Here is a 56,394-nt window from a genome sequence, read left to right on the forward strand (position 1 = left end):
GATCACCACCAACACGTCATCGGCGGAGAGCTTCTCGGCTTCCCGTAGCGCTGCCACCACGGCCATACCGGATGATCCGCCCACTAGGAGCCCTTCTTCGGCAGCCAGCCGTCGCGTCATCGCGAAGGCTTCGGCGTCGGTGATAGCATACACTGCATCGGGAAGGTCCGGGTCATAGTTGTCCGGCCACATATCTTCGCCCACACCTTCTACGTAGTAGGGCCGGCCGGCGCCACCGGAGTATACCGACCCGTCCGGGTCAGCGACCACGATCTTGACCGGGCCACCCTGACGCTGCGCGGAGACATCCTTCAGATAACGTCCCGTACCGGTCATGGTCCCACCGGTGCCTGCCGAGACAACCAGATGGCTAATTGCCCCGGCAGTGTCTTTCCAAATTTCCGGCCCAGTGGTTTCATAGTGGGATTCGGGAGCAGCCGGGTTGAAAAATTGGTTGGGCTGATAAGCCCCGGGAATACTTTCCTCCAGGCGGTTCGCGATCCCGTAGTAAGACTCTTCCGAGTCGGGCGCGACCGCGCTCTGGGAGACCATCACATCGGCACCGTAAGCCTTCAAGACGTCGCGTTTTTCAGCTCCGACCTTATCGGGAGTGACAAAAACCGACCGATAGCCTTTTTGTTGAGCCACCAGGGCCAATCCCACACCGGTATTACCTGACGTGGGTTCCACCACGGTTCCGCCCGGGGCCAGCTTTCCCTCGCTTTCGGCTCGCTCGATCATCTTCAGTGCGATGCGGTCTTTGACCGAGCCACCGGGGTTGAGATATTCGAGTTTGGCCAGAATGGTTGGTTGAACGTCTTTCGCCACCGAGTTGAGCTTCACCAGCGGGGTTGAGCCAATGAGGTCGAGCACGTTCTGGGCGTAGCGCATTTGTAATGACTCGTGATCAGGCTGACTGGTGTGCTGTTCGGTGGTATGGTCCGGTTCAGTCATAGCCACCACGGTACCGCGTTCGCCCCCGGGGTGTCAGCGACTTCGGAACGAAACGACATCTTTGACTCGAAACTCCACAAGAACCCCATGACAGTAACCCATCGTGTGCGTAGCTTCACGACCGAGGCAGCAATTTCCTTGGCGCATACGCTGAAACCCCTGCAACGTGGCACGGGCGATCCGACCACTCAGCTACGCAAGGACGGTTTCTGGACGGCTCTGTGCCCGAACAGTCCCACCGTGTTATGGATCCAGCCTCCGGCCAGTACCACACAGCCGACCACGGTAACCGCCCATGCGTTTGGCTCCGCGCCGGAGGTCCTCGAGCAGGTCCTCGCTGGTGTGCCACAGTTGTTAGGAGTCGACGAGTCGGCGCTACAGGGGTGGGCGGAGTTCGCGCAGGCGCTACAGGCTGATGCTTGGCGTGGACTGTTGCCGTCTGCGGTCATCCGAGCCCACCATGAGCATCCTGGACTGCGACTGCCGGCGACATCCGATCTGGTGGGCGAGCTATTTCGGGTGGTGCTAGAACAGAAAGTCACCCACGATCAGGCCCGGGCGAGCTGGCGATGGTTGGTGCGTTCTTATGGGACGCCTGCTCCGCAGGTGCCCCTGACAGGCGCACCACGGCTAATGGTTCCGCCCAGCGCATCGCGTGTATGGCAGATACCGAGTTGGTCATGGCACCGGGGTGGTGTGCAACCGCCGCTGGCACGGACGATGACTGTGGTTGCTTCCCGAGCCGACACACTCGCCACGCTGGGCCAGACAGTGAGTATCGACGAACTTGCGTCCCGGCTGACCGCCCTACCTGGTATCGGCCCCTGGACTGTCGCCGAGACGTTGCAACGGACTCATGGGGCCGCTGATCTGGTCTCGGTTGGGGACTATCATCTGGCTCACCACGTCGGCGAAGCACTCATCGGGCGCAGAGTGGATGACCACCAGATGCTGGAACTCTTAGCACCTTTCGCCGGCCACCGGCACCGTGTGGTGCGTTTAATTCACCTCTCAGGGCTGCGTTTTTCGCGTTTCGGGCCGAAGCTTGCGCCCATGGATTTTCGAGGTTTTTAGGAGTCCTGGTTCTGAGTGGCCCGCACCTGGTCCATATCCAGATCCCGAACCTTCGAAATCAGATCCTCAAGCTGTTCTGCCGGCATAGCGCCGGGCTGAGCGAAGACCAGGGTCCGGTCGCGCAAGGCCATCAGGGTTGGGATCGAGGAAATATTGGCCGCGGCAGCCAGCCCCTGTTCGGCGTCGGTGTCGACCTTGCCGAAAACGATATCGGGGTGGTTTTCCGAGACCTTGTCATAGATCGGGCCAAACATCTTGCACGGCCCGCACCACTCAGCCCAGAAATCGATCAACACAATGTCATTGTCGGTAACGGTCTGCTCAAACGTGGATTCAGTCAGATCAATAGTTGCCATGGTCCCAGCCTAAAGGATCGGGATATCTGGTTGGCCAGGCTCAGCTCTAGGCCTGAAACCTGTGGACAACCTACGCCCACAGACCGCAATGACACCGGATACCACGCGGAAAAACATCGTATGTGTCTGGATGGTGGCAGGTGAGGGATTCGAACCCCCGAAGGCAATGCCAGCTGATTTACAGTCAGCCCCCGTTGGCCGCTTGGGTAACCTGCCGCAAGGTCCGCGTTTCTCGCGAACGACAACCCACCCTACCGCAGATGCGAAAAAAACCCTAATCTTACTAAGCTAGAGTCACCGTGATGTTCACCATCACCGTGACAGCATGTCCCCACCATGGTTCAGAGGAGACCGTTATGGCTAAGGATGCCACCTTCGACATCGTGTCCAAAGTCGATCCGCAGGAGGTCGCGAATGCGCTGAATCAAGCGACCAAAGAGATCGCACAACGCTACGATTTCAAGGATGCGGCTGCCTCGATTGAACACAATGATCAGGTGATCACCATGCACGCTGCCTCAGAGGATCGCGTCAAGGCTGTGCTGGATGTGTTCCAGTCCAAGTTGGTCCGTCGCGGTATTTCACTGAAGTCTCTTGAGTCTTCCGAGCCCTTTGCCTCAGGTAAAGAGTACCGGATCACCGCCACCATTAAAGAGGGCATCGACCAGGCGACGGCGAAGAAGATTTCTAAGCTCATTCGCGATCAGGGACCCAAGTCTGTCAAAACACAGATCCAGGGTGATGAGTTGCGGGCGACCTCGAAATCCCGCGACGATCTTCAGGCCACCATTGCTTTGCTCAAAGACTTCGAAGATGCCGATCTGCAATTCGTCAATTTCCGTTAACCGCTCAACGCTAGTGTGACAAAGCCTGAGAGACGATCACGCAAGGAGAATCATGCTGTTGCTCGTGGAACCCCATCACCCGGTACGTTATGTCGATATGACCGTCGGCCGGGCATTGGTGCGTCGCAATGTCGAAAACCGTAGCTTGGACACGCTCGAGTGGGAAACCACGGACGATTACCAACCTTCGGAGGTTCTGCCCGCCGCGCTCCGTCGCGGTATTAAGACCGGTCGCGGGCTGATTGTCGACGAGGGCTTCGTCAAGACCTTCATTTCCGCCGATGTCCTCGAGGATGCCCGCGCACAACAACGTGCTCTACAGGACGAGTTGGCCTCGGTGCGCCGGACGGGAAACCAGCCTGCTTACGAACAGGCTCGCCGCCACCAGGCCGAGATCGATGAGCGCGCTGATTCCACCCGTGAGGCCACTCTGAAGGCTGCGGTGGCAGCCAAACAAGAATTCGTGGCTGAACCCATCAAAGACGAGCTACAACAGCACTGGATCGCGGTTACTCAGCGTCCGGTGGAAACCTATCCGGAGCCCAGTAACCATGACTAACGACGAGAGAGGCTGTGTTTCGGCTAGTTAGTCAACTAATCGAGCTGCCCCAAAGACCGCGCCATTCCTTCGAGACGTTGCACCCGATCTTCCATCGGCGGGTGCGTGGAGAACCAGGCTCTGGCGCTTTTACCACCGAAGGGGTTAGCGATCATCATGTGAGCTGAGCTGACCAACTTATTGTCTTCTTGGGGCAGTGGTGCGGCCTGGACACCGTGCTGGAGCTTGTACAGCGCCGAGGCCAGAGCGAGGGGATCTTCGGTCAGGCTGGCTCCATCCTGGTCCGCATCGTATTCGCGCGACCGGGAGATGGCCAATTGGACCAGACTGGCCGCCAAAGGCGCCAAGATCATCGTCAGGATGAGCCCGATGATTGCCAAGGGATTACCGCCGTTATCCCGACCGCCACGACCGGCCCCGACGAACAGCAACATGTGAGACACCGAGGTAATCAGCGAGGCCATGGCCGCAGCGATCGAGCTGGTGAGGATGTCGCGGTTGTAGACGTGCATCAGCTCGTGCCCTAACACTCCACGGAGTTCTCGGGCATTGAGCGTGTGCAAGATCCCTTCAGTACAGCACACCGCGGCGTTCTGCGGGTTCCGTCCGGTCGCAAAAGCATTGGGAGATGAGGTCGGCGAGACATAAAGCCGAGGCATGGGCTGCTGGGCCCGTTGCGACAATTCTTCCACGATTCGATACATCTCGGGTTGGTCTTGTGGCGACACCGAGTAGGCGTGCATCGATTTCAGCGCGATCTTATCGGAATTCCAGTAAGAGATCGCGATCGAAATCAACGACATGGCACCAAAGACTCCGATCCATATCATTCTCCCGGTTGCCAGTGCAATCAGCCAGCCGATTGCCAGCAGGATCACGACCAAGACCATGAACAGCACAAAGGTTTTCAAGCGGTTGTTGTGACTATGCACCGGTGACCCCCTGTGTAGACCGCGTTAACATTAATATTATGCCCAGCTTAGGCGCCCATCCTGAGTGGTAACTGATCTTCCGTGCTGGTGAGAGCAGTTATTTGTGTTGACGGGAGATCGAGACCATCTCCTCATTGGAGAAGACTTTAACCCGTTCCCGACTAATCCCTGCGGTCTGCGAGAACTCTTCTCCCAGTTTCACCTCGTGCGCATCCAGCCGGTGCCATCCTTCCCAGTCGGTGTAGCGGATTCCACGAGACTCCAACAGGTCAATAATGGCGTGTTCATCCGGTTGCTCGGCGGTATAAAGGTGCGGTTCGTCTTCGATGATGTGCCCGATGGTCTCCAGGGCATCGCCTTTAGTATGACCAATCAGCCCGACGGGACCGCGTTTAATCCATCCAGAGGTATAGAGCCCGACCACCGGCTGGTCCTTCTCATCCAGCACCCGACCCTCGCGGTGAACAATCGTGCCGGTTTTGTCGTTGAACCGCACCCCAACCAACGGGGAACCGAAGTAGCCGATGGCCCGGTAGACGGCCTGCACCGGATAGTCGATGAACTCCCCGGTGCCCTGTACGTTGCCGTCTCCGGTCAGTTCCATGCGTTGCATTCGAATTCCGGCGACATGCGTGCCGGACTCATCCGACAGAATTCTCTGCGGTGCTTGTAAGAAGTGCAGGTGCAATCGACGAGTTGCCCCGGTGTCTTCTCCGGATTCCTCACGCTCTTCTTGCTCCAACATCCAGTTGCTGAGCGTTCCCACCATGTTCTTGATCTGGTTATTGCTCTGCGCAACCTGTTCTGAGGCTTCATCGAATTCAAAGTCGTCCGGGTAGAGCACGATGTCCACATTGGGCGAGTGCGCTAATTCACGCAATTCCAAAGGCGTGAATTTCATCTGGGCCGGACCACGACGGCCGAAGATATGGATGTCTTTCGCCCGGGAGTTTTTCAGGCCCTGGTAGACGTAGTCTGGGATCTCTGTCGTCAGCATTTCATCGGCGGATTTCGCCAATACACGAGAGATATCCAGGGCCACGTTGCCGTTGCCAATCACTGCAATAGATTCTGCAGACAGATCCCACTCGTGAGGTGTATGCGGGTGGGCGTCATACCAGTTGACAAATTCCGCAGCTCCGAAAGAGCCCTCCAACTCAGCACCAGCAATGTTCAAGGTTGCATCGTGTACCGCACCGGTCGAGAAGACTACCGCGTCGCAGTAGCGGTGCAGGTCGGCCAAGGTGAGGTCAGTGCCATAGTCAACGTGCCCAAAGAAACGAATATCGCCACGGTCCATCACCCGGTAGAGGGCTTTAATAATGCCCTTAATACGCGGGTGATCAGGAGCCACTCCATAACGGATTAGTCCAAATGGGGCCGGATAGCGGTCGAAAATATCGATGCTGACCTCGAAATCTCGTTCTGCCTTCGTCAGCAGGTCCGCCGTGTAAATTCCAGCTGGCCCTCCGCCGATAATCGCTACGCGCAACGGTCGGTTATCACTAGCAGTCACAAGCCATCCTTCAGTTTGAGTCGTCTCACCCATCTGCCACGGGGTGTAGCCAGTTCACTATGAGAGCATGCGGTCGGCTGACTCACCGGTGAGCATTACGACGCACGCCCCGTGTCCAGCTCGGCGGGTACACCCCAAGTCATGAGCTCACTCTACCGATTTCCGGACGATACCCCGACGCTAAATCCGCCACACTGGCCCAGGGCGAACACCTGTGTGGGTGGATTCACAACGGACCGGATCAGGCCAGTGGGCCCTTACACACATGACGCAGATGATTAGACTAATGGGCATGGCCGATGAATCTTCCACGAGCACCGGGGTCTTCACCGAGCTTTACCAACAGCTACCCCACAATCTGTTAGGGCGAGCCTGGTCGCCTGCCGACGGGATGCCGTTGCAGACACTGGCCGAACGGCTGGCTGTTGGACCGATCTCCGCCGAACTGCGCGACGCACATGAGCCGGTTCTCAGCGTCAACGACCTACCGATTTCTCTCGTTGAGTTCTATCTGTGTTTAGGATCCTGTCCGGAACTGCTGGAAACGACCCATTTCTTTTTCGACCCGGATGAGTTTTTCATCGTCGATGACCACCTGGTATTTCTCGAAGATGAGGAAGAATCTGCAGCCTGGGGGATCCCCGTCGATCAGTTACCACTGCCCGACCCGTTGCTCTGGCGACGTACCGTCGGTGCAGACACACCAGATGGTGAAGGTGACTGGCTCTGTGAAGATGGCACGATCTCAGAAGTCGTTACTGACGTCATCACCTGGGCCCTGAGTGATCCCGACGAAGATGCCGAGGACCATGCCTGATTTCCACGATGTTCCCCTCACCTCCCATGCCCCAGAGGGTTACGTCTGCCCGTTTTGCGGTTTGGTCTCCGGAGACGTGGCTGATCCCAATAACCGGTGTGAAGCCTCCGATGTCGTCTATCAAGACGATGATCTGATCGTCTTTGTTGCCGTTGACGGTTTCGGCCCACATAAAGGGCACGTCATGATTTCCCCGGCCGAACATTACGAATCACTGTATGTCCTCCCGGACCGGGTGCTGACCCGCATTGCCCTGATGGCCCGTGAGGTCGCCCTGGCGATGAAGCGTGCTTGGAATCCTGAGGGCATCTCCACGCGACAACATAATGAGCCGGCCGGCAACCAACATGTCTGGCACTACCACCTCCACATTTTCCCGCGTTACTCCGACGACAGCCTGTATCGTCAGCTCCGTCAGCCGGTCGAAGTAGCTGACCGCCAGCGCATCGCCGAGGGCCTACGCCCGCATCTCAATGCCTCGGCCACCCGGTTGAACCTGGCCTGCTCCTGACTCGTGCTCCCTGGCGTCACCGGCTGACAGCCACCTGTGGACAGCGTTGTCCTTATCCACAGTTGCTCCTGAGCGAGTCCTCCCGATGCCAGAGGCGGTTCTAGTCTGGGTGCAACAAACGGGTCACGCCTCGCACGTTGACCAGATCCTCGACCACGACCAGGCGGTGTGTCATGGCAAAAACGCAGAATTTCCAGGCTAACCAAAGCCAGGGGCCAGATTGGAAAAGTTGGTTTGTCGACACCGAGGGGGCCCCGAGTGTCAGTCTGGGCGAGTTACTAACCACCATCGAGCACCTCGTCTTGCTGGCCTCAGAACAAGCGAAAAACCCCAGCGTCTCGGCACAACTGGCGCACTTCGGAACGGAACCGGCCACAGATTGGAACACCCTGTGGGCGAGCGCGGAACGGGTAGCCGATGATCCGGTGCAGTCACGAGTTATCACCCCACCGAAAGATCTGGACAATGCGTTGCCAGAGATGCACCATCGGCTGGAGAAGATCTCGTATCTTTGCGACGCCATCAAGACCGGACTCACGCAGATGACCCAGCACGCCTTAGAAACCAGTGTCGATCGCCAGAGACTACTTGGCATACCAGAACAGCAGACAGGGATAACTCAGGTCCGACGGTATCTCAGCCAAACACTCGGTGTTGCCGGAACCGAGGCCTCAAAACGTTCTCGGCGAGCGGATCTGCTCGAACCGAGCCCGGCCCGATTAGGACGACCCCCTTCTGCTCCTGTCCTTCCGCTCTTGGCGCGATCTTTTCACGCCGGTCGGGTACCCACAGCCAACGTTGATCGGCTGGTGCGGCTGATTTACGACGTGCGGACATACGGCCAGCAGACAGCCACTGATCCGGAACTGGTACACCGGGTGATCGAGGCGGTCGAACCAGAACTGGTGGAATCCGCACAAACCGTGAACCCCGCCGTCTTCGCTAAGATGTGCCGGCGATGGTTGCACACCATAGCATCCACGATCGATCAGGACGGGCCAGAACCTGCCGAAGTGCTATCTCCCCGGACGGAACAACGCCTTTGGGTTACCAAACGATCCGACCGTGGCGTTGATTTTGGTGGCACCGTTTTCGGGCTGGGCGCCGAACTGTTGCTGACACTAGACGCTGCAGCTAATCAATTCGCTCACGCTACCGGGGGCGGTATTCAGCAACGCCTGGAATTCCCCGAACAACCAGATTCCATTCCCCACCCCATCCGCACCGCATTGCGCGTTGCGTTCCCAACTTTGGATCCAAACACGGTTATGGTTGAGGACCGCCACGGCAACACCCTGACTGCGCATCACTATACGTGGTTCGATACACGCAAGCGCACCCGACGGACCTTGGATGTGGTGGTAGCAGCACTCTTGGCAGCTGTCGGGCTCAACGCCGAAACCAACGGCCTCCCCCGCCACCGGGGTAGCTCAACCAGAATTTTGACCCTGATGGATTACCAGTCGCTACTGGCCACCTACCGCAACCATCACAACGGACCACACAGGGTGCCTACTGTCATGGCGGAACAACGCGTAAGCCAGGGCCAGTTCCTGGGGCCACTATCTGCAGCGGAACTGCGGATCGCCAGTTGTGAGGCAGAACTCATTCCCGTGGTGTTCGGTGGTCGTTCGGAGGTTTTAGATATCGGGCGGGCTCGGCGTCAGTTTTCGCTCAAGCAGTATCAGGCCGTGGTTGCTCGAGATCGAGGGTGTACCGTTCCGGGGTGCACGATCCCGGCCCTATGGTGCCAAATCCATCATTGTCAGCCGTGGAGTCACGGGGGTTCAACCGCGGTGGATAATGCCATTCTGGTCTGCGCAGCCCACCACGCCGATCTCCATCACGGCACGTGGCGATTCGTCGCGCTCGATCACCACGGCGCGTGGTTTATTCCAGCCCCGTGGGTAAATCCGGACTCCACCCCGCAGCGAAATCGCTATTGGAAACACTAGCCTTCCAGGCTAGTTTTGGCGCTCCACGACGTAGTGGGCAAAAGCAATCAGGGCTTGTTTAATCGGAGAGTCGTCGAGGTTTTCGATAGATTCCAAAGCCTTACGCTCCCAGACCCGGGTCAGTTCCCACGCCCGCTCAAGCACCGGGTGCGTGGCGATGGCTTCCAAGGCCTGGTTAACCTGTTCTTGGGTGTCCAGCGGGCCATCAATCAAAGCCACAGCTTGCTGTGCCGACTGATCACCCTCCGCAGCTACCTGACGCAGCAGCAGGGTCGGCAAAGTCGGGACGCGTTCTTTCAGATCAGTGCCGGGGACCTTTCCTGATTTCTCACCTGGAGAAACCAGATCAATAATGTCATCGGCCAGCTGGAATGCCATGCCAACGTTATGACCGTAGTTGCGCATCATGGCCACGACCTCGGACGAGCACCCGCCGAGCAACGCGCCAATGTGCGCGGTGGTAGCAATCAGAGAAGCGGTCTTACCATCAATCACCGCCAGGTAATGATCCAACCGATCTTGGTCTGCACGCGGTCCGACAGTCTCCCACATCTGGCCCATGACCAAACTTTCAAAGGTTTGGGCATGGACCCGGATCACTTCCGCGCTCATCTGCGACATTCGCATCGACGCGCGGGCAAAGATCAGGTCACCGGCCAAAATGGCCAAAGAGTTATTCCACTGCTTATGTGCTGCCGGCACCCCACGACGCATATCGGCTTCATCCATCACATCATCGTGATAAAGCGTCGCTAAATGGGTCAGTTCCAACGCCACCGCGGCACTTCGAATGTTCTCTGACGGGGCATGAACTTGACCGTTGGCAACTCCGGGATCGGCCAACATGCTGGCCAGCACCGCCAGCAGGGGACGTAACCGTTTTCCGCCCGCATCGAGCAGGTGTCGGGTGGTTGCTTCAGCGAGCTCATCTGCATTGCGCAACGCCTCGGCAAGTTCCTCTTCAATGGCGCTGAGAGACTCGACGAGCACCGCCACCAGGTCAGGGTAGTCGTCTAGTACCGAGAAGCCTGCCGGTAATGAAGCAATGGATGGTTCGGTCACTCGTTCAACCCTATCCCATGCGTTGAGATTGTTGGCACTTGGTCAGTCCACATGTCGCGAACGGTTCTGTCTGGAGTATACTCCGGACATCCTCGGACCCGATGTGACGAACACCTCCGGGGATGGTCGATCGCCGTCCAGACCGTGAGCTCATTACCGGTGCATAGAATCCGGTATCTTGAAAGATGCCATGCTTTATACTCTGTCTGTTGCGATCGACCCCGCCGAGTTTTCCTCTGATCTGTCTGCCTTATTAGCCACGGATGTTTCGGCCGCTTGGGTGCGTGAGGGCTACGGCACCGTCGGGTGGGGCATCACCGCCCAGCACCACACCAATGATGCGCAACGGTTTCAGAGTTTAGCGTCGTGGTGGTCTCAGCAAGCACACACCCCGGCACCTGGTACCCACTACCCAGTCCCCCGTACCCCGGGCTTATCGTTGGGGATGATCCCCCCGCGGGCGATGATTTCTGCCACCTTCGATGCCCGCTCGGCCACCGACACCGTTGCACTCGTTCCAGAGGTCCTGTTGATTCATACGCCTGGAACAAGCACACTGGTGTGGCAACTTGATGACTCAGATTCACGTCTGAATCAAGGCTCACAATTCAGCCTATCGATAGAGCAACTCCGTGCCCGGTGGCGTGAGCTACAGGGCACAGCCCACCTGCCGATACAGACGCCCGAGGGCTGGTCGGCAACCCGTGACGCCGAGACCGTCTCGGCGTCACGTATCAGCCGCGGAACGTTCCGGACCGCTGTGGGCCGGGCCCTGGACCACCTTGAGACCACGAACCTGGACAAGGTGGTATTAAGTCGGGACCTGGTGGTGGTCTCGCGGTCTGAGGGCTTCCGCCCACCCACGACTGCCTCCGCACTGGTTCAAAATTATCCGCAAGCGTGGACCTATCTGATCGATGGGCTGGTAGGCGCTACCCCCGAATTACTGGTGGGCCGAACCCATGGACGGATGACCGCACGGGTCCTGGCTGGAACGCTGTCCCGACAACAGGTCGAGTCCCTGGCTCAGACGTCAGCCGAACCGGTCGATGTGAGCCGGGAGCTTTTGGAGGATCGTAAACAGCGATTTGAGCACCAGGCTGCTGTGGAGTCCCTGTTAGGGCGGCTCCGCCCACTGGCTGAGACAGTGCAGGCCGATACCACGCCCTACATTCTCGAGTTACCCAATGTATGGCATCTGGCCACTGATATCAGCGCGACGATGACGGAAAACACCTCGGTACTGGACCTGGTCGAGATCTTTCATCCCACCGCGGCTGTCAATGGTGTCCCGACCGCTAAGGCCCGCGAAGTCATCCACGATCTGGAATACCGTGCTCACGGTCTCGATCGCGGGCGCTATGCCGGGCCGGTGGGCTGGTGTGATGCCACCGGAGACGGTGAGTTCGGTATTGCACTTCGTGGCGGGGTGCAAGAAACCGCCCAAACCATGCGACTCTTTGCCGGTGGCGGGATTGTGCCTGGATCGGTTCCCGATCAGGAATTAGAGGAGACGACCGCAAAGCTAGAACCTATGTTGCAGGCTCTGGGTGTCAAGCTTCGAGACAGCACATCGAGACCTACACAAAACTAGCCCGTACCGCTTCCTGGACTGCCTTCCGGGTGCTGGGACGCAGCTCGCGATCGGAACGGACCTCGATCACGCGACGTCCCGTGGTGGGTTCTGCCAGCAACGACATCAGCTGAAACTCGTTGTTGACCAGCTGGTAGTCGATGTCAAAGGCTTGAGATAGCGCGGAAATGTCGGTGCCGTGCGGCGTCCCAAAGAAACGTTCGACAACCGGGGACATCCCGGGATACTGGGCCACCTGGCCGTGTTCCAGACCGGCGAAGATGGCCCCACCGGTGTCGTTGATGACGACGATGTCCAGATCCGGCTCGGTTTCTAACGACCCGAGAGCCAGGGAGTCATAGAGGAAGGTCAAGTCTCCGCACAACACCACCGTGCGAAGATCGGTGGCCAAGGCAATTCCTGAGGCCACCGAAAGAGTCCCGTCGATTCCGGCCAGCCCCCGATTGGCGTAAATGGTGGAGTGCGGGGTGAACGGCGGTCGCCAGGCGATGTCGATATCGCGGATCACCGAGGAGGACCCGATCACAAGGTTTCCGCGGGCGGTGGCGGCCACGACTTGGGCTGCCCGCATGGCGGTCAGTGCGGACCATTCGCGGTGCCGGTCCTCGGCAACCTGTTCCAACGCTGATTCAATTCGAGCTTGGGCGTGGTTGGAAGCCGCTTGCCAGGCGGCCAACCATCCGGGTGCTCCTTGGCCGGCGAAGCGTGCCAGCTGGGGGAGCTCTTTAATCATGGTTTCCCGCCGGCGGGAGCGGTGGAACCATCCGACCGGGCGGGGCAAATACATGGCAGCTTTCACATCGGGCCGTTTCAACAGCGCGGCAATTTGTCGCGACAGGGTGGGGCGTCCGAAAATGACGGCGTGAGAAATATGTTCAGCCAGCGGGTGAGCGTCCTGACCGGCGCTGGTGCCCAGCAGGAGCGGGTAGCCGGCGACCGCATTACGTCCGTAGCGGGCATTTGAGCTGGGCTCGGCGAACAACGGCAGTCCGAGTGCGTGAGCAAATTCGGCGGCAACGGGGCCAGCTCCATGCCCGGCGATGACCACACTGTGGTGTTCGGGTAGCTCGGAAACATCCAGCGTATGTTGCCGTATCAGAGCCCGACCGGGGTCGTGGTCTCTGGGATCCCATTGTTCGTCGGCAATCCGGTGAACCAGTGGCAGTGGTCCGGTCGCGAAATCGGTAGGGGCAAGGCTATCCGGGCTCGGGACCAGCGGCTCACGGAACCTGAGGTTTAGATGGACCGGTCCGGCCGGTTCCGAGGCGGTCCCGGTACTCAGGGATACCATGGCCTTCACGGTGGCTCGCAGGCTGGCGGGATCGTAGTCTTCGGAGTCGATCGTCACGCTCGCGCGGGCATGGACACCGAAAATATTGCGCTGATCGGTGGTCTGGTTTGCCCCGGTTCCCTGCAGTTCGGCGGGACGATCTGCAGTCAGAGCAATAAGTGCCACGTCGGCGTGGGCGGCTTCCATCACCGCCGGCATCAGGTTGCCAACCGCCGTCCCAGAGGTGGTCAGGACCGCTGCCGGGGCACCGGAACCAAGGCTGAGCCCCAAGGCAGTATGAGCTGCTGCCCGTTCATCAACGCGAACGTAGAGCTTGAACCCTTCCAGATGGGAGGCCTCGGCCAAGGCATAAACCATTGGGGCCGAACGAGAGCCGGGCCCAATCACGACGTGACGAACACCCGCCTGTTGCAAAGTACCAACAATGGTGCGCGCGGTCAGCATGGAGTCCATGCTCACCATGGTAGACCGATCAACCTGCCAGCACGGAATAGGCCTCCTCCAAACGCTGGTGCCATACCTGTTGGCGGTCTTCTGGGAGACGAAAGCGAGCCAGCTTGTCTGGGTCAGGCTCAGACACCTCGGAATGAGACGCCGGAACGGTAAGCTCTCCGTGCTCGGGGATGAGCGGGGGCGAACAGACGTCCTCGCAGAACAGCGCCACCGTCCCCAGACCGCATGCATAGTGCAGTTCGGGCAACGCCCCGGCCAGGGCCAGCCCAGCGCTCATTCCCACGGAGGTATCCAGTGCCGAGGAGACCACGGCCTGCAGACCGGTGGCCTCGACGACCGCCAGCGCGCGACGAATCCCGCCCAGTGGCTGGACTTTGACCACCGCGATGTCGGCAGCTTCGGCGGCAACGACGGCGAAGGGATCTTCGGCTTTGCGGATCGACTCATCGGCGGCCAGGGGTAGGTCGATACCATTTCGAGCCAGCCGGGAACGTAATTCTGCCATGGCGGTCAGACCGGGCACCGGCTGTTCGGCATATTCCAGCCCGGCCTCTTGCAGCACGCCCAATAGGTGGACCGCCTCGTCGACGGTCAGCGCCTGGTTCGCATCAACCTTGATCTGCGCTTCGGGCAACAACTCCCGGACCCGCATCACCCGCTCGTAGTCGGCCTGTACACCGTGTATGTGTCGATCGAGCTGGGCCGGATCGGCCGGGAGTTTTTCGGCGATCTTAATCTTCACCGCCGAAAGGCTCGATAGATCACCGTCGGTAGTGAAACCACGCAACACAGTCTCAACCTGCTCGGCGGCAATGGCTGGCACGGTGGCATTGACCAACACCGTGCTACGCCGCGGCGTGGGAAAACCCAGCCAGCCAGCTTCCAGAGTGGCCGACAGCCAGCGCGAGGATTCCACAGGCCCGTATTCGGCGAAGGGTGAAAATTCTGCCCACCCTCGTGGCCCTTTGATCAGCATCGCTTCCCGCACCGTCAGCCCGCGGAAACGGGTCCGCATCGGAAGCCCGACCGCCACTGCCACACGGTGCAGTTCCTCCCGCGAAACTAGCCCCACCGGTGAGATCAAATCGGGTAACCGGTCATCGCTCCAAGGTGTGTGATCACCGACAGTCTTCATCCTCTCCAGTGTAATTGCGTCAATTCCCAGATAGGTACGGGATAATGGCGCTGTGAACTTTCGGCATCGATCATCCCAGCACGACCCGGAACAGGGCCCCGAATCTGAACCGATCTCCGCCGAAAAACAGGTGCCCTTTGATCCGAAGAAAACATATAACCCATACGGGGAAACCGACATTTTTCAGGTGGATGAGCTACATCCGAACGCCGCCTCCTCCCCTGCCTCACCAGACAGGCTATCCGAGCCCGGCCTCGTCTCCCATGTCTCGGATGAATCGGCTGGCTCACGCCGACGCGAACGCCACCCTCAACACCAGCCGGGGCACGCTCCGATGGCCATCCAGCCGGCCTCCCGTCTGGGACTCTGGGCCCTTTGGGCGCTGGTGATGGCACTGGCGCTGTGGGGCATCTATACCTTCTTCGTGACCTCACATACCGGCCAAATCATCGAACAGGCCGCCATTAACTCGGCCACGCAAAACCTGCAGTCCTTGCACAGCTACTCCCAGATGGTGCTGAGCGAGTTGCCCACCGTGGTCGCAGTCTTGGCGGTGCTGACGTTTGTGGTGATCACCTTATTCCGCCGGCGCTGGCTGGCGTCACTGATCGCGGTAGTGGTATTTGCCGGGGCCAACATCAGCACACAAGTGCTCAAGAATGTCGTGCTGACCCGTCCCGATCTCGCCAATGGCGTGCCCTACTACACCGGCAATTCCATGCCCTCGGGACACACCACCTTCGCTGCCGCTGCGGTGATTGCGATCTTTTTGGTGGTGGCACCACGCTGGCGGTCACTGGTGGCGTTCTTAGGCGCGGTTTTTGTCTCGGCGGTGGGAGTAGCCACCTTCCTCGAGGCCTGGCACCGTCCCGCCGATATGGTCGCGGCCTTGCTGGTCTCGGGCATTTGGGGGCTGATCGGCGGAGCGATCATTTTCCGTGTCGAACCGCAGTGGAATGCTTTCTCAGCTCGGGGCCGCCCCCGCGATCTGGGGTGGAACGCTTTGCTGTGGACTCTGGGGATCATGGTGCTCCTGGGAGCCGCGGCCACCGTGGCGATTGCCACCGGACTGAATATGGTCCCCGAACAGTTCAACCCCAAGTCCTTGGCCAGCATGTGGTACCTGGCTTATGGCGCACTGTTTATTGCCGGGTCCTGCTTTGTGATCTACGGAGTGCTCTCCACGTTCTTCCGCGCTGAGACCGGCCAGCGCGGAAGTCGATAAACAATTTTCTGCTGAAGGCTGAGCGCTATAACATAATCGGCATGGCCAACAACAGCTCTGAACACGGCTCTGCCAAGATCGATTCCGACCATCTCGTGACCGTCAATTCGGTCGCCGATGCCCGTCCTCGCAACGCTCTCGATCGCTACTTCAAAATCACCGAACGTGGTTCCACGCTCGGACGCGAAGTTCGAGGCGGGATCGCCACCTTTTTGGCGATGAGCTACATTGTGGTGCTCAATCCCTTGGTACTCTCCGGGGAAGATGCCGCCGGGGAGGTGCTTGGCATTCCTCGCGTTGCTGCCGTGACTGCCCTGTTGGCCGGGCTGAGCACCATCCTGATGGGCTTGTGGGCCAAACACCCCTTCGCGCTGGCGGCGGGACTGGGAATCAACGCATTTATCGCCATTACCGTGGCGACCACCCCGGAACTGACCTGGCCCCAGGCCATGGGCCTCATTGTGGTCGCGGGCCTGGTGATGATCATCCTGGTTGCTACCGGTTTCCGTGAAGCGGTCTTCCGTGCAATTCCGGACTCTTTGAAAACCGCCATCGTGGTCGGAATCGGCCTGTTCATTTCCCTGATCGGGCTCGTCAACGCCGGTTTCGTGCGCCGTCTACCCGATGAGGCCGGTACGACCGTGCCGGTTGGTCTCGGAACCGGCGGAGAACTCGAGGGCTGGCCGGTGCTGGTCTTCGTGATTGGACTGGTCATCACCGCGCTACTGGTCATTCGCAAGGTCCCCGGAGCGATCTTGATCGGCATTGTCGCCGGAACGGTACTGGCCAATATTTTCGAAGCCATCTTCCAGATCGGCCCCGCCGTGGATGATGATGGTAACGTCAACCCGGTCGGTTGGTCGCTGGTGGCCCCCTCAGTACCGGAATGGACCGCACCGGATCTGAGCCTGCTAGGCAAGATCTCCTTCGGTGCCTTTACCGCCGATTCCGTGGGCGCGGTGATGGCCACCTTGCTGGTCTTCGCGATCCTACTGTCGGTGTTCTTCGATGCCATGGGCACCTCCACCGGTCTGGCCCGGGAGGCTGGCAACGTGGACGCCCAGGGCAATATTCCGCATCTGAACCGGGTACTGATGGCCGATGCCATTGCGGTCACCGCCGGTGGTGCTGGCTCCGGTTCCTCCAACCAGATCTTCGTCGAATCCGGCACCGGCATCGGTGAAGGGGCCCGCACCGGTTTCGCGTCAGTGGTTACCGGCTTGCTGTTCATCCTGGCGATGTTCCTCTCCCCACTGATCTACCTGGTGCCCTTCGAAGCCGTCGCCCCCGCCTTGGTGGTGGTCGGTTTCATGATGGTCACCCAGGTCACCAATATTGATTTCTCCGACTGGGGTGCTGCTATCCCGGCCTTCTTGACGTTCATCCTGATGCCCTTCACCTACTCGATCGCCAACGGCATCGGGGCCGGCATGATTGCCTACGCGGTCATCCGCACCGGTCAAGGACGCATCAAAGAAGTCCACCCGCTGATGTGGGTGGTTGCGGTGGCTTTCGTACTCTTCTTCGGTATGGGCGTCTTCCGCGGATTATTAGGGCTGAACTAGCCCACCAGACTCGGTCCATTCGGTTGCGTAGCATGGGGCTATGAGCTTTAATCCACCCCTCGCAGCCAAACGTCCCCACACGGTCACTCACCACGGCCGGACCCTCACGGACCACTACGAGTGGTTACGTGATGCCGATAATCCCGAGGTGTTGCACCATTTGCGGGAGGAGAACTCCTACACCGAACAGCTCACTGCCGATCAACAACCGTTGCGGGAGCAGATTTTCGCCGAGATCAAATCCCACACCATCGAAACAGATCTTTCGGTGCCAATACGCCGGGATGACTGGTGGTATTTTGTCCGCACGCGCGAAGGTAGTCAGTACCCCATTCACTGCCGGGTAGCAGCCGAGAACACCGGTGATCTGGTAGCCGATTGGACCCCGCCGGTGGTGGAACGTGACCAGCCCCTGTCCGGTGAACAGGTAATTCTTGACGTCAATGAAGCCGCCGAGGGCCATCCCTTCTTTTCGCTGGGTGGGATGAGCGTCTCCCCCGACGGCAACACGCTGGCCTATCTGGTCGACACCACCGGCAATGAGCTCTACCGGTTGCTGGTCCGTAATCTGACCACCGGTGAGGATCACCAGGAGGATCTCACCGGTGTCTTCGCCGGCCTGAGCTTCGACCGCACCGGCCAGCAGGTCTTCTACTGTTTGCCCGATGATTCCTGGCGCCCCAACCGGGTCATGGTCCACCGGCTGGGCGCCTCGAGCAGTGCGGACCAGCTGATCTATCAGGAACCCGACCAGATGTACTGGACCGGGTTCAGCCTCTCAGCCGACCGCACCGAGCTGATCATCTCCTCTGGGACCTCAGAGATCTCCGAGACCCGAGTGCTTGCACTGTCGGAGACCGACCCGAGTATTCCCGCCCCGCAGCTGGCCGTCAGTCGCCAGCTGAACAGTTTGCACACGCTCACCCCGGTCGTCATCGACGATCAGCGCTTCTACCTCATTGTTCATGACCGGAACCCACTGGATGGCACACCGCTTCCGAACAACACGGTCTCGATGGTGTCCGCGCAGACCGTCACCGAGCCCGAGACCTGGCGAACCGTGATGCCGCACTCGACCGCGACCAAGATTGATGAGGTTGACGTCAACCGTACTCACGCGATCGTCTCCGCCCGGGTGGAGACCACCCCGCGCACCATGGTGATCCCGCTGGAGGGGTTAGGCACCGAAAATCAACAGCCGGCCGTGGAACCGCAGTTTCCCGAAGAGCTTTTTAGCTGTGAGTTGGTCTCGGCTCCCTACCAATCACCGCTGGTCCGGCTGAGCTACAGTTCCTGGGTCACCCCGGTTCACGTCCTGGACTATGACCCCACCACCCGCGAGTTGTCAGTGCGACGCCGCCAAGAGGTCCCCGACTACGACCCGAGCGCCTATCTGGTGGAACGCTGGTGGGCGCCCACGTCCCGCCCCGAAGAGTCCGTGGCCATTCCACTTTCGATCATCCGTCACCGTGATGTGGCCTGGGACGGTAGCAATCCCGCTCTGCTGTATGGTTACGGCTCCTACGAGATCTCCATGGATCCATTCTTTGCCCCGTCCCGACTGTCGTTGCTGGACCGTGGCGTGGTCTTCGTGGTCATCCACGTCCGCGGCGGCGGGGAACTGGGACGTCCCTGGTACGAGCACGGCAAGAAGCTACATAAGAAAAATAGTTTCACCGATTTCGTCGATGCCACCCGATTTGTCGCCTCCTCCGGGTGGGTCGACCCCGACCGGATTGCAGCCATGGGTGGCTCAGCCGGTGGACTGCTGATGGGTGCGGTCGCCAATCTCGCTCCCGAGCTCTACCGGGCCATCTTGGCCGATGTGCCCTTCGTGGACGTGCTCACCTCGATGCTGGACCCGGATTTGCCGTTGACCACCTTGGAATGGGATGAGTGGGGAAATCCCCTACAGGATGCCGAGGCCTATGACTATATGGCCTCTTATACGCCCTATACCAATGTTCGGCCCGTGGACTATCCGGCCATCGCTGCGGTGACCTCACTGCACGATACCCGGGTGCTGTATGTGGAACCGGCCAAGTGGGTCCAGCAACTGCGCCAAACCGTCACCAGCCGCCACGACGCCCCTGTGGAGGCCGGCGGATCGCCGGTGTTACTCAAGATTGAAATGGATGGCGGACACGGCGGAGCCTCCGGACGCTATCGCATGTGGGAAGACCAGGCCTGGGAGTACGCGTTTCTGCTCACCGCCTTGAACGCCACCGAACGGCGGAGGTAAGAAAAATCGCCAGGTACGCACTATCAGCACATCTACAGCAAAGACATAGTATCCACTCCTATTAGACACGAGCAATTGCTGTTAGGCTTGGGGTGTATTCTAGCCGGCCCGGCATCAGCAGGGTGTCAGGCCAGAGAACCGTGAAAAGCACCAGATCAAGGAGTACTCATGACCATCACCGCTGCCATTGTTGGATACGGCAACCTGGGCCGTTCCGCTGAAAAACTCATCAAGGCTACCGAGGACTTCGAGCTCTTCGGCATCTTCTCTCGTCGGGACAATCTTGACACGCAGACTCCTGTCTACCCCGTCGCCGATGCCGCCCAGTATGCCGACCGGGTTGATGTGCTCCTGCTCTGCCTGGGTTCAGCCACCGATATCCCGGAACAAGCTACTGGATTCGCCGAGCACTTCACCACCGTGGACACCTACGACAACCACTCGAAGGTCCCCGAGCACTATCAGAAGATGAACGCAGCCGCTGAAAGCTCCGGCCACCTGTCGATCATCTCCACTGGGTGGGACCCGGGCCTCTTCTCGATGAACCGCGTGCTCGGCCAGGCACTATTCCCTCAGCCGGTGCAGAATACGTTCTGGGGTAAGGGACTGTCGCAGGGTCATTCTGATGCGGTGCGCCGGGTGGAAGGGGTCAAGCGCGGGGTGCAATACACCGTGCCCCGCGAAGATGCCATCGCCGAGGCTCGCGCCGGTGAAGGCGAGGACATTGTCTCCACCGAGGCTCACGCTCGGATGTGCTACATCGTCGCCGATGAGACCGATCACGACCGGATTCGCGAAGAGGTTGTGAACATGCCGGCTTACTTCGCCCCATACCAGACCACCGTGAACTTCATCTCTGAGGAAGAATTCGAACGTGACCACCTCGGCATGCCACACGGCGGTCATGTGATCACCACCGGCGATCTGGGCGGTTCCCAGCAAAGCGTGGAGTTCACGCTCGAGCTCGAGTCCAACCCGGATTTCACTGCCGCTGCCATGGTGGCCTTCGCTCGTGCCGCATCACGGCTGGCCGAAGCCGGTGAAACTGGCGCACGTTCGGTGCTGGAGATTCCCCTGTACCTGCTGTCTACCCAGGACCACGACACGTTGCTGGCCCGCGAGGTCTAAACGCTCGCCTCAGGTAGTAGCCACCGTGTGACCAACGGGCGTAGCATCGGTCCCTGCTCCACCGACGGGACGGGTGTTACGTCCGCAGTCGTCAGCTGACGACTCATTCAGAGCCTGGGCATGCAATCGGCGACGCACTGTCCTAGCATCATGGCATGGCTCACTCATCATCACACACTCTCACCGGTAGCGATGTCGTCCAGAATCTGCCCTGGCAATGGAACGTTCAGGGACGAATCTTCCTGATCGGCGGTCTAGGATTCATGTTTGACGCCTGGGACGTCTCACTCAACGGTGTGTTAATCCCGCTGCTCTCCGAGGAATGGAATCTCGAGCCAGGTCAAGCTGCCTGGATCGGCACCGCTAACCTGTTGGGCATGGCCGTCGGTGCCTTTGTCTGGTCCACCATCGCTGACCGCATCGGGCGCAAAGCCGCCTTTACCGCCACCATTGCAACTTTCGCACTGTTCACCATTGCCGGAGTGTTTGCTACCGATGTCGTCACCTTCGCGATTCTGCGATTCATTGCCGGGTTCGGGCTCGGGGGCGCGATTCCGGTCGACTACGCCCTGGTCGGAGAATTCACGCCACGTCGACAACGTGGCCGAGTACTGGCGGCCATGGACGCGTGGTGGCCGATCGGTGCCGCGCTGGCTGGGTTCGTCTCCGCCTGGCTCGTGGGGATTTTTGCTGACTGGCGACCGACCATGCTGGTCATGGTACTGCCAGCCATACTGCTGATCTTCGTGCGGCTCTGGGTCCCGGAATCACCGATGTATCTGATTCGCACTAACCAACACGACAAGGCTCGCCACGTCATTGACCGGCTGGTCGAGGCCACCGGGGCCGAACCGAAACCCTATCAGCTGGAAACCATGACGGATGTTCCCACGATGTCCTCGGGGGCGATTTTCGACCAGCTACGTCGTGTTTGGGCGTACTCGTGGAAAATCACTCTGTCGGTCTGGTTGCTGTTCTTGACCATCATGTTCGTCTACTACGTTTCCTTGCAGTGGTTGCCGACCTTCCTCATCGAGGCCGGGTACGTCGAGTCCCAGGCCTTTATCACCACCGGTGGTATGGCCGCTTTCGGTCTGGTGGGCGCACTGATTGCCACATACTCCATCGAAAGAACCGGTCGTCGACCGCTGCTGGCCATCTCGGCGATCATCGGCTCGCTACTCTTGGTGCTACTGGCGATGGTCTTGGACATCCCCTCCGCGGTACTACCGGTGATCTTGACCTACGGAATGGTCATTCAGGTCGCGATCCCAGTCATGTATGCCTATGCCTCCGAGATCTACCCCACCGAGCTACGGGCCTCTGGTTTCGGTTGGGCTTCAACCATCTCCCGTATTTCCGCCGGTGTTGGACCGCTCATTTTTATCACCGCACTGGTCCCGGTCCTGGGTCTGCCGGGAAGCTTCCTGGTGGGAGCCGGCACCGTGGTGGTGGCCGTGATCGTCATGTTCGTCCTGGCACCGGAAACCACCGGACGCAAGCTGGAGAACTAGGTGCGGTTCTGCTCGGCGAGGTCCAAGAACTCCGCAACCCGGCGCGGTGTCCATTGTCGCACAAACTTTTCCAGAGCCCTGGCACGAAAAGCTAGGTCGCGCTCAAACTCCTCACCGGTGAGCCCACGCTCGACCGGATGCGGAACCGCCGAGTGCAAGTGGTGGTCGTTGATGCCACGTAAGGCGGCCTCGTGCACGGCGAGAAGCTCGTGCAGGGTCGTACCACCGCCGGGAACGCGGCCGGATTGCAGGGCGAGGGTAACCACCAACCCGGTCCGGTCGCGACCCGCCGAGCAGTGCACCACCACCGATTCCCCACGCTCCAGCGGAGCCAGCACCGCCTCCACCGCGGTGGCAACCATATCCGGGAAGGTCTCGATGATGTCCTGGTAGCTACTCGGGTCCCGCGGGTAGGGGTCATACCGGGCCCAAAACTCCTCGCGCTGCAGCTCGTGGACAGGCGTGTTGACCCGAGTGAGCGCTGCGGGACGCTGCCCAGCTACCGGATCGGTGGACCGTCTGCGCATCTCGGGAGTATTACGCAGATCAACCACCGTCCCCACGCCGGCATCGACCATCTGGTCCCAGCCACGAGAAGTCAGCGCTTCAGCCCGTCCCATCCGGAAGAACCCTGGACGAATCTGCCAGGCATTGACCGCTCCATCCCAATCCAGTCGTTGCAACGAGTATGTAGTCATGATGTGCTCTCTGTTGAGGTCTCGACACCGTGAGGTAGTTACTGGCTGTTGCTGTGCTCACCAGTCTAACCAGCGACCATCATGACTAGACTGGGTTCCATGACCGAGACTTCGCCCACGCACTCTGCACAGCCTTACCCTGCCCGGCCCCAACCGGCCGATACCTCCGTTCCTGAGAAGGTCTCAGATATTTTCGACCCGAGCCAGTGGCGGGTGGTGCCAGGATGTGATTTCACCGACCTGACCTACCACCGCCAGGTGCTCCGCGATGACAACGGGGACTGGGTGGGCGATCTGCCGACCGTGCGCATCGCCTTCAACCGTCCCGAGGTACGCAATGCTTTCCGTCCCGGCACCGTCGACGAGCTCTACCGGGCCCTGGACCACGCCCGGATGTCCTCAGACGTGGGGTGCATCCTGCTGACCGGTAACGGCCCCTCGCCCAAGGATGGTGGCCACAGTTTCTGTTCCGGTGGCGACCAGCGGATCCGTGGCCGGGATGGCTACCACTATGCCCGCGGGGATACCGCTGAAACGATCGACCCCGCCCGTGCCGGACGCCTGCACATCCTGGAAGTCCAACGCCTGATCCGCACCACCCCCAAACCGGTCATCGCCCTGGTCAATGGCTGGGCAGCCGGTGGTGGCCATTCATTGCACGTTGTCGCTGATCTGACATTGGCCTCGGCCGAGCACGGAAAGTTCAAGCAGACCGATGCGACCGTGGGCTCTTTTGACGCCGGCTACGGCTCAGCCCTGCTCGCCCGGATGGTGGGCCAGAAGAAGGCCCGAGAAATTTTCTTTACCGCGCGTGAGTATTCTGCCCAAGATATGGTTGACGCCGGTGCGGTCAATGAAGCGGTCCCGCACGAGAAACTCGAAGACGTGGCACTCCAGTATGCCGCCGATATCAATGCTCAGTCTCCGCAAGCCATTCGCATGCTGAAATTCGCCTTCAACCTGGCCGACGATGGGATGGCGGGCCAGCAGGTCTTCGCCGGCGAGGCAACCCGCCTAGCCTATATGACCGATGAAGCGGTCGAAGGCAAGAACGCCTTTCTGCAAAAACGGGACCCGGACTGGTCGGCGTTCCCTCGCTATTTCTAATCCCGTCCCCGCGATAGGGTCGTCACGGCATGGACTTACCAACACCGCACCAGCTCGACCAGATGCTCGTTGCGCTGCAACGCGCGATGGACCACACCGGTGATCCGGTGGAGTTCACCGGCTCCGGCGAGGTGATCTTCCGCCCCGAGGCCAGAGACCCCGCTCGGGGCGGGGGCCCCGACATCGCCGCGGTGGTTCGCACCTCCGGGTCCACCGGCAAGCCCAAACAAACCCTGTTGTCTACCTCCGCGTTGCAAGCCTCGGCAACCGCCACCGCGGAAGCGCTGGCCGGTCAGGGACGCTGGCTGCTGGCGGTCGGGGCCCAGTTCGTGGCCGGTCTCGCGGTGCTGTCTCGATCGATCATGGCCGGAACCACGCCACTGGTGCTGCCCTCCGGACCCTTTACGGCCGAAAAGTTCGTTGCTACCACCGCAGGCCTCAACGAGCGCACCCCGGTGGACCAACCCCGGTACGTCTCGCTGGTCCCCACGCAACTGACCCGGCTTCTGGAGGCCGGGGAGGCGATCCCCGAGGTGATCGATGGCCTGCGGTCCTACAGCGCCGTGTTGGTCGGTGGCGCTCGCGCGCCGCAGGCCAGCGTCGAGGCAGCCCGCCAGCACGGCATCAAGCTGATGCTAACCTATGGTTCCTCGGAAACGTGTGGTGGGTGCGTCTACAACGGCCGTCCGCTACCGGGCGTGGACCTGGGGGTGGCCCGGCACACCATCGCCGGCGGGGCCGCGGTGGACCGGGTCACCCTCACCGGCGCCATGGTCGCTACCGGCTACCTCGACCAGCCCAAGCTCACCGCCGAGCACTTTCGGACCGGCCCGGATGGCACCCGCACCTACCTCACCGATGACTACGGGGAAATCCTCACCGCCTCAACCTCGCAGACTCCGCAACTGCGTGTGCTGGGACGGGTGGATGATGTGTTGATCTCGGGAGCGGTCAAGGTCTCCGCCGCCGAAATCCAGCGGGTGCTGGAGTCACATCCAACAATTCGCGAGGCTTTTGTGACCGGGGTGGCCGATGACCACTGGGGACAACGTATTGTCGCCGGTATCGTGCCGGCTGAGGATGCGGCCATCGAGTCGGGGAGCCAACGAGACACAGCCCTTCGTCGTTGGGTACGTGCGCAGCTAGGTGAGGCGGCCGCGCCCAAGTCCTTCACCGTTCTGGAGCGGATCCCCTTGCTCGCCAACGGCAAGCCCGACCGGCGTTATCTTCAACAGTTGCTCTCCGAGTGAGTACTACAGTGAAGGGGTGCCATCATCGGCACCGGAAGGCACTGCATCCCGTGATGCCTCGAGTCAGACCAAGGAGTAACACACCAGGTGGCAACATTTTCTCAGTGGGTCTCAGCTGCACGATTGCGCACCCTTCCCATGGCCATCGCTCCGGTCGTGGTTGGCTCGGCCGCAGCTGCAGAGCTGGACTCCTTCAACCCACTACGCGCTGTCCTTGCTCTCATCGTGGCGCTGGCCATGCAGATCGGGGTCAACTATTCCAATGACTACTCCGACGGCATCCGTGGCACCGATGACAACCGAGTCGGTCCCTTCCGGCTGACCGGTTCACGATCCACCGAACCGCGTCGAGTCAAGCTGGCGGCTTTCGGATGTTTCGGCGTGGCTGGACTCGCCGGTCTGATCCTGATTGGCCTGTCAGGAACCTGGTGGCTGATCGTCATCGGCATGCTGGCCGTGTTGGCCGCCTGGTATTACACCGGGGGCAAACACCCCTACGGGTACGTGGGATTAGGCGAAGTCTTCGTCTTCATTTTCTTCGGGCTCGTCGCGGTATTGGGTACCACCTACACTCAGGCGCTCGCCCTCTCCGGGCTGGCGTGGATGGGAGCGATCGGGTGTGGCCTGATCTCCACCGCACTGCTGATGGCCAATAACGTCCGCGATATTCCCACCGACCGCGAGACCGGAAAAATGACGCTGGCCGTGCGACTAGGTGACACCGCTGCACGCTGGAGCTATCCGGTGATGCTATTCATCGCCGTGGTACTCCCGCTACTCTTCGTCCCGATCCACCCGTGGTTGCTGTTGTTACTGATCGTGTTGGGCATCTGCATCCGCCCCTCCATCATCATGATTGAGTCCACGGACCGCCGAGACCTGATTCCCGTCTTGAAACTCACCGGTATCCTGGGCTTAATGTATGCGATGTTGTTCACCGCAGGCGTTCTGCTCTAGAGCGCTGGTGCCCTACCGCTTCTCGGAGCGTTGCGCGTCGAGTTCGGCTGCGGCCCGTTGCGCTTCGGCTTCGGCTTCGCCACGTTGCTGCTGGGCGTCGTGGAACCGGCCGGCGGTAAAGCTGTCCTCGGCTTCGGCGTCCTTGAGTTCTTGGACCCCATTTTCTTTGCGGTTCGGCGAGAAAATATCTGCCAGGTTCTGTCCGGCTGCATTGCGTAGCCGGTCCAACAGGAGGTATCCCACCGCGAAACTGACGATGAGACCGATCACCGTGGCAAAGGTCCACGAGGCAGCCAACGGCCACGACGAGGTGACATAGGCGGTGATTGCAAAGGCCAATCCGAACAGCAACAGGCGCAAGCCACCATAGACCAGAAACTTCATAGTGTCCCAGTCTAAACCCGGGATCGTTCTTCCGGAGAAACGAGCACGCGCGATGACCCGTTCCTTCGTAGACTGGTACCATGCGTTTTCTGATTCCACTAGCGATCGTCGCCCTCGGCGTGATGATCTACGCTTTCGTCGAGTGCATGCAAACTCCCCGAGAGCGCATCCGCACCCTGGCAAAACCGGCTTGGCTAGTGATTATCGCTCTCGTTCCTGCCGTGGGAGCCTTGCTGTGGCTGTTCTTTGGCCACCGTCGTGCACTGCCACAGCCCGGCAGTTTGGGGTCGAGTCCACAACGTGGCAAACAACAGCCGGCCCGGCCGAAGTCCCCAGACGATGATGACGAATTCTTGCGTCGTCTCGATATTCAGCGTCGCCAGAAAGCTCGTGAAGAACAGCTCGACGCTCGAGAAGCCAAGTTAGACGCCTACGAGCGGAAGCTCAGAGAACGGCACGATTCTGCTCACACCAATGACAGTTCCGAGACTCCAGACGATCCCGACGACGAGGATTTCCCTGGCGACTCGACCGGATCGCAACGGTCCTAGCCACAAGCCAGAAGCACCGCTACGTGTGGGGTTGCCGGTGTCCTGAGATGTCTTCCGTTGTCCAACATTCGATGTTTTCCAGGTCAGGCATATCGGAGGCGAGAAAGATCGGTTCTTTACCGTCACGTCGTTGTGCTGTGTAGTGTTTGAGTAGGCGGATCGCGGTACCAGACATCTCAGTGATCACCACAAAATTGAACAGCGCGATGACGACCATGGTGACTCCAGCAATCGCCCAGGCGATATCCACCGAAATCGTCGATCCCACGAAGACCACGCCGGTCAGCACCACCGCGTAGATTTTGCGCAGTTTCTCTGAATCCGACAGGAACAAGATGTTCGCCTCGCCATAGGAGTAGTTGCCCAGGATTGAGGTGAACGACAGCAGCAGAATGATCACGGCCAGGGCAACAGCACCAAACGCGCCGAACGTTGAGGTCAACGCCATCTGAGTCAGTTCGACCCCCGGATTGGCGTCTGCGGTCGCAACTGGATCGGGGTACGTAAACAGGATAATGAAAGACGTAACTGAGCAAATGACAAGGGTGTCCAGGTAAACCCCCAGGGACTGCACCAGACCCTGTTTCGCGGGGTGAGAGACATCGGCCGTGGCGGCCACGTTCGGCACCGACCCCATGCCTGCCTCGTTGGAGAGCATGCCACGTTGGATACCGGCCATCAGCACCGTGCCAAATGCGCCACCGGCGGCCGCCTCAAAATTGAATGCCTCACCAAAGATCAGGCCCATGACGGTGGGAAGCTGGTCAATATGGATGATCATCACCGCAAGCCCGAGCAGAATGTATAGCATCGCCATCACGGGCACCACGTTTTGAGCCACCCTTGCCACGCGGCGCAAACCGGCGATGACAATCAGGCCGGTGAGAATCACCAGCACCACGGCCAGACCCCAGATGAGTGCGGTGGTATCCTCCACGCCGAGTTCGGTCGCGGCACCGGTCACAGAGTCCACGATGGTATTGGCCTGTAGCGAGGTGAAGCTCAAGGCGAAGCAGAAGATAAAGATCACGGCAAAGACAATGCCACCGGCGCGAGAACCGAGACCTCGTTCGATGTAATAGGCCGGTCCGCCCTTAAAAGTGTCGAAACGACGGGTCTTGTACAGCTGGGCTAGTGTGGACTCCACAAAAGACGCGGCCGAGTTGAGGATCGCCATGACCCCACATCCAAAAAACGGCGCCCGGGCCTCCCATAGCAATGGCACCGGCCACTCCGGCGATATTTCCGGTGCCAACTCGGGCCGAGGCGGTCACTGCGAAGGCTTGGAAGGCCGACAGAGACCGGGTGCGTCCCGTATCGTCGCGCGTGGCACGGTCGGTGATCGCCCGGAACATATCGGGCAAATGTCGAATCTGGACCATTCCGGTACGCACGGTGAGATAAAAGCCGAGCAGGATGATCACAGGCATGCCCAGAAGTTGCCAGGCCATGTCCTCTACCTGACCGAGCATCTCGGAGATGGTCTCTGCATTCATAGAAGGTGAGGTTACCGGATCTTAGGCCACGTCCCGAGTGCCCCTCCCAGAATCCCGGAGATCCGGAAAAACATCGCTGTTCGGCATGTCATGATACGTCATATGCAGGCTTTCGTGACCGACCATGTCCGGGCTTTTTGAGGCTTAGACTCCAGCGTAAGAGTGTAGCGAGGGGAAGTAGAGGTTGACGATGGTGTAGTTGAAGACCAGGCAGGTGAAGCCGATGATGTTCAACCAGGCCGCACGGGTCCCGGTCCAGCCGCGGGTGGCGCGCGCGTGCAGGTAGCCTGCATAGACCACCCAAATCACGAAAGTCCACACTTCTTTGGCGTCCCAGCCCCAGTAGCGCCCCCAAGCCTGCTCGGCCCAGATCGCACCGGCGATCAGCGTGAAAGTCCACATCACGAAGGCCACAGCGTTCAAGCGGTACGTCCAATTCTCCAAGGCGAAGGAGGAGGGGACCAGGCGCAAGAAAGACCAGGGTTGCTGTCCGGCTTTGGCTTTGACCTCGGCGCGCTGTTTGATCAGCTGCAACACCGACATGGCGAACGTCAGGGAGAAGATTCCGGTGGCCATCACCGCCACCGAGACGTGAATAACCAGCCACCAGGACTGTAACGCCGGTTGCTCGTTGGCGACCGGCGTGGCGAAACCAATCGTGGCTGCCGTGAGCATCAGCACGATGACGGCGGTGACGAAGGTCCCCACAAAGCGGAGGTCTTTGCGGATCAGGAACCCGAGGTAGACCAGCGAGATAACCAACGCTCCGGTGGTCATGAATTCGTACAGGTTCGACCAGGGCACACGGTTGGCTGCCACGCCACGAGAGATCACAGCGGCTGTGTGGATCACCGCAGCAAAAACCGTGATCGCAACGGCCACATTGGCCCAGGGCCGGCGCGTGTGGCCGGAATAGTCCATATCGTCGGAGACCAGTCGAGCACCCACCCGGTGGTCACCGAACATATCAGCTGTGTGTCCTGACGTCTGACGCTGGTCGAGACGGTCGGCCGGACCCGAAACATCGGTGTCTTCCCGCCCGGTGTCGTCCCACGCGGCGGTGGAGCTACCACCACCGGCACCGACCAGCGCCGGTGCGCTCACCTCCGCGTTGGCGGTTTTCTGGGCCTTGCGCTCCCCAACTTCTTCCAGTTCACGCACGTGATCATCATAGAGTTCGTTCTCGACGCGGCGAATGGTCTTCGAGGCAGTGGCCATGTCCCACATGAATAAGAAAAAGGCGACAAGGTAGACCAGGGCAGCGATGAGCATAAAGAGATCGCTGTACTCGCCGAGGGTCTCATTGACTGGTTTCATCGAGGGTCTCCGTTAGTCGATGGTCGAACTCGCGGTGGGGAGTTGTCACCGGTATTCTACGTTTCTTCCCACACCACGCGCAGTTATGACGAAGGGCCAGATCGCTTTGCCCCACGAGCCGATTCCTCAGGTACCGGTCCAGATTCCTCAGGTGGAATCACCGGCCAGATCTCTTCCATGGCCAGCCGAATCTTGATGTTTTCTTCGCGCAATCCGAAGGACTCTCCGCGCGCTAACAAACCATACTCGATCGCAGTGGACCCCGTGATGGGATCCTCGGTGGCGCGCACCCAAACACGACGGCGACGGACAAACAGTGACACCGCCAGTGCGCCCAACGCGAGCACCGCAGAAATACCCACACCCCATTTGGCCGGATCGTAGTGAATATCGAGCCCAACGTAGCGATCTAAGGATTCAAAGGTGATCGACCCTTTGCCGTCGGGCAGTTCGTACGTTTCTCCCAGTCCTAAGGTGATCCCACCGTTGTCGTTGGTGCGTGAGTTCAGCTCCGTCATGTTCTCGGTGTTGAGCACATAGACGTTCTGCGGTTCGCCACTATCCAGGCCGAGGTCGCCGTAGTAGGAGTTCAGGATCAATTCGGGATTGCCCGCATCGGGATCGACCGAGACGGCGACTCCATCCTCGCCGGTGTAGGAGGTCGGCAAAAACAATCCCACAAAGCCCAGCTGGTCCGGCTGAGCATCGGGGGCTTTAATGACCGCCAAGGAGGTGTTGGTGCCCGGCTCTTGGATTTGGGCGATCACCGGCCCGTCAAAGGCGACATTCCCTTCGCCGTCTCGGACCACAATAGTGGGCGCATAGCCGTTACCGACCAAGAACATCCGCACCCCGTCGACGGTCAGTGGGTCGTTGACTTTCAGGGTATCGTGATACGGCTCGGCCTCGGGCGAACTCTGGACTGTCATCGTCGCAGTGTAGGTCAGCGGTTGCCCGTAGTGGGAGGTGGAAGTGCGGTCGTACTCGATCTCGAAGTCGTCAAGCTCGACGTAGAAGGGCGAGAGCATCTCTTCGTCGAAAGCGGTGCCCGGGGTGAAGGAGTCGTAGGCGACCAGGTTATTGGTGAACCCTTCCCCCTCAACGAGAACTTTTTGGCCGTTATAGCTGAACATGCCACCCACAGCGATGAAAATCAGCACGCCGAGGAGTCCGAAGTGGAAGATCAGGTTTCCGATTTCTCGCAGGTAGCCACGTTCGGCTCCCACCGAGGCGGCCCGGGTTTTGGTGTGTCCCTTACCGGCGGATTCGTCACGAACATCGACCCGGTACCCGCGCTTTGACAGGATCGCGGTGGCCTGGTCGATCGCCTCGGTAGGGTTTGGCCCCTGCTCGCGCAACAAGAGGCGACCGTACTCCGGAAGGCGGGATAGCCGGCGCGGCGTCCGCGGAGGTTGAGAGCGCAGTTGTTTCCAGTGTTGCTTGGCCCGGGGAATCAGACAGCCCACCAATGAGATGAACAGCAACAGGTAGATCGCGGAGAACCACACCGAGGAGTAGACATCAAAGAACTGCAGGGAATCCAGCACCGGGCCAATTCCGGGGTTGTCTTCGATCCATTGCTCAACAACTTCGGGGCCGGCCGGTCGCTGGGGGAAGATCGATCCCGGCACGGCAGCCACTGCCAACAGCAACAGCAACAGTAGCGCGGTGCGCATGGAGGTCAGCTGGGTCCAGATGAAGCGGAGGGTTCCGGTGACACCCAGTTTCGGAAGCTGTGGTTTTTTCGTCTGTTCTGATGTCATTAGATCGGTAATCTCACTTCGTTACTGAACCACACCTGCAACTCGTTGACCCAAGCGCTCCACAAACCGGAGACCATCAGCAGGCCCAACACAATCAGCAAGCCCCCACCGAAACGCATCACGGCGACCCGGTGGGTGCGGAAGAATTTCAGTGCCCCCAGAGATTTCTTGAATCCCAAGGCAATCAGCAGGAACGGGATACCCAGTCCCAAACAATAGGCGAAGGCCAGAATACCGCCACGCCAGGGGTTGGGGGATCCAGCGGTGGATAGCAGGAGTACAGCCGACATGGTGGGACCGATGCAGGGAGCCCACCCGAGCCCGAAGATCATCCCCAATACCGGGGCACCTGCCAGCCCGGCGGAGGGCTGGTAGGTGATCTTGCGGTCGCGCTGGAACCAGGAGAATCCGCCCATGAACACAATCCCCATCAAGATCACCACCACCCCGAGGATTTGGGTCAGCCATTGTCCCTCGCCTTGTACCCAGACAAAGACCTGTGAGAACACCAGCCCCAATAGCACGAAGACCAGGGTGAATCCGGCGACAAACAGGGCAATGCCGGCGGCCATGCGGCCACGTTTCTCATCGGCGAGATCGGCCCCTGACAGACCGGTGACGTAGCCGAGGTAGCCGGGAACCAGTGGTAGCACACAGGGAGAAAGGAACGAGACCAGACCGGCCAATAAAGCCACCGGAATTGCTAATAGCAGCGAGCCGTCCAGCGCAATTTCGGCGAAGGAGTTGGCCTGAGACAGCGGTGCCAGACCGGTCAAGTGGGTGGCAAGGGGCAGATGCGGGGTCATCAAGGTACAGTTTAGGTTTACTCGGTTACGACGGTATCGATCAAGGAACGCAACGTGGCGCGCTCAGCAATACCAAGGATGCGGGCGGCCACGCGGGTTTGGGAGTCCAAGACCAGTGTGGTCGGTACTGCTTGGGGCGGCACGAAGTCAGACAGCGACAGCAACACCTCCCCGGACCGTTCTTCCAGGGACGGGTAAGTAATCTCGAAATTGCGCTCGAAAGCTTCGGCGGTGCCGGCAGTGTCGCGGACGTTGACCCCGTAGAAGGCGACCCGGTCACCAAATTCATCATGGAGCGCCACCAGGTCGGGGGCCTCAACCCGACATGGGGCACAGGCGGCGTACCAAAAATTAAGCATCACCGGCGATCCGGCGAAATCCGCGGTGCTCACCGGCGTGCCATCGAAGGTAGTGGAGGTGAACTCGATCGGTTCGCCACGGTCTTCCGGGCTGATCTCCAGCACTGAACCGTCACCGGCAATGTAGTTTTTGCCGTCGGCGTTCCCGGCCTGTTCTGCTAGCGGATCGGTGGAAGAACAAGCGGCCAGCACCGGGGCAACCAGCACAGCGGTGAGGCCACCCAGGACCGCACGGCGACTGGTAGCAGAAGTGTGCAAGCGAGGATCTCTCATCGTTGGGTTTCTCCTACGCGAACGAAGGACTCGAGGTGTGTTGCGACGCTGACAAACGGGTCCGTCTATTCTAACGGGGCCCGGCGGTCTGATTCGCATTCACGGTCTCAGGTACCGATATCGTGATGCTCACGATCAAGCCCCCGGCAGTGCCGCGGCTGAGCCGGTCAGCTCGGCGTTCGGCTCCCGGTACTCGATCCGTGGCAAGTGGTAGCCGGGGTCAAAATGGAAGGTTGTCACCGAGGCCAGGGAACATTCTCGCTCTCGGGGGTCGTGCCAGAGTCTGGCGCGCTCAGCACTAAGCCGGGTGACCCAAATGGGCAACTGGTGGGACACCACCACAGCTTCGCCCCCACCGTGCCGAGCCAGCAATTCATCGCGCAGGTCAAACATGGCCGAGCTGACCCGTTGTACCTGGGCCCGATAGGGCTCGCCCCAGGACGGGCGGAAGGGGTTCAGCACCAGGGGCCAATTCCAGGGTTTTTTCAGCTGGCTTGACATATCGGAGCGACCCTCAAATTTATTGCCGGCTTCAATCACACGACGCTCGATGCGCACCGGCAAACCCAGAGCCTCGGCCAAGGGCTGGATGGTTTCTTGGGCCCGCAATAGTGGGGATGAGACCAGAATCTTGGGGGCTTCGCCGCGTTCGGTGGCACGGTCGACAAACCAGTCAGCGATCGCATCTGCCATCTGGTATCCCAGCGACGAGAGATGGAATCCAGGTAATCTGCCGTACAGCACCTGACCGGGGTTGTGCACTTCCCCGTGACGGACCATGTGGATCGTGGCAACACTCATGCTGTCTAGTCTCTCAGATCTTGCTGAAAGATCGCCGTGATGACGTCCGGATCGTTAGGATAACAACCAGAGTATGCACGGTATCAGTCAACAGATAAGGACAATCTTGTGAGTGAGAACCACCGTCGGGACCCGGATGAGCAGAATCAGCAATCCTCCGGTTCAGAGCCCACCCACGGCTCCCAGTATCCCCAGGACGAGCAGCATCAGGATCGAAAAACCTCCGGTGCGGCTGAAGAAGATCAATCCGACCAGCCCCGGTACGGTGTCCGACTCACCGGTGAAGAGTTCCAGCGATGGCAACAGGAACGTAGCGCACAGGCAGGATCTTCCGACCAGACATCGAACGCCCAGCATCACGCTGGGTACACCAAACCCCGCTACGGCACTTTCACTCCACACCAGCCACAGCCTGAACAGCAGGACAACCAGCAGGCCTACGGTTCCGAGTACGGCACTCCCCCGACCGAGTCACAGCTGCCCGCACAACAGTATCCCTTTCCGGCCGGTTTCAATCAGCCACCGACCGCTCAGCAGAGCACGCAACAAGCCACCATGCCCGCACCGCAGCACGTGGTGTGGTCGTATTGGATGATCCTCATCGCAGGCCTGCTGTATGTGCTCACCTCCATTATTCAAGCGCTGTTACCGAACTTTGGTTTGAGCTCGCAAGAGATCGCTCAACTAGACAGTATGATGGCCGCCATGGATACCACCGGAGAAATGGGAAGTTTCTCTGAGATGATTGCCGGGCCGATGGGCATGGCGACCCGGACCACGATGGTCGTCATAGCGCTGGTGACCGGTCTGCTGTACTGGCTCGTGGCCCGGGGCGTGCGGCGCGGGTCGAATATCGCCCGCATCATCGGATGTGTTTTCGCCGGGTTGTCGTTAATCAACCTGTTTTCGCTGTTTACCGTCGTCAGCGTGGTACTGGGTGTGGTGGCGATGATTTTGACCTTCACGCCCACTTCGCAGGAGTATTTCCGGTTTAAGGCCTGGGAGAAGGTCCAGCGGTTACAGGCCATGCAGTTGCCACCACAGCCTCCGCAGGACCACTAGTCACGTCGTCAAGCGGGTGCACGCTATTCGGCCTCTATCGATGGTCTGTCCGATGACGGTCTCCTGGCGCTCAAGAGTGCTCGGAGCCTGACAGTGTCGATGCGCCAAAAGTCGCGCTGTAACCCGTCAACGAACAGCACCGGGATTTCTTCGACGAAGCGCTCAGCCAGATCCGGGCGGAGACTAGCATCAATCACGCCACAGTCCACGTGGAATTCCTCTGCGATTTGTTCGGCAGTGGCAATTGCCTCCTCGCAGAGGTGGCATCCGCTTTTCACCAGCACCTGCAATACCGGTGGCGGTGTGTCTGGTGCGCAGTCGTCAGTGGACATCGGTATCGCCTAACCTTCCATAGCGCTTTGGGGCGGAGGAGGAATGTTCAGCTCAAACACCAAGAGCCACCCGAACAATCAGGTGGCTCTGTGCGTCTGAATCAGCGCACCACGGCAACTAGACCCTACGCGCCGGGATGCTATTTGTTGCGGCGCTGGTGGCGGGTGCGACGCAACATCTTGCGGTGCTTTTTCTTGGACATGCGCTTACGGCGCTTCTTGATGACTGAGCCCATGGGCTTCCTTCCTGTCGTCTCGTCTTTCCCGCAACGCGCCACAGTGGAGAACTCTCAACACCACAACACGTACAGATTCCCAGCTATTTTACCGAAGACTAACGTTTCGGCGATCTAGGTGTTAACGAATGACAACACTAGCAGAGGATTCTCGGCGGGCTCGCGACAGCAGACTAGGCCTCCGTGCCCGCTAGGCCTCCGTGCCCGTTGCTTGATCGGCTGAACCAGTCGACAAGATTTGTTCGACAGCGTTTTCGGGAACACGATAAGAACGTCCGAACCGGACGGCGGGGAGTTCACCGGCATGAATCATCCGGTAGACCGTCATGCGGGAGACTCGCATCATCTCAGCAACCTCAGTGACGGTCATGAATTTCGCATCGGCGAAGTTTTCACCCTGTGCCACGTTGTGCACCCCTCCACGGTGTTCAACATTGATTAATAAATAAACGGTGTTGTGACGAACAGCGCGATGGCGTTGCCATCAACGTTTCCGTGCCGTGATACCCGAGGGGAAGTTCGGGGTGATCGCGTGATCATCCCTGATTTGGGTCACCTTGGAAATTGTAGTGCATCCACTCCGGTTACAGAAGTTCAGTTCGGTTCCGAAGTGAATTGTGATGACTTTGTGATCAGTCAAACCAGGGATCGAGTCCGTGCAGTGGAAAGATCTCCTTGCGGGTGGCCATCACTGACTGGTCGTTATGGTCAGCCGGATCATAACCAACTTCCCACGACCTCCACCACACATCGACATTATCTGTCATCAGCTCCGGTATTTTTTCCAACTCCAACCCGGAGACTTCGGCAACTTTTTCCCGCCACTGGCGCGGAATGCCAGTGCGCAACGGGATCGGGTTCCCGGCGACGATCGCAATCAAATGTGCCCAAATACGTGGCACCACCTGATAAGGGGTATACCCTCCGCCCCCGAGGGCCAGCCACCGGTTATCGGCGAAATCTTCGGCCCACATCGCAGCATCCAACATCATCTGACGTTGGCCGTCGACGGATAGGTTCAAGTCGGCCAGCGGGTCCAGCCGGTGACCGTCGCAACCGTGCTGGGTGATCAATACCTCCGGAGAGAAGGCCTTCAGCACTTGCGGAACCACCGCGTGAACCGCCCGCAGAAACGCGGCATCGCCGGCTCCAGCTGAAATCGGAACGTTCACCGCTGACCCCTGGGCGTCATCGCCGCCGAAATCCCGGGCAAAACCGGTGCCGGGGAACAGCATCAGTCCGGATTCGTGGATGGAGATCGTCAGCACCCGCGGATCGTCCCAGAACAGCGCTTCCACGCCGTCACCGTGGTGGGCGTCCAGATCAACATAAGCGACTCGCTCGACCCCGGAATCCAGCAGGTGTGCAATGGCCAGCCCGGCGTCGTTGTAGATACAAAACCCGGAGGCCTGAGCCCGGTGGGCGTGGTGGAGTCCGCCGGCGAAATTGACCGCGCGAGAGACCTCCCCGGAGGCGATGGCTTGGGCTGCTCGCAAGGAACCGCCGGCGATACGCGCCGAGGAGGTGTGCATATCAGCGAAAATCGGACAGTCTTCAGTTCCCAGACCGGCCCGGTCGAAGCGTTCCTTGTCCTGGTGGCGGGAAGGATCGGTCTCGAGCTGGGCCACGTCATCGTAGTCCGAGGCGTGTTTAACCGCGGCAATGTAGTCCGCTGTATGGACGCGGGCCAGCTCGGCATCTGTGGCCACCGGCGGGTACATGATACTCAGCTGGTCGTTGTCCAGCACGCCAAGTTGTTCGGCCAGGTGGTAGGTCAGCTCCAGGCGAATGGGGGCCATCGGGTGGGTATCACTGAAACGGTACTTCAGTAACTCTTCATCCCACATCACAGCGGTGGGCACCGGGGTCTTGTCTGTGTCAGTCATCACTCTTAGGGTAAGTGCTCCGAGGCCCGGGCGGTAGTTTGTGATGACATACAACGGAAAAGACTAGGCATTTCACCGTTTCCGGAGCATGATGGTGTCGCTATGATTCATCAACGCTCCGGTAGGTTCCCCACCCAGCAGGACCGGGAGTATCCCGCACGAACCATCCCCGGATACTCCACCATGCGTGGCATGGTCTCCTCCTTACTTGTGCTGTCTCCAGCACGGGTAGCCATCGGGCTGTTCATGCTGGTCATTCTGGTTTTCACCGCACTGCTGTCGTTGCCGGTCGCGGCAGCCAACCATCGTCCGACCGCGCTCAACGATGCCGGGTTCACTGCGGTCTCGGCGATCACAGTCACGGGGCTGTCCTCGGTCAATACCGCAGAACACTGGTCATTGACCGGACAAATTATCATTCTGATCGCCATCCAAGTCGGTGGCATTGGGGTGATGACCATGGTCGGGATGCTCGCGATGGCCGTGTCAGAACGGATCGGACTCAGCTCGCGATTGCTGAGTATGCAAGCAACCGGCTCATCCAGCATCGGTACGACCCGCAGACTGATTCTTACCGTCCTGGTCACCACATTCGCCATTGAGACTGTTCTCGCCGCGGTGCTGATTCCCCGATTTATTGACTACACCGACGATGGGCTTACCGGCATCTGGTACGGCATCTTCTACGCGATCTCTGCTTTCTGCAACGCCGGATTTTCGCTTCACCCGATGGGATTAACGGCCTACGCACATGACCCGTGGATCATTCTCACCGTCTGTCTCGGCGTGATCATCGGGTCACTGGGAGCCCCCACCCTGCTGGTCCTGCAACAGGTGATGAGACGTCGCGCGCGACTGAACCTGCACGCCAAGCTCACCTTGTGGGCCACCGGAATTCTCTTGATAGTGGGTTTTATCGGGTTCGGTCTGTTGGAATGGAATAATCCGGATACCCTGGGTGAGTTCAACACGATGGAAAAATTCCAAACCTTGGTGGTTTCGACGGTGATGCCTCGCTCGGGAGGTTATGCCGTCTATCCGGTCGAAGAGCTCACGCCGGCCTCCATGTTTTTGATGTATGCCCTGATCTTTATCGGAGGCGGATCCGGATCCATGGCCGGAGGTATCAAAGTCACCACCTTGGCGGTGCTGTGTTTAGCCATTGTCGCCGAGGCCCGCGGACGTCAACATGTGACGGTCTTCCATCGCACCATTCCTGCTGATACCATCCGAGTGGCGATTGCACTGCTGGTCGGTTCCGGAGTCGCGGTGCTGACAGCGATGATTGTGCTGTCGGTATTGACTGGCGCCAGTGTGGAGCAGGTGGGTTTTGAAGTTCTCTCGGCTTTCGGAACCTGCGGGCTGTCCACCGGTCTGTCGGAGCAGGCCCCGGCCTGGGGGCAACTGGTGCTGTGTGTGATGATGTTCCTCGGCCGGGTCGGTACCATTACTTTCGCCGCCGGGCTGGCAACGCGCCATGCCCCCACGCTGTATAACTATCCCGAAGAAAGGCCCGTGATCGGCTGATGTCTCCTAAACGCACCATTGATTCCCACGCCCCCGTGCTGGTGATCGGTTTGGGCCGTTTCGGCGCCGCCCTGGCGCTGGAATTGACCGCGCGGGGCCAAGAAGTCATGGCCGTTGACCGTGATCCGGTTTTGGTGCAGAAATACTCGCCCGCGTTGACTCACGTGGTCCAGGCTGATACGACCGATCCGGAAGCGTTGGAACAGCTCGGTGCCGCCGAGTTCGACATTGCTGTGTGCGGTATCGGCACGTCGATCGAGGCCTCGGTGCTGACCACGGTGAATTTGGTGGAGCTAGGCATCGATAAAGTCTTAGCCAAAGCGGTCACACCCTCGCACCGGACCATTTTGGAACGGATCGGGGCCTCCCGCGTCATTTTGCCGGAACAAGATGCCGGCGAGCGCACCGCACACCTTTTGACCGGGACGATGATGGAGTTCATCGAGTTCCGTGGTGGCTGGGCTATTGCGCAAATGCAGGCCCCCGAACGAATCACACACAAACCACTGGTTGATGTGAAGACCCGCTCGCGGTACGGGGTGACCATTGTGGCCTATCGTCGCAACTCCGGTACCTACACCACAGCCCTGCCGGAGACGGTGCTACGCACCCGGGATGAGCTCATTGTGGCCGGTCCGATCGAAGACCTTGAGAATTTCGCCGACCGATCTTAGGCGGCCGGGACCGGGACGAGCGGTTCTGTCGTGAGTTAACCTTAGGAGTTGGCGATCTGCTCGCTGCGGGCAATATTGGCGTGCACAGCCGTCACCAGCAACTCCTGAAGCCCAGAGTCATCCATGGCATTCACCGCAGCTTCGGTGGTACCTCCCGGGGTGCAAATCTGGTCGGTGAGCGCCTTGGGGTCGGCTCCGTCTTCACCCAGCATCGCCCCCGCACCGGATACGGTCAAACGCGCCAGCTCCACCGCGGTCTCAGGGTCCAGGCCGAGCTGGGCACCAGCCTGGGCCAGCACATCGGTGATATGGAAAATGTACCCCGGCCCGGATCCGGCAATGGCAGCAACCAGGTTGATCTGGTCTTCGGGCACATGGAAGACACGCCCCGAACCGGAGAAAATCGCCTCCGCTTGGGCCAGCCCTCGGTCAGTGACCGCCTGATTACCGGCCATACCCACCACGCCTTTGCCCAGGGTCAGCGGTAGGTTCGGCATGCACCGCACCACCGGCTGGTCGGCTCCGACGGCCTCGGTGATCGCCTGCAGGGTGATGCCTGCAGCCACCGAGACCACGACAGCCCGGTCCGGCAGAGCTGGTGCCAGGTCGCTGAGGGTGGGCACAATATCGGCCGGCTTGGTCCCGACCAGTACCACGTCTGCCTCAGCCACGGCTTGGCGGTTAGCTTCGGGGTTGCTGTCCAGGGAGACGACAGTGATGCCCAGTTTCTCGCTTTTGGCGGTAGCGCTGGCGATAGAGTGCGTGGTGGCCTGGATGGCCGCCGGCGCAGCGCCGGTGGCCACATAGCCGGCCACAATGGCGGTGTTCATATGACCCAGTCCAATCACGGCTAGTTTCACATCGGCGGGCTGGTGTGCTGCGTTAGTCATCGTCACCTCGGGGCATTTTTCTTTGGTGGTTGGAAATAATCTGCATTGGTTGGGTCTGAGCCTGTTCATGAAGTGAGGCGATGTGCTGGCCGTTGCACTGCCCTGTGGCCTGAGCTTGGCACTGGGCAGTTTGCCCGACGGCCAGGTGGAAGCGAGTGAATCTCAGGGCCTCGGCAAGCATTTCTTCACGTTCCCCGGCATAGGAGACTTTACGGGTGGAAACCTCGACGCAGGCGGCTCCGTCCCATCCGGTGGCTCCCAGATACTGCAGGCATTCGGCCACCGGTTGTTCACCCTGGCCCGGAATCAAGTGGGAGTCTCCGGCACTGGTGGTCCCATCGGTGACGTGGACATGTTTCAGCCGCGACCCGAGCAATTTGAAGACCGCCAGCGAGTCGGCGTCAGAGATTCCAGCGTGGGAGAAGTCCCACGTGATGTGGTCATAATCTTCCGGGGTGGGGTCCCAGTGCGGCAGGTACATTTTGATTTCTTGCCCGGAGACCTTCCAAGGGTACATATTCTCCACCGCAATCATCACCCCGGTGGCATCCATGATGTCGCGGATTCCGTCTTTGAAGCCTTTGGCGTAGCGCCCCTGCCAGCGGAAGGGCGGATGAGCAACCACGATATCAGCGCCCAGTTCGCGGGCCATGTCGGCCGAGCGGGCAATTTTGTTCCACGCCGAGCCCCAGACTTGTTGGGTGAACAGCAAGGTCGGGGCGTGAATCGAATGAATGGGCATGGAGTATTTTTCCGACAGTTGGTCTAGTTTCCTCGGGTCTTGCGTCCACGAGTTTTGGGTGACCATGATTTCTACGCCGTCATAGCCCAAATCTTCGGCCATTCCGAAGACGTGTTGTGGCGGGAGGGCAAACACTGAGGAAGACGATAGCGTGACGGGTATGGGCGCCACGTCGGCCGGAATCTCAGGCACTGACAACCCCCAGCGAGAACCCGGGAGTTTCGGCACCAGAGGAAAGATTCAGCGAGCCCACCCACGGGTCCAGATCACGACCGACGACGCCTTCCATCAACAACGCATCGAGCCGTCCCATCATTAACCCTTCGCGCAACGCCCAGGGGCAAATCACCAAGCGTTTGACGCCGAAGTATTTCATCGCCGCATGGGCCACCATGCCTCCGGCCAAAACCTGCGGGGCCCGGATTTCGGACACGCCGGGCAACTGGGCTCGTTGGTCGACCGTCATCTTCGACATTTTGCCGATCCAATACTTCAGGTCTTTGCGCTTCAGCGTCCGGGTGACAAAGGGACCTTCCGAGCTGGGTGCGGCCCCGGCGACACGAGCCAAGGAACGGAACGTCTTGGAGGTGCCGGTCACCACAGTGTGCTCGGGCATCTGAATCGAATCCCCCAAATGTCCCAGTGTGTCGTCTAAAACCGCCTCAATGTGGCCGGAGAGCTTTCTGAGTTGCTTGCCTTTCGGCGGGTCCGAGGACAGAAATTCACGGGTTAACCGGGCTGCACCCAACGGGACCGAGACTGCACGGGAGGGCAACTCATCGGTGCCATAGGCAATTTCGAAGGAACCGCCACCGATGTCAAAGTTCAGTAGGTGTTCCACGTGCCAACCTTGCCAGCGCCGGACGGCGAAATATGTCATCGCTGCTTCTTGGTCGCCACTGAGTTCGGCCAGATGCACTCCGGTTTCGTCGGTGACTTTGGCCAGGACCTCTGGGCCGTTGGCCGATTCACGGATCGCCGAGGTACAAAAGGCGATCATGTCTTCTGCACCGTTGCGCTGAGCAAAGCTCACCGCCTCCCGAATGAATAACAGAAGCTTGTCGACACCTTCGGTAGTGATCGCACCCTGGTCATCGAGATGCCGGATCAACGACAGTTGTTGCTTGTGATCAGCGTAGGCGTTGGGGCGAGCTCCGGGGTGAGCGTCGACTAAAAGCAGATGAACTGTATTGGATCCAATATCCAGTACTCCAAGGCGCATGCTTCTAGCCTACTCTCTCTGCGGCGGCCGCCGGTGAGCTAGGTGGGTGAAGCCCTACTAGCTTTTGGACGCGGTGGTCTTTTTCCGCGGTGAACGCTTTTTCTTTGCCGGGGCTTTCGCACGCTTATCGCTGAGCAACTGATAGGCCTGCTCTGCGGTGACCGCCTGCGGATCGGTACCGCGTGGCACTGTGACATTGGTGGTACCGTCGGTGATGTAGGGGCCGAAACGGCCGTCCTTGACCACCACCTTGCCACCGGAGTTCGGGTCCTCCCCTAGTTCGGCCAGTGGTGGCTTGGCTGCACCACGTCCGCGCTTTTTAGGCTGGGCATAGATCTTTTCGGCTTCTTCGAGGGTGATGGTAAACATCTGCTCCTCGGTTTCCAAGGACCGAGAATCAGTACCCTTCTTCAAATACGGACCAAATCGGCCGTTCTGGGCGGTGATCTTGGTCCCATCGTCGGCAGTACCCACCACGCGTGGCAATGAGAGCACCGTGAGGGCATCCTCCAAGGTCACCGTGGCCAAGTCCATCGATTTCAGCAAGGACGCGGTCTTGGGCTTCGGTCGTTTGGGCTTCTTCTTCGGTTTGGGCTTGCCGTTTTTATAGTATTCGGTCGGCTGAGCGTCAATTTCTTCCTGGGTTGGTTCCGGAATCACTTGCGTCACATAGGGCCCGTACCGACCGTCCTTGGCGGCAATCTCATACCCAGACTCAGGGTCCACGCCCAGGATCCGCTCCGACGGGGCGGCGTTATCGATCAAATCCCGGGCTTTGTCCGCGGTGAGCTCGTCCGGGGCCAAATCCTCGGGAACATTGACCCGTTCGGGGTCGGTCCCTTCGGAGGCATCAGCCGGTAGCGCCTTTTCCAGATAGGGCCCGTAGCGTCCGACTCGCAGGGTGATGTCATCGGTGAGATGTACCGAGTTCACCGCACGAGCATCAATATCACCGAGATTTTCCACGACAGATTTCAGTCCGTCGGCGGCTTGGTCATCGTCGGTCTGGGCAGCGTGTTCGGCACCGAAGTAGAACGCTTCCAGCCACGCAGCCCGCTCCATTTCCCCAGCCGCGATCTTATCCAAGTCATCTTCCATCCGAGCGGTGAAGTCATAATCCACATAACGGTCGAAGTGTTCTTCGAGCAACCGGATAACCGAAAAGGCGGTCCAGGAGGGCACCAGTGCGGTGCCTCGTTTCTTGACGTATCCGCGATCCATGATGGTCGAGATTGTCGGCGCATAGGTGGAGGGTCGACCGATCTCGCGCTTTTCGAGTTCGGCCACGATCGAAGCTTCGGTGTATCGGGCCGGCGGGGTGGTTTCGTGGCCGTTGGCAGTGACCTCAGAGGCATCCAGGTGCTGACCAACACTGAGATCCGGTAGCCGCACTTGTTGTTGCTGGTTGGACTCGTCCTGGCCCTCTTCATAGGCCGCCAAGAAACCGGGCACGGTAATCACGGTGCCGGAGGCGCTGAACTCTGCTACTCGCGGGGTATCTTCAACGGAGCTAGCCTGCAACTTCACGGTGGCGGTATACCCGGTGGCATCGATCATCTGCGAGGCCACGGTGCGCTTCCAAATCAGCTCATAGAGCCGGTATTCGTCGCCGGAGAGCTGGGAGGAGACCTGGGCAGGAGTGCGGAAGTGGTCCCCAGCTGGACGGATCGCTTCGTGGGCCTCCTGGGCTGCGGTGTTCTTGGAAGTGTAGTAGCGCCGAGTCTCGGGCACGGAATCTTGGCCGTAGAGTTCGGTGGCTTGTCCTCGGGCGGCGTTGATGGCTTCGGTGGACAGCACCACCGAGTCAGTACGCATATAGGTAATGAACCCGTTCTCATAGAGTCGCTGGGCCACCTGCATGGTCACCCGTGAGGAGAACCGCAATTTACGGGAGGCTTCTTGTTGCAATGTGGAGGTCGTGAACGGGGCGGCGGGACGACGCCGGTACGGCTTATCCTTCACCGAAGTCACCCGAAATTCGGCATCGGCCAGTCCTTCGGCCAGAGCAGTAGCCGAGGATTGGTCCAGGTGCACGACCTGGTCTGTGGCCGAGGATTTGAGCTCACCGCGATCGGTGAAGTCACGGCCGGTGGCGACCCGTCGATCATCAACGGCACTCAGTCGGGCGGTAAAGGATTCCTCGCTCTGGGTGGCGAACTGACCGTCAATGTCCCAATAGCCGGCCGGGATGAATGCCATCCGTTCCCGTTCTCGCTCCACGACCAGGCGGGTGGCCACCGACTGCACCCGTCCGGCCGAGAGCCCAGGGGCGACTTTACGCCAAAGCACCGGAGAAATTTCGTATCCGAACAATCGGTCCAGAATGCGACGGGTTTCTTGAGCATCGACCAGGTCGTGGTCGATCTCCCGGATATTGTCTAAACCGCGGGCCACACCTTCTTTGGTGATTTCGGTAAACGTCATCCGGTAGACGGGAACCTTGGGCTTGAGCACCTCGTAGAGGTGCCAGGCGATGGCTTCCCCTTCTCGGTCGGCGTCAGTGGCCAAGTAGAGGTCATCGGCGTCTTTGAGCAATTTCTTCAGCTCGGTGACCTTTTTCTTCTTATCCGGGTAGACCACGTAATAGGGTTCAAACCCATTCTCGGTATCGACCGCGAATTTTCCGTAGTTGCCCTTTTTCAGTTCGGCCGGCAGGTCCGAAGGACGCGGGAGATCTCGAATGTGACCAGCTGAAGCATCCACAACCCAGCCGTCACCTAAATATTTGGCGATCGACCGAGATTTCGCCGGGGACTCCACAATCACCAAGTGAGTACCGCCGGTGGTCGGGGATGACTTCTCTGGCACGAGGTTCCTCCAATAATTTCCCAGGCATGACGCCAACTAATGCACTGACAGGCACACTACCCGGAATGTTTGTGACTATCCGATTATTTCAATTCTCACCACGGCTCTGCGTCTGCTCGTCACGGTTTGTGACGGAATCACCGTCATCCGCTAAGACGACGAACCCTTCGACGATCAGCTGTGCAACCGCCCGTTCTAATGCGGTACTGGCGGTCTTGTCCAGGCCTAAGAGCCCCGAAACCGCCGCAAAGATCTGGCGCAAGCTCAGTTGCCCATCTGCTACCGACAATACCGCAGCCGTTGCTGTGTCCAGAATGGCAGTCCGCCCGAAGCCGGCACCCTGCCGGGCCATGATAACCTCTGGATCCTCAGCCCCAAAGTGTTGATACCGTTCTTCGGTCACATGGTACGGGACCCGGGCGTGGCGTTGCGTCCAGTCGGTGGTTTGCAGCGTGTCCCAGGCCTTCACAGCCTGAGTCCATGCCCGCCCCACGGGCTGGTGCACCTCACCCTGATATGACTCGAGCCGGCGTAACGGGGTCGCTGCCCCGGTAGTCCGTCGCCGCAGACGCACCCAACCGAAGCCGATCCCGGTCACGGATCGCTGAGCAAAATCGGTGAGGTAGCGACGATATCCGCTGGCAAACAGGGCCGGATCCAGCTGGTCAGAGGAATCGGCCAACCAGGTTTCGGCATATCCAGCCGGATCTTGCTGATCGCGCTGAATCACCCAGGCGTCCACGAGCACAGCATCCGAGCCGGAATCGGCCGGTGGGCCGGGTAACCACTGGCGGATCCGAGTGTCCCACTGCTGGTCGTGATGAATTTCCCAGTTGGCCATCAACACCGCGGTCCCACCGTCGGTCAGTGCTGTCGGAAGTTCTTGGATAAGTTGTTCGGTCACCGCGTCCCCGGTGGCGCCGGTTTGCCGATAGGTATGTTCTGCACCGGCAGGGCCGCCGGCGGGTGCAATCACAAAGGGCGGGTTAGAAACGATGAGATCAAACCGCTGTTCGGCCACCGGCTCGAGCATTGATCCGTTGCGCAGAGTCAGGCGGTGCTGCGGGTGTGCTGGATCAACGCCCAACATCGACGCGTTCAGGAGGACATTGAATAAGGTAAAGGCCAACGCTCGGTCGGAAATATCAGTAGCGGTAACGTGCTGGACGTGGTCCAACAGATGAAAGGTCTGCACCCCGCACCCGACTCCAAGATCCAGGGCGGTAGCCACCGGTTCGCGCGGAACGAGCCCCGCCAAGGTCAGCGACGCCCGACCTGCGCCCAGCACGTGTCCGCCCGGTAGGGGCTGGCGTAGTTGCAACGCGGTCTGATCGCTGGCCACCCAGAGCTGTCCGGGACGATCAGCGTCGTAGACGGACAGGTCCACGCCCGGCACGAAGCGCCCCTCCACGACGGTGCCCAGCCCCAGCTGCACTGCCCCGGCAACACCCAGGGTCGGCAAGGCAGCCTCGAGATACTCGGTGGCCACGGCATCGCCGAGCATCCACACGCTGATGACCGCCGCCAAACCCTGTTCCGGGCTGATCTGCTCTGTCGAGTTTTTCAGCATCGTCTCCACCACGACACGGGCGGGTTCTGCCTGTTCTCGGTCCAAGGCCGCAATCGCCCACGGCCCCAGCAACTCGGCGATGGGATCAGCCCGGTAGTTGACCTGGTCAAGGTCTGCCGCCAGCGCACCGATCAGGTCCCGGTCGGCCCGTGGTGTTGTCGGCATCGGCCCCAGGGCCGGCTGCTTCGAGTGAGTCATGCTGAAGACTCCTGCGAGTCCTCAAAGGTTGAGGCGCAGACCTCACAGATTCGGTCGGGGTGGTTTGCCTCGCACTGGTCGCACACCACCTGCAAGTGCCGGCATCCGGGGGCGTGACAATTCCGTAGCTGACTCGAGGGTTGCTCGCACAAGATGCAGTGCCCGATGGTTTTGGCTGCTGAGGAGAATTCGGTGTGCATCCGCTGGTCGAAAACATACAGCGAGCCCTCCCACAGGCCACGGTCAGCGAAGGCCTCGCCATATTTCACGATGCCACCATCGAGTTGGTAGAGGTTCTTAAATCCACGGTTGGCCATCAGCACGGTCAACACCTCGCACCGGATCCCCCCGGTGCAGTAGGTGACCACCGGCTGATCTTTGAGATGATCATACTTACCGGAGTCGAGTTCGGCCACGAAGTCACGGGTCGTGTCCACATCGGGCACCACCGCGTTTTTGAACCGACCAATCTCGGCCTCAAACCGATTGCGACCGTCAAAAAACACCACGTCTTCTCCGGCCCGCTTCTGGTTCTCCACCAGCTCGTGGAGCTGTTGCGGTGAGAGATGTTCAGCAGTGCCGACCACTCCCTGGTCGTTGACCTCAATTTCATCGGGAGCATCAAAGGCCACCAGCTCGGGACGAACCTTGACCGAAAGGCGCGGAAAATCCTCATCCGAACCATCCGACCATTTCACGGTCAACGATGTAAACGGCGCATACTCCCTGGTGGCTTTCACATACGCCTTCACGTCTCGAATGGGTCCGCCCACGGTGCCGTTAATGCCGTGTTCAGAGATAATGATGCGACCGGTGAGCCCCAATGACGCACACAGGGTTCGTTGCCACAGTTGCACTGCTTGCGGATCGGGAATCGGAGCAAAATGATAGTACAGCGCGATCTTGGTCTGGGGGCTAGCGGATACGGAACTCACATGTCTCAGGGTAAGACACAACGACAAATCTTTTCATCTCAAGTTGATTACGTGTGTGGGCCTGGCCGGCCCTGCCAGGTATGCTTAATGTCATGGCTATCTCCTCATCGCTGACTGACGAACTTGTCACCAATTGGCTGACAGGGCGCGCCCGTATCCGGAACCACCACCTGACGTCCCACGGAGAAATCCACGCTGCGTTGCGACCGGCCATCTCTGATGATGCGACCGAAGACTTGTGGGAGTACGTCATCGCGAACACCGACGACCACGTATTGAATACTGTGGCCGATGAAATCAAACAGCACCCCACCCGTCGTTTGATCGTTGCTTCCGATCTGCCCGCGCAACCTGAGCCCGCCGAGGCCGCCGCTCAACGCCTGGCTGAAAAAACCGGCCTGAAGGCCATCGGTGTGGGTGAGAAGCTGATGGTCACTGACATGGCCAGCCACGATGTGGAAGAACCTGTTGTCCCCGACGAGTTCATCGCCGATGTCCGTCGGCAGGACGGGTGGTACTCACTGAGCTTTATCACCACCGACGAGCACCCCACCGGTCCGGACCACACCGCCGCTCGCGGACGTGTGGGTGTCGTCGGTCAACACGCCGTCTTTGACCGGATCTGGACCAACCCCGAGTTCCGTCGTCAGGGACTGGGCTCACTGGTGATGCGTTACCTTGGCTCCCTGGCCTTGGAAGAAGCCGTCGAAGAAGGCCTCCTCATTGCCGGGGCCGATGGTCAGGCACTGTACAAGCACCTGGGCTGGACTCCGCTCGCCGACGTCGTGGTGTTAGCTCACCCTGATGTCTCCGATGACCATGTTCAGACTCACGAGCATTTCCAGGTCTAGGAGCACACAGGATCCACCCGCTCGACGATCCCGACTCCGCTGACCGCGATCTGTCTGGTTGCCCGGATAGTGCTGGGCAGGCGGCAGAACGTCTTGCGCTCAATCAGCTGCGAGAGGCCCTGGGATATTCCACAGTGCCGGCCCAGTTCGTCCACGGTCGTTACATTCCCGCACGCGAACCAACTTATGCCGACTGGCCACAGGGTATTGCTGAAGCGGTCCGTGAGGCCTTTGCACACCGCGGGATTCACCGCCCGTGGTTACACCAAGCTCAGGCCATCGAGATAGCTCTCGGGTCTGAGCACACCATTCTGGCCACCGGAACCGCCTCGGGAAAATCATTGGCATACCAGGCCGTGGTGGCTTCCAGCGTTCTCGCGGACCCGACAGCGACGGCACTGTATCTCGCTCCAACCAAGGCGCTGGGTGCCGACCAATTGGTGTCCTGGTCCCAGCTGGCAGATCGTCTCCGGGCCGGCTTACGCCCTGAAGCCTACGACGGCGATACGGATCCGCAGACTCGACGGTGGGTACGCGACCACGCCAATATTGTGCTCACGAACCCGGACATGTTGCATCTTGGGATTTTGCCCCAGCACCACCAGTGGACCCGGTTTTTCCGGCGATTGCGGTGGGTGATCATCGACGAGGCCCACTCCTATCGCGGCGTATTTGGTTCTCATGTGGCGGTAGTGTTGCGCCGTCTGCGCAGAGTCTGCGCTCACTATCACAACACCGACGTGCATTTCATCGGTGCCTCTGCGACCTCCTCGGATCCCGCGACGAGTTTCGCAGAACTCATTGGCGCACCGGTGCGAGCAGTCACCTGTGATACATCCGGGCACGGCGCCGTCTCAGTGGGCTTCTGGGAGCCCGAATTCTCCGATGACACCGGAGAACACGGTGCTCAACGGCGTCGTTCGCTGATCTCTACTGGAGCAGACTTTCTCACTGATTTCGCCATCCAGCAGATTCGATCCATGGCCTTCATCCGTTCCCGTCGCGGGGCGGAGGCCATGGCGCAATCGACCAAGCGACAGCTCAGCGAGGTAAAGACGGATCTTGTCTCGCGGGTAGCAGCCTACCGCTCTGGACTCTTGCCGGAGGAAAGGCGCGAGGTGGAACAAGCCTTAGACAATGGGAAGCTCCTGGCGGTGGCCACCACGCCCGCTTTGGAACTTGGCATTGATATTTCGGGGCTGGATGCGGTGATCATTACCGGTTGGCCTGGCACCCGCGCCAGCTTTTTCCAGCAACTGGGACGTAGCGGTCGTAGCGGTCAAGATTCTTTGGCTATCTATGTGGCCGGTGAGGATCCGCTAGATACCTTCCTGGTGCATCACCCGGAACGAATTTTCGACATTGGGGTCGAAGACGTGGTTATTGATCCCACGAACCCCTATATTCTCGGTCCACACCTGTGCGCGGCGGCCACTGAACTTCCACTCACCCCCGAGGATCTGCCAGATTTTGGTCCCGAAGAACACGTTCACCGCCTCCTTGAGGACCTCACCGCAGAAGGCTATCTGCGGCGCCGTCCCGCCGGCTGGTTCTGGACCCACCCCGACCGGCCGGCCGCAACGATCGGGTTGCGCGATATCGGCGGAGCGCCGTTGGAGATCGTCGACGAAGAGACCGGCACCGTTTTAGGTACCATCAGCGCCGAACAATCACATTCCCAAGCCCACCCCGGAGCGGTGTATGTCCACCAGGGGCGCACGTGGCTGGTTACCGTCCTCGATGAGGACAACGGGGTAGTGCTCGTCGTTCGTGCTGAACCCAATTTCTACACCCAGGCTCGAGAAACCACACAGGTCGCGATTCTCAACACGCTCGAACAAGTCGTTCCGGACTCGGCGACACAACCAACCCGACTGACCTGGAACCTCGGCAACGTCAAGGTCACGACCCGAGTCGTGTCCTACCAGCGGCGAGAAGTGATCACTTCTCAAATACTCGGAGAAGAACCACTCGAACTGTCCGCACAAGAGCTGTTCACCGAAGCGGTGTGGTTTTCCACAAGCTCCGACGAGCTGATCGCCGCAGGGCTGACCACCGACCGGATGCCTGGAGCATTACACGCTGCTGAACATGCAATGATTGGTATGTTGCCACTGGTGGCCTCCAACGACCGGTGGGATATCGGAGGGGTCTCGATGGTGTTGCACCCGGACACCTCCCAACCCACGGTCTTTATCTACGATGGATACCCCGGTGGGGCGGGATTCGCTCGTCGTGGCTTTAACACGGCGCGGATGTGGGTCAAGGCCACCCGTGACGCAATTCTGGCCTGTGAATGCGAGCAAGGATGCCCTTCCTGCGTGCAATCACCTAAATGTGGGAACCGTAACTCGCCCTTGGATAAACCCGGGGCCGTGGCAGTACTCACTCATCTGTTGCGGTACCTTCCATCATCCGGTCAGGGCCAGCCCGTGATTCCGCTGTTGCGACCAACCCGAGGGTCCCGGAACCGGCGACGAGCTCATTGGTAACCGAGACCCGCACCGTATCGTCGGATTCCCACTGGCAGGATTCCATCCTGACGTGATGGCGCGTTGCGGTCTGTTCGGCAATCTGACACGGTTCGCTTGGAATCAGTGACCGGGCAGCATCGGCGGCAGCCAAGGCTGCTAGGTCTGCGACCGCAGCAGCCCGCGAGGAAGCGACCGTGGCTTGGACGAGCATCAACCCTCCTATAAGCAGTGTGGCTAAACAGCCGATGATGCCAACCACCACAACGGTGCCAGAACCCTGCTGGTCGTCCCATGACGCTGGTGGGATGTTCATGGGGAAATCACCCACTGATACGGTGCATGAGCACGAGCTTCCAACGTGCCGATGTTGAGCCAGCCAACCGGACCCGGGGTGGGCCTCGACACGGTAACGCTGGCCCACGAACCGGAGATCTCCTGCTGGGCGGAGGCCTGGCTTCCCGCCATCCGCGATACGGTAGCTGTCACCCCATCGGCGGGCTCCCCACGGGCCAGTTCTCGAGCTGCCGCGGCGGCAGCTTGCTCGAGCCGAACTTGTTGGACACCGATCACCACGGCGTTGACCAGCATCGCCGCCACTATCATGGCGACTGGGAGCACCACCGCGAATTCCGCGGTCACCGACCCAGTATCTCGGCCTACTCGGTATCTAAATGCCTGAGACATCGTCGTCCCTACCTTCCGGGCCACATCGTGGCTGGTTGTCAGATGGAGATATGGTGGCCGGGTTGCCGTGGCACTCACCGCTGAATGCCACGGCAACCCGATTCACACCGCCGTTTTAGAACTGCAAGGCCTGCTCAACCAGACCATTCAGCAGGTCTTGGACGGCCCCACCCGAGAGAATGACGGCCAGCAAGCCGGCGAATCCTACGGCGGCGAGCATCACGATGCCGTATTCGGCGGTTTGAGCTCCAGATTCGTCGCTGAGATCAACCTGAAATTCCTGGTCGGAAACAGCAGCAGTGTTGTGCGAGGACAGGATGTGGTCGCTCATGACGAGCTCCTTTCTGTTGTATGGGATGTTGTGATGTTGTTTGACGGACAGGGACTATTCAGTTATAGGTTCATCACGTCGGGAAACAGGGTGACCACCAGTGGCATCACGCCCAGGCAGATAAAGCTGGGAAGCAGACAAACGCCCATGGGCACCACGAGTTTGATGCCCAGCTCGGCTGCGCGTTTCTCGGCGGCTCGTTGTCGGTGTCGACGCAGGCTGGAGGCCGCCCCGCGAATCACGGTGGCGCTAGGGACGGCGGCTGTAAACGGGAAATACAGGTGTTCGGCCAGGGTCTGGTACTCAGTGATACCGGCAACCGGTTCCCAGGCTTGCTGCCAACTGAATCCGTGATGGAGCCGAAGCCCGACCTCGGAGAGCTCGCGGGCTTGGGGAAAACGCGTACCGATGTGTTGCAGACCGCTCGCCAGACCGATGCCGGAGGACAACAACGCAGCTAACAGGTCCATGGCTAGAGCGGGGTCCAGGTAATCGCGAGACCTTTCAGACATTCTGGGCCTCTTTCACCAGCCGTTGGCTCCACCACCGACCTAGCGTGGCCAGGCCTATGCCAGTGGCCAACAGCACCCACCCGATCGGTTCGAGTAACAGGTGGAAGACAGTGACCCCGATCATCGCGGACAGGGCCATGCCCGCTACGGGAAGCCACGCCAAAAGTGTGGCTGTCGAACGTGGCCCGGCGGCCGCGGTTTGCCGAGCTTGGTGTACATCTTCTCCGGCTTCAAGAGCGTCGGCAAGTCGGCTGAGCAGTGTGGAGAGTTTCATTCCGGTATCTCTGGCGAGTTCGAGGCTGCCACTGATCTGTTGCCAATAGTGTGGTTCTCCTGGACCGGTGACGTGTTGTAGTGGGGTTTCGGCGAGGACTTCCAATCCCTGCTGGGCTGCCAAGGTATGGTGCAGACAACATCGCGGGTCGGTATCGTCGGTAGCTACGGAGCGTGGGCACGCCGGGTAACCTAGGGCTAGTTCGCTCCAGACACGTTGGGGGTCGCGTCCGGCATCCAGCAACGCGGCGGCTTGGCGGAGCATCTCGATAATTTCGGACAGTTCTCCTGGTTCGGCTAGGCCCAGCAATGGGCCGAGCGGGGTAGTGGCGAGGAGGTTTTTGCTACGGTGGGCGAGCGTGGTTGGTGTTCGGCTCATCGGGGCAGCCCCTTCCATTCTGGTTTGGTGCCCAGTTGTTCGACGACGGCCAGGCCCGGGCCTTCATACAGCGTGCTACCGCGTTGCGTCAGAGCCGGTAGTACTGTCAAGGCTTGACCGGCTCGTTCTTCCGGCGCCAGCACGGCTAATTCGGCGGGGTGCCGGCCATATTCGTCTCGGCAGATATGCATCAGCACGTCGACGCCTGACCGGGCTTGCAGGGTGAGGACCTCTGGGGAAAGCCCGGCTAAACCGCCCATCGCGTGGAGGCGGGCTGGGACATCGGCCGTAGAGTTGGCGTGCAGGGTTCCCATCGCGCCTTGATGCCCGGTATTCATCGCCGTAAGGAATTCGGCGATTTCGGCTCCGCGGCACTCTCCGACGATCAACCGATCGGGTCGCATACGCAACGACTGTCGGATCAGCTCCCGCGTTTCGATGGCGCCGGCCCCTTCAATATTGGCTTCCCGGGTGCGCAGGTTGACCACATGTGGGTGGTCAATACGTAGTTCAGGGGTGTCCTCAATAGTGATGATGCGTTCGTGGTCGTCCACCGTGGAGAGCAGGCTGGAGGCTAGCGTCGTTTTGCCCGAGCCGGTGGCTCCGGAAATCAGGACATTTGCGCGACATTGGACAAGGAATTCACACACGCGTAACCAGTACTCGCGGTGGGGCCATTGCTGACTGAGTTGCTCAAGTCGCGGGGTGTCCGGATGGGGCAAGCGGATACTGAGCTGAGGGTGCTCCACCACCGGTGGGATCAGTGCGTGAATGCGAGCCCCAGCCAGAAACACGTCACCGAAGGGCTGGCCCTCATCTAGGCGTCGTCCGCCTTGAGAAAGTAGCCTCCGGGCCAGGTTCATGACCTCTGCCCGGGGCAGTCGGTGCTCGGTGGGTTCGACCCCATGCCCGCAGTCAAGCCAGACGTGCCCCTCTCCGGTCACCATGATGTCGGAGACGCCTTCCTGGCGGAGATAGTCGGCCAGCGGCCCGAGTCCTTGCAGGTCGTCGAGCAGCCGGGTCATCAAATGCCGGGCGTGTGTCGGTCCCAACGAATCGACATGTCGGCCAATGGCTTCGGCGGTGTGCTCCTCCTGGGATTGTTCCCCGGCGCCGGCCAGGCGTGAAGCCAGCCAGAGTTTTGCCTGAGCCCACCGGTCAGTCGCTGGAGCCGGAGGCAGGTCAGGGACGAAATGTCTCATCGAGGCCACCTCCGGTGGCCAAACAGGGTGGTGTAGAGGCGTCGGTCGCTTCGTTGTGGTGTGATGTCCAGATTGCGGGGACGGCACCCCCAACTGAGCGGGAGGAAGATGGTCGGAGGGTCTGTCGAGGGTAGCGAGGTAGTCAGCAGGCGCAGTACCCGGTGACGGATACGTGGCACCACCCCTCCCGGGCCCGGGAAGCGCACCACGATGTCGGGAGTCAGCCCAGCGGGAGAGACGCCGGTGGTGGCGAGAGTAACCAGGGTGGCGCCACGGGACTGCAACTCGGTTGCTCGATTGGCGTCGAACCCAACATCGGTGACCGTGGTGATACCCATGCGGGCGGTTGCCTCAAGAACCTGAACCACATCGTGCTGATCTGGCATGGCCCCCACGACAGAGTCCGTGTCATCGGGAACCTCGAAGCCCAGGAAGGCCAGCGGTGTGTCCCGATGTCGCGAGCTGAGCCCGGTAAAACATCGTTCTCCAACTGCCAGCCCGTCCTGCACGGTAGCCCAGCACACCCAGCCCCGCCGTGAGGGGTGATGCAACCGGGGCACGAGCGCGCGCGAACAGGCGGCCTGGGGGTCGGCGTCGACCAGCAGTGTGGGAGCGCCGTAGCGGGTCACCCGAGCAAGGTTCCATCCGGCCCAGGGTGTTGCCGGGGCGGTGGTGGTCCGCACCAGTACCACCTGGTCTGGGTGCTTGGCGCGAGCACCTGGCGGGTGACCGGGGTCGGCGGGGTCGTGGTGTAAATGCTCGAGTAGCGCCTCGGTATCGTCGGGTAGCCTCCAGCTGAATGGACCAATACTCACCCTGCGGTGATGACCTGAGTTCAGCCGGATTTGGAGCTGGCGTGGTTGCATCTGTCGCGCCGAGGACGGCTGGGGTGCTGTGGCCGTGTCACCGGATAGAATCTCAATACCCAGGCTGGCTAATAACCCCAGCAGGTAACGGTAGGTCTGTTGCTGTTCGGCACTGAGCCTGCTCGGGCGGTCTATCGTCGCTGTTGCGATAGCGCGCTGGTGACGCGGACGTTTCGGGAGTGCTCTCATGCCCTCTACTGTGCCTGGCACAGCCAGGCCCGTCCCAGCAGGTGCCCGCGACTGTGGAACA

The 56,394-nt window shown here is 60.0% G+C and carries 54 protein-coding genes and 1 tRNA gene (1 of these 55 cut by a window edge); 21 read left to right on the forward strand and 34 right to left on the reverse strand.

Going from position 1 to position 56,394, the window contains the following annotated elements; all coding sequences use genetic code 11:
• Positions 1–891, reverse strand: the 5' portion of a protein-coding gene (locus DCC25_RS03830; protein WP_110100773.1) for a pyridoxal-phosphate dependent enzyme. It extends 627 nt beyond the left edge of the window; 891 of the gene's 1,518 nt are visible here — the first part of the coding sequence; it begins with the start codon at positions 889–891; its stop codon lies off the left edge, out of view.
• A gap of 150 nt (positions 892–1,041) precedes the next feature.
• On the opposite strand from DCC25_RS03830, the gene DCC25_RS03835 reads away from it, so the two are divergent.
• On the forward strand, positions 1,042–2,028 hold the full coding sequence (locus tag DCC25_RS03835; protein ID WP_110098185.1) for a DNA-3-methyladenine glycosylase: 987 nt from the start codon (positions 1,042–1,044) through the stop codon (positions 2,026–2,028).
• On the opposite strand, the gene trxA is transcribed toward DCC25_RS03835, so the two are convergent.
• Positions 2,025–2,384: a thioredoxin gene (gene trxA / locus DCC25_RS03840; protein ID WP_110097969.1), complete on the reverse strand. Its 360-nt coding sequence runs from the start codon at positions 2,382–2,384 to the stop codon at positions 2,025–2,027. The genes DCC25_RS03835 and trxA overlap by 4 nt on opposite strands.
• Positions 2,385–2,515: 131 nt before the next feature.
• A tRNA-Tyr gene (locus DCC25_RS03845) sits at positions 2,516–2,600 on the reverse strand.
• A gap of 140 nt (positions 2,601–2,740) precedes the next feature.
• On the opposite strand from DCC25_RS03845, the gene DCC25_RS03850 reads away from it, so the two are divergent.
• The gene (locus DCC25_RS03850) at positions 2,741–3,229 is read left to right on the forward strand and encodes a YajQ family cyclic di-GMP-binding protein (RefSeq protein WP_110097970.1); all 489 of its coding nucleotides are present in this window, start codon (positions 2,741–2,743) and stop codon (positions 3,227–3,229) included.
• 52 nt (positions 3,230–3,281) lie between these two features.
• A complete protein-coding gene (locus tag DCC25_RS03855) occupies positions 3,282–3,788 on the forward strand; it encodes a hypothetical protein (protein WP_110097971.1) in 507 nt (168 codons plus the stop codon).
• A gap of 35 nt (positions 3,789–3,823) precedes the next feature.
• Here the strand turns inward: DCC25_RS03855 and htpX are convergent, their stop codons facing one another.
• Together htpX and DCC25_RS03865 are read right to left on the reverse strand one after the other, a co-directional pair.
• Positions 3,824–4,720 carry a zinc metalloprotease HtpX gene (htpX, locus tag DCC25_RS03860; protein ID WP_110100662.1) on the reverse strand — a complete coding sequence of 299 codons (897 nt, stop codon included), beginning with the start codon at positions 4,718–4,720 and terminating at the stop codon, positions 3,824–3,826.
• Between the two features lie 97 nt (positions 4,721–4,817).
• Positions 4,818–6,269: an FAD-dependent oxidoreductase gene (locus DCC25_RS03865; protein ID WP_110100663.1), complete on the reverse strand. Its 1,452-nt coding sequence runs from the start codon at positions 6,267–6,269 to the stop codon at positions 4,818–4,820.
• Between the two features lie 259 nt (positions 6,270–6,528).
• Between DCC25_RS03865 and DCC25_RS03870 the strand changes: the two genes are divergently transcribed.
• The 3 genes from DCC25_RS03870 (at position 6,529) to DCC25_RS03880 (ending at position 9,519) form a co-directional block, all read left to right on the forward strand.
• Positions 6,529–7,053 carry a hypothetical protein gene (locus tag DCC25_RS03870; protein ID WP_146206406.1) on the forward strand — a complete coding sequence of 175 codons (525 nt, stop codon included), beginning with the start codon at positions 6,529–6,531 and terminating at the stop codon, positions 7,051–7,053.
• Complete coding sequence (locus DCC25_RS03875; RefSeq protein WP_110097975.1) at positions 7,046–7,564, forward strand: HIT family protein; 519 nt, start codon at positions 7,046–7,048, stop codon at positions 7,562–7,564. The genes DCC25_RS03870 and DCC25_RS03875 overlap by 8 nt, the downstream gene beginning before the upstream one ends.
• Positions 7,565–7,737: 173 nt before the next feature.
• Positions 7,738–9,519 (forward strand): HNH endonuclease signature motif containing protein, encoded by a 1,782-nt coding sequence (locus DCC25_RS03880; RefSeq protein WP_110100665.1) that lies wholly within the window; start codon positions 7,738–7,740, stop codon positions 9,517–9,519.
• Positions 9,520–9,528: 9 nt separating this feature from the next.
• Here the strand turns inward: DCC25_RS03880 and DCC25_RS03885 are convergent, their stop codons facing one another.
• Positions 9,529–10,581, reverse strand: coding sequence for a polyprenyl synthetase family protein (locus tag DCC25_RS03885; RefSeq protein ID WP_110100666.1), 1,053 nt, complete (start codon positions 10,579–10,581; stop codon positions 9,529–9,531).
• Positions 10,582–10,771: 190 nt separating this feature from the next.
• On the opposite strand from DCC25_RS03885, the gene DCC25_RS03890 reads away from it, so the two are divergent.
• Positions 10,772–12,175 (forward strand): isochorismate synthase MenF, encoded by a 1,404-nt coding sequence (locus DCC25_RS03890; RefSeq protein ID WP_110100667.1) that lies wholly within the window; start codon positions 10,772–10,774, stop codon positions 12,173–12,175.
• Here DCC25_RS03890 and menD read toward each other — a convergent pair.
• Both menD and DCC25_RS03900 read right to left on the reverse strand, forming a co-directional pair.
• Complete coding sequence (gene menD, locus DCC25_RS03895) at positions 12,162–13,919, reverse strand: 2-succinyl-5-enolpyruvyl-6-hydroxy-3-cyclohexene-1-carboxylic-acid synthase (protein ID WP_233487897.1); 1,758 nt, start codon at positions 13,917–13,919, stop codon at positions 12,162–12,164. The two genes, DCC25_RS03890 and menD, sit on opposite strands and share 14 nt — an antisense overlap.
• Before the next feature lie 19 nt (positions 13,920–13,938).
• Positions 13,939–15,054 (reverse strand): o-succinylbenzoate synthase, encoded by a 1,116-nt coding sequence (locus DCC25_RS03900; protein ID WP_110100669.1) that lies wholly within the window; start codon positions 15,052–15,054, stop codon positions 13,939–13,941.
• Positions 15,055–15,106: 52 nt separating this feature from the next.
• Here DCC25_RS03900 and DCC25_RS03905 point away from each other — a divergent pair, with 52 nt between their 5' ends.
• The 5 genes from DCC25_RS03905 (at position 15,107) to DCC25_RS03925 (ending at position 22,728) form a co-directional block, all read left to right on the forward strand.
• The gene (locus DCC25_RS03905) at positions 15,107–16,279 is read left to right on the forward strand and encodes a phosphatase PAP2 family protein (RefSeq protein ID WP_110097981.1); all 1,173 of its coding nucleotides are present in this window, start codon (positions 15,107–15,109) and stop codon (positions 16,277–16,279) included.
• A 41-nt stretch (positions 16,280–16,320) separates the two neighbouring features.
• Positions 16,321–17,844: an NCS2 family permease gene (locus tag DCC25_RS03910; protein ID WP_110097982.1), complete on the forward strand. Its 1,524-nt coding sequence runs from the start codon at positions 16,321–16,323 to the stop codon at positions 17,842–17,844.
• Between the two features lie 40 nt (positions 17,845–17,884).
• Positions 17,885–20,086, forward strand: coding sequence for a S9 family peptidase (locus DCC25_RS03915; protein WP_110100670.1), 2,202 nt, complete (start codon positions 17,885–17,887; stop codon positions 20,084–20,086).
• Positions 20,087–20,254: 168 nt separating this feature from the next.
• Entirely contained in the window at positions 20,255–21,214 is a 960-nt protein-coding gene (locus DCC25_RS03920) for a diaminopimelate dehydrogenase (protein WP_110100671.1), read from the forward strand.
• Positions 21,215–21,369: 155 nt separating this feature from the next.
• Positions 21,370–22,728 (forward strand): MFS transporter, encoded by a 1,359-nt coding sequence (locus DCC25_RS03925; protein ID WP_110100672.1) that lies wholly within the window; start codon positions 21,370–21,372, stop codon positions 22,726–22,728.
• Here DCC25_RS03925 and DCC25_RS03930 read toward each other — a convergent pair.
• Positions 22,725–23,426, reverse strand: coding sequence for a tyrosine-protein phosphatase (locus tag DCC25_RS03930; protein ID WP_110100673.1), 702 nt, complete (start codon positions 23,424–23,426; stop codon positions 22,725–22,727). The two genes, DCC25_RS03925 and DCC25_RS03930, sit on opposite strands and share 4 nt — an antisense overlap.
• Before the next feature lie 99 nt (positions 23,427–23,525).
• Between DCC25_RS03930 and DCC25_RS03935 the strand changes: the two genes are divergently transcribed.
• From DCC25_RS03935 to DCC25_RS03945, 3 genes are all read left to right on the forward strand, one after another.
• Complete coding sequence (locus DCC25_RS03935) at positions 23,526–24,533, forward strand: 1,4-dihydroxy-2-naphthoyl-CoA synthase (RefSeq protein ID WP_110100674.1); 1,008 nt, start codon at positions 23,526–23,528, stop codon at positions 24,531–24,533.
• A 29-nt stretch (positions 24,534–24,562) separates the two neighbouring features.
• Positions 24,563–25,783 (forward strand): AMP-binding protein, encoded by a 1,221-nt coding sequence (locus DCC25_RS03940; RefSeq protein ID WP_233487898.1) that lies wholly within the window; start codon positions 24,563–24,565, stop codon positions 25,781–25,783.
• 87 nt (positions 25,784–25,870) lie between these two features.
• Entirely contained in the window at positions 25,871–26,740 is an 870-nt protein-coding gene (locus tag DCC25_RS03945) for a 1,4-dihydroxy-2-naphthoate polyprenyltransferase (protein WP_110097988.1), read from the forward strand.
• Positions 26,741–26,752: 12 nt separating this feature from the next.
• Here DCC25_RS03945 and DCC25_RS03950 read toward each other — a convergent pair whose 3' ends face one another.
• Positions 26,753–27,124 (reverse strand): DUF4229 domain-containing protein, encoded by a 372-nt coding sequence (locus DCC25_RS03950; protein ID WP_110100675.1) that lies wholly within the window; start codon positions 27,122–27,124, stop codon positions 26,753–26,755.
• 80 nt (positions 27,125–27,204) lie between these two features.
• On the opposite strand from DCC25_RS03950, the gene DCC25_RS03955 reads away from it, so the two are divergent.
• Positions 27,205–27,675 (forward strand): PLD nuclease N-terminal domain-containing protein, encoded by a 471-nt coding sequence (locus DCC25_RS03955; RefSeq protein WP_110100676.1) that lies wholly within the window; start codon positions 27,205–27,207, stop codon positions 27,673–27,675.
• Positions 27,676–27,694: 19 nt separating this feature from the next.
• On the opposite strand, the gene DCC25_RS03960 is transcribed toward DCC25_RS03955, so the two are convergent.
• The 7 genes from DCC25_RS03960 to DCC25_RS03985 form a co-directional block, all read right to left on the reverse strand.
• The gene (locus tag DCC25_RS03960; protein WP_233487899.1) at positions 27,695–28,852 is read right to left on the reverse strand and encodes an alanine/glycine:cation symporter family protein; all 1,158 of its coding nucleotides are present in this window, start codon (positions 28,850–28,852) and stop codon (positions 27,695–27,697) included.
• Complete coding sequence (locus tag DCC25_RS11510) at positions 28,770–29,171, reverse strand: alanine:cation symporter family protein (protein ID WP_233242919.1); 402 nt, start codon at positions 29,169–29,171, stop codon at positions 28,770–28,772. Before DCC25_RS11510 ends, DCC25_RS03960 begins: the two co-directional genes overlap by 83 nt.
• Before the next feature lie 144 nt (positions 29,172–29,315).
• The gene (gene ccsB, locus DCC25_RS03965) at positions 29,316–30,488 is read right to left on the reverse strand and encodes a c-type cytochrome biogenesis protein CcsB (protein ID WP_110097991.1); all 1,173 of its coding nucleotides are present in this window, start codon (positions 30,486–30,488) and stop codon (positions 29,316–29,318) included.
• An 83-nt stretch (positions 30,489–30,571) separates the two neighbouring features.
• Positions 30,572–32,251, reverse strand: a complete 1,680-nt coding sequence (locus tag DCC25_RS03970; RefSeq protein ID WP_110097992.1) for a cytochrome c biogenesis protein ResB — start codon at positions 32,249–32,251, stop codon at positions 30,572–30,574.
• Positions 32,251–33,057, reverse strand: a complete 807-nt coding sequence (locus tag DCC25_RS03975; RefSeq protein WP_110097993.1) for a cytochrome c biogenesis CcdA family protein — start codon at positions 33,055–33,057, stop codon at positions 32,251–32,253. Before DCC25_RS03975 ends, DCC25_RS03970 begins: the two co-directional genes overlap by 1 nt.
• Positions 33,058–33,074: 17 nt before the next feature.
• The gene (locus tag DCC25_RS03980) at positions 33,075–33,689 is read right to left on the reverse strand and encodes a TlpA disulfide reductase family protein (protein ID WP_110097994.1); all 615 of its coding nucleotides are present in this window, start codon (positions 33,687–33,689) and stop codon (positions 33,075–33,077) included.
• 135 nt (positions 33,690–33,824) lie between these two features.
• Positions 33,825–34,490 (reverse strand): histidine phosphatase family protein, encoded by a 666-nt coding sequence (locus DCC25_RS03985; protein WP_110100677.1) that lies wholly within the window; start codon positions 34,488–34,490, stop codon positions 33,825–33,827.
• A 108-nt stretch (positions 34,491–34,598) separates the two neighbouring features.
• Here DCC25_RS03985 and DCC25_RS03990 point away from each other — a divergent pair, with 108 nt between their 5' ends.
• The gene (locus DCC25_RS03990) at positions 34,599–35,552 is read left to right on the forward strand and encodes a hypothetical protein (RefSeq protein ID WP_110100678.1); all 954 of its coding nucleotides are present in this window, start codon (positions 34,599–34,601) and stop codon (positions 35,550–35,552) included.
• A 23-nt stretch (positions 35,553–35,575) separates the two neighbouring features.
• Here the strand turns inward: DCC25_RS03990 and DCC25_RS03995 are convergent, their stop codons facing one another.
• From DCC25_RS03995 to DCC25_RS04010, 4 genes are all read right to left on the reverse strand, one after another.
• Positions 35,576–35,884: a glutaredoxin family protein gene (locus tag DCC25_RS03995; RefSeq protein ID WP_110097997.1), complete on the reverse strand. Its 309-nt coding sequence runs from the start codon at positions 35,882–35,884 to the stop codon at positions 35,576–35,578.
• Between the two features lie 140 nt (positions 35,885–36,024).
• Positions 36,025–36,120, reverse strand: coding sequence for a 30S ribosomal protein bS22 (locus DCC25_RS04000; protein WP_110097998.1), 96 nt, complete (start codon positions 36,118–36,120; stop codon positions 36,025–36,027).
• Positions 36,121–36,310: 190 nt separating this feature from the next.
• The gene (locus DCC25_RS04005; protein WP_110098187.1) at positions 36,311–36,526 is read right to left on the reverse strand and encodes a helix-turn-helix domain-containing protein; all 216 of its coding nucleotides are present in this window, start codon (positions 36,524–36,526) and stop codon (positions 36,311–36,313) included.
• 226 nt (positions 36,527–36,752) lie between these two features.
• Positions 36,753–38,006 carry an acetoin utilization protein AcuC gene (locus DCC25_RS04010; protein ID WP_110097999.1) on the reverse strand — a complete coding sequence of 418 codons (1,254 nt, stop codon included), beginning with the start codon at positions 38,004–38,006 and terminating at the stop codon, positions 36,753–36,755.
• 102 nt (positions 38,007–38,108) lie between these two features.
• On the opposite strand from DCC25_RS04010, the gene DCC25_RS04015 reads away from it, so the two are divergent.
• Positions 38,109–39,533, forward strand: coding sequence for a TrkH family potassium uptake protein (locus DCC25_RS04015; RefSeq protein WP_110098000.1), 1,425 nt, complete (start codon positions 38,109–38,111; stop codon positions 39,531–39,533).
• Entirely contained in the window at positions 39,533–40,207 is a 675-nt protein-coding gene (locus tag DCC25_RS04020) for a TrkA family potassium uptake protein (RefSeq protein ID WP_110098001.1), read from the forward strand. The genes DCC25_RS04015 and DCC25_RS04020 overlap by 1 nt, the downstream gene beginning before the upstream one ends.
• 41 nt (positions 40,208–40,248) lie before the next feature.
• On the opposite strand, the gene proC is transcribed toward DCC25_RS04020, so the two are convergent.
• The 6 genes from proC to DCC25_RS04050 form a co-directional block, all read right to left on the reverse strand.
• A complete protein-coding gene (gene proC, locus DCC25_RS04025) occupies positions 40,249–41,097 on the reverse strand; it encodes a pyrroline-5-carboxylate reductase (RefSeq protein WP_208392142.1) in 849 nt (282 codons plus the stop codon).
• On the reverse strand, positions 41,090–42,022 hold the full coding sequence (locus tag DCC25_RS04030; protein WP_369859708.1) for a sugar phosphate isomerase/epimerase family protein: 933 nt from the start codon (positions 42,020–42,022) through the stop codon (positions 41,090–41,092). The genes proC and DCC25_RS04030 overlap by 8 nt, the downstream gene beginning before the upstream one ends.
• Position 42,023: 1 nt before the next feature.
• Positions 42,024–43,061, reverse strand: coding sequence for a Ppx/GppA family phosphatase (locus DCC25_RS04035; RefSeq protein WP_110098002.1), 1,038 nt, complete (start codon positions 43,059–43,061; stop codon positions 42,024–42,026).
• Positions 43,062–43,118: 57 nt separating this feature from the next.
• A complete protein-coding gene (topA, locus tag DCC25_RS04040; protein ID WP_110100679.1) occupies positions 43,119–45,869 on the reverse strand; it encodes a type I DNA topoisomerase in 2,751 nt (916 codons plus the stop codon).
• A gap of 88 nt (positions 45,870–45,957) precedes the next feature.
• Positions 45,958–47,637 (reverse strand): methyltransferase, encoded by a 1,680-nt coding sequence (locus DCC25_RS04045; protein WP_233487900.1) that lies wholly within the window; start codon positions 47,635–47,637, stop codon positions 45,958–45,960.
• The gene (locus DCC25_RS04050; protein WP_110098004.1) at positions 47,634–48,572 is read right to left on the reverse strand and encodes a rhodanese-related sulfurtransferase; all 939 of its coding nucleotides are present in this window, start codon (positions 48,570–48,572) and stop codon (positions 47,634–47,636) included. Before DCC25_RS04050 ends, DCC25_RS04045 begins: the two co-directional genes overlap by 4 nt.
• Before the next feature lie 92 nt (positions 48,573–48,664).
• Here DCC25_RS04050 and DCC25_RS04055 point away from each other — a divergent pair, with 92 nt between their 5' ends.
• A complete protein-coding gene (locus tag DCC25_RS04055; protein ID WP_158278511.1) occupies positions 48,665–49,423 on the forward strand; it encodes a GNAT family N-acetyltransferase in 759 nt (252 codons plus the stop codon).
• A gap of 134 nt (positions 49,424–49,557) precedes the next feature.
• Positions 49,558–51,915, forward strand: a complete 2,358-nt coding sequence (locus DCC25_RS04060; RefSeq protein ID WP_233487901.1) for a DEAD/DEAH box helicase — start codon at positions 49,558–49,560, stop codon at positions 51,913–51,915.
• Here the strand turns inward: DCC25_RS04060 and DCC25_RS04065 are convergent.
• The 7 genes from DCC25_RS04065 to DCC25_RS04095 all read right to left on the reverse strand — a co-directional run bounded on the left by DCC25_RS04065 (position 51,809) and on the right by DCC25_RS04095 (position 56,333).
• Positions 51,809–52,210 (reverse strand): Rv3654c family TadE-like protein, encoded by a 402-nt coding sequence (locus DCC25_RS04065; protein WP_110100682.1) that lies wholly within the window; start codon positions 52,208–52,210, stop codon positions 51,809–51,811. The two genes, DCC25_RS04060 and DCC25_RS04065, sit on opposite strands and share 107 nt — an antisense overlap.
• A complete protein-coding gene (locus DCC25_RS04070) occupies positions 52,207–52,581 on the reverse strand; it encodes a TadE family type IV pilus minor pilin (RefSeq protein ID WP_136088979.1) in 375 nt (124 codons plus the stop codon). The genes DCC25_RS04065 and DCC25_RS04070 overlap by 4 nt, the downstream gene beginning before the upstream one ends.
• 115 nt (positions 52,582–52,696) lie before the next feature.
• Positions 52,697–52,912 carry a DUF4244 domain-containing protein gene (locus tag DCC25_RS04075; RefSeq protein ID WP_110098009.1) on the reverse strand — a complete coding sequence of 72 codons (216 nt, stop codon included), beginning with the start codon at positions 52,910–52,912 and terminating at the stop codon, positions 52,697–52,699.
• A 62-nt stretch (positions 52,913–52,974) separates the two neighbouring features.
• Entirely contained in the window at positions 52,975–53,424 is a 450-nt protein-coding gene (locus tag DCC25_RS04080; RefSeq protein WP_110100683.1) for a type II secretion system F family protein, read from the reverse strand.
• Entirely contained in the window at positions 53,417–54,076 is a 660-nt protein-coding gene (locus tag DCC25_RS04085) for a type II secretion system F family protein (protein WP_110100684.1), read from the reverse strand. The genes DCC25_RS04080 and DCC25_RS04085 overlap by 8 nt, the downstream gene beginning before the upstream one ends.
• Positions 54,073–55,278, reverse strand: coding sequence for a CpaF family protein (locus DCC25_RS04090; protein ID WP_110100685.1), 1,206 nt, complete (start codon positions 55,276–55,278; stop codon positions 54,073–54,075). The genes DCC25_RS04085 and DCC25_RS04090 overlap by 4 nt, the downstream gene beginning before the upstream one ends.
• Complete coding sequence (locus DCC25_RS04095) at positions 55,275–56,333, reverse strand: hypothetical protein (protein ID WP_110100686.1); 1,059 nt, start codon at positions 56,331–56,333, stop codon at positions 55,275–55,277. Before DCC25_RS04095 ends, DCC25_RS04090 begins: the two co-directional genes overlap by 4 nt.
• Positions 56,334–56,394: the final 61 nt, after the last annotated feature.

This window comes from Auritidibacter sp. NML120636, assembly GCF_003185945.1.
Taxonomy (GTDB): domain Bacteria; phylum Actinomycetota; class Actinomycetes; order Actinomycetales; family Micrococcaceae; genus Auritidibacter; species Auritidibacter ignavus.

What these genes read in the sequence shown, in the direction of transcription:
- DCC25_RS03915 (WP_110100670.1), top strand. Translation starts at nt 17,885, where the DNA reads ATGAGCTTTAATCCACCCCTCGCAGCCAAACGTCCCCACACGGTCACT.
- DCC25_RS03910 (WP_110097982.1), top strand. Translation starts at nt 16,321, where the DNA reads ATGGCCAACAACAGCTCTGAACACGGCTCTGCCAAGATCGATTCCGAC.
- trxA (WP_110097969.1), bottom strand. Translation starts at nt 2,384, where the DNA reads ATGGCAACTATTGATCTGACTGAATCCACGTTTGAGCAGACCGTTACC.
- DCC25_RS03855 (WP_110097971.1), top strand. Translation starts at nt 3,282, where the DNA reads ATGCTGTTGCTCGTGGAACCCCATCACCCGGTACGTTATGTCGATATG.
- proC (WP_208392142.1), bottom strand. Translation starts at nt 41,097, where the DNA reads ATGACTAACGCAGCACACCAGCCCGCCGATGTGAAACTAGCCGTGATT.
- DCC25_RS04055 (WP_158278511.1), top strand. Translation starts at nt 48,665, where the DNA reads ATGGCTATCTCCTCATCGCTGACTGACGAACTTGTCACCAATTGGCTG.
- DCC25_RS03930 (WP_110100673.1), bottom strand. Translation starts at nt 23,426, where the DNA reads ATGACTACATACTCGTTGCAACGACTGGATTGGGATGGAGCGGTCAAT.
- DCC25_RS04080 (WP_110100683.1), bottom strand. Translation starts at nt 53,424, where the DNA reads ATGTCTGAAAGGTCTCGCGATTACCTGGACCCCGCTCTAGCCATGGAC.
- DCC25_RS03925 (WP_110100672.1), top strand. Translation starts at nt 21,370, where the DNA reads ATGGCTCACTCATCATCACACACTCTCACCGGTAGCGATGTCGTCCAG.
- DCC25_RS04010 (WP_110097999.1), bottom strand. Translation starts at nt 38,006, where the DNA reads ATGACTGACACAGACAAGACCCCGGTGCCCACCGCTGTGATGTGGGAT.
- DCC25_RS03950 (WP_110100675.1), bottom strand. Translation starts at nt 27,124, where the DNA reads ATGAAGTTTCTGGTCTATGGTGGCTTGCGCCTGTTGCTGTTCGGATTG.
- ccsB (WP_110097991.1), bottom strand. Translation starts at nt 30,488, where the DNA reads ATGAAACCAGTCAATGAGACCCTCGGCGAGTACAGCGATCTCTTTATG.
- DCC25_RS03900 (WP_110100669.1), bottom strand. Translation starts at nt 15,054, where the DNA reads ATGAAGACTGTCGGTGATCACACACCTTGGAGCGATGACCGGTTACCC.
- DCC25_RS04020 (WP_110098001.1), top strand. Translation starts at nt 39,533, where the DNA reads ATGTCTCCTAAACGCACCATTGATTCCCACGCCCCCGTGCTGGTGATC.
- DCC25_RS03955 (WP_110100676.1), top strand. Translation starts at nt 27,205, where the DNA reads ATGCGTTTTCTGATTCCACTAGCGATCGTCGCCCTCGGCGTGATGATC.
- DCC25_RS03980 (WP_110097994.1), bottom strand. Translation starts at nt 33,689, where the DNA reads ATGAGAGATCCTCGCTTGCACACTTCTGCTACCAGTCGCCGTGCGGTC.
- DCC25_RS04095 (WP_110100686.1), bottom strand. Translation starts at nt 56,333, where the DNA reads ATGAGAGCACTCCCGAAACGTCCGCGTCACCAGCGCGCTATCGCAACA.
- DCC25_RS03985 (WP_110100677.1), bottom strand. Translation starts at nt 34,490, where the DNA reads ATGAGTGTTGCCACGATCCACATGGTCCGTCACGGGGAAGTGCACAAC.
- DCC25_RS03935 (WP_110100674.1), top strand. Translation starts at nt 23,526, where the DNA reads ATGACCGAGACTTCGCCCACGCACTCTGCACAGCCTTACCCTGCCCGG.
- DCC25_RS04070 (WP_136088979.1), bottom strand. Translation starts at nt 52,581, where the DNA reads ATGTCTCAGGCATTTAGATACCGAGTAGGCCGAGATACTGGGTCGGTG.
- DCC25_RS04075 (WP_110098009.1), bottom strand. Translation starts at nt 52,912, where the DNA reads ATGAGCGACCACATCCTGTCCTCGCACAACACTGCTGCTGTTTCCGAC.
- DCC25_RS04015 (WP_110098000.1), top strand. Translation starts at nt 38,109, where the DNA reads ATGATTCATCAACGCTCCGGTAGGTTCCCCACCCAGCAGGACCGGGAG.
- DCC25_RS03920 (WP_110100671.1), top strand. Translation starts at nt 20,255, where the DNA reads ATGACCATCACCGCTGCCATTGTTGGATACGGCAACCTGGGCCGTTCC.
- DCC25_RS03890 (WP_110100667.1), top strand. Translation starts at nt 10,772, where the DNA reads ATGCTTTATACTCTGTCTGTTGCGATCGACCCCGCCGAGTTTTCCTCT.
- DCC25_RS04000 (WP_110097998.1), bottom strand. Translation starts at nt 36,120, where the DNA reads ATGGGCTCAGTCATCAAGAAGCGCCGTAAGCGCATGTCCAAGAAAAAG.
- DCC25_RS03865 (WP_110100663.1), bottom strand. Translation starts at nt 6,269, where the DNA reads ATGGGTGAGACGACTCAAACTGAAGGATGGCTTGTGACTGCTAGTGAT.
- DCC25_RS03960 (WP_233487899.1), bottom strand. Translation starts at nt 28,852, where the DNA reads ATGGCGATCCTCAACTCGGCCGCGTCTTTTGTGGAGTCCACACTAGCC.
- DCC25_RS04085 (WP_110100684.1), bottom strand. Translation starts at nt 54,076, where the DNA reads ATGAGCCGAACACCAACCACGCTCGCCCACCGTAGCAAAAACCTCCTC.
- DCC25_RS03875 (WP_110097975.1), top strand. Translation starts at nt 7,046, where the DNA reads ATGCCTGATTTCCACGATGTTCCCCTCACCTCCCATGCCCCAGAGGGT.
- DCC25_RS03975 (WP_110097993.1), bottom strand. Translation starts at nt 33,057, where the DNA reads ATGACCCCGCATCTGCCCCTTGCCACCCACTTGACCGGTCTGGCACCG.
- DCC25_RS03870 (WP_146206406.1), top strand. Translation starts at nt 6,529, where the DNA reads ATGGCCGATGAATCTTCCACGAGCACCGGGGTCTTCACCGAGCTTTAC.
- DCC25_RS03995 (WP_110097997.1), bottom strand. Translation starts at nt 35,884, where the DNA reads ATGTCCACTGACGACTGCGCACCAGACACACCGCCACCGGTATTGCAG.
- DCC25_RS04090 (WP_110100685.1), bottom strand. Translation starts at nt 55,278, where the DNA reads ATGAGACATTTCGTCCCTGACCTGCCTCCGGCTCCAGCGACTGACCGG.
- DCC25_RS04045 (WP_233487900.1), bottom strand. Translation starts at nt 47,637, where the DNA reads ATGACTCACTCGAAGCAGCCGGCCCTGGGGCCGATGCCGACAACACCA.
- DCC25_RS04035 (WP_110098002.1), bottom strand. Translation starts at nt 43,061, where the DNA reads ATGCGCCTTGGAGTACTGGATATTGGATCCAATACAGTTCATCTGCTT.
- DCC25_RS03940 (WP_233487898.1), top strand. Translation starts at nt 24,563, where the DNA reads ATGGACTTACCAACACCGCACCAGCTCGACCAGATGCTCGTTGCGCTG.
- DCC25_RS03835 (WP_110098185.1), top strand. Translation starts at nt 1,042, where the DNA reads ATGACAGTAACCCATCGTGTGCGTAGCTTCACGACCGAGGCAGCAATT.
- DCC25_RS11510 (WP_233242919.1), bottom strand. Translation starts at nt 29,171, where the DNA reads ATGAATGCAGAGACCATCTCCGAGATGCTCGGTCAGGTAGAGGACATG.
- menD (WP_233487897.1), bottom strand. Translation starts at nt 13,919, where the DNA reads ATGGACTCCATGCTGACCGCGCGCACCATTGTTGGTACTTTGCAACAG.
- DCC25_RS04065 (WP_110100682.1), bottom strand. Translation starts at nt 52,210, where the DNA reads ATGAACATCCCACCAGCGTCATGGGACGACCAGCAGGGTTCTGGCACC.
- DCC25_RS03880 (WP_110100665.1), top strand. Translation starts at nt 7,738, where the DNA reads ATGGCAAAAACGCAGAATTTCCAGGCTAACCAAAGCCAGGGGCCAGAT.
- DCC25_RS03970 (WP_110097992.1), bottom strand. Translation starts at nt 32,251, where the DNA reads ATGACATCAGAACAGACGAAAAAACCACAGCTTCCGAAACTGGGTGTC.
- DCC25_RS03850 (WP_110097970.1), top strand. Translation starts at nt 2,741, where the DNA reads ATGGCTAAGGATGCCACCTTCGACATCGTGTCCAAAGTCGATCCGCAG.